Here is a 56,238-nt window from a genome sequence, read left to right on the forward strand (position 1 = left end):
CATCGTGCTCGGGCACCAGGGCGGCGACGCGGTCGGGTACCGAGGCGCGGCCCGCACTGAGGTCTGCCATCGCCGGGGCCAGGGCATCGATCAGCGAGTCCGTGTCGAGCAGATCCTCGACCTGCGAGCGGCTCAGGACAAGCATGCGCCTCAACCTCCTGTAGCCGCTCCAGCGCTTCTCGGACTGTGCGATGAGCCTAGTTGCGGCGGCGGGCGACTGCGTGCCGTGGGCTACGGCGTTCGCGGCGCGGATGAAGGCGGCCACGTATTCGGAGGCCGACCACGCCGCCAGGACGATGCCGACGACCGCCACGATCGAGCCGACCGTGGCGTTGTTCTGCAGGAAGCACGGAGCACGGGTGGGGTCCCGCACGCAGTTCGTGCGGGACCCCGGAACGCATGAGGGAAGCAGTCTGGGTCAGGCGTAGTCGACGGCTTGCCGTTCCTCGTCCGTCAGCGGAGGCTTCGTCGGGGCGGGCTGGAGTGGGCCGCGCAGAGCTGCGACGACGTTGCTGGGGCGGGCGAATGTCGCGGGTCCCGCCTTGAGCGTCACCACGTCGGTGACGGCGCGGGCGACGCGGCCAGAGCCTGTGGCGGTGTAGGTGAGCCGATCCACGAAGCGGGCGGCAAGGCGCTCGGCGAGCGTGGGCCCGGCATCGGTGGCTCCCTCGTAGAAGACATCCGCGCCGGTCGCGAAGGTCCATGCCACGTTGACGTGCGGTACGACGGCCTTCTGGATACGGGCAGCGAGGTCGGGGGCGGCCCAGCCCCGCCGGCGGATGACTTCACGCAAGGTCACGGCGCTTTGTGCTGCGACGGACATGCCCTGTCCATAGGTCGGGTTGTAGGCCGCCAGAGCGTCGCCGAGGACGACGTACCCCCTTGGCATGACGGCCTTCTCGTAGAAGTGGCGGCGGTTGGCCGTCATCCGCGTGACGTGGACGGGCCCCAACGGCGTTGCCTTGCCGAGCAGTTCGCCGACGATCGGGTGGCGCAGGTCGAGGGCGAAGCGCTGGAAGTCGTCGGGGTCGTCGGTGGGTTCGCCGCCGCGGGTTCCGGACAGCGTGACGAGCCAGCGGCCGTCCTCGATGGGGAGAATGACGCCGGCCTGGCCGGGCCCGGCGGCACGGGGATTCGCCTGGACGTTGATGATGGGCCAGGTGGCAGGCAGCCCGGGCGGGGCCTGGTAGAAGCGGCTCGCGTACACCAGGCCCGAGTCCACCTCGCGGGTAGCGGGCTCCGGCACACCGAGCTCGGCCAGCCACTGGGGAGAGCGCGACCCCCTCCCGCTCGCGTCGACGACCAGATCGGCCTGGAGGATCTCCTCGTCGCCGGTGCTCGCGGCGACCTTGACACCGGTGACCGCCGTCTTCGTGCCCTGAAGCCCGGTGACGGTGATGCCCTGCCTCAACTCGACGTGCTCGTTGGCCAGAACACGGCTGCGGATCACCCAGTCGAGAAGGTCACGGCTGCAGGTGATGACGTAGTGGCTCTCGGGCCAGCGCTGGAACCAGCCGCGCGGGCTGAAGGCAACCATCCCGTTCGTCAGCGGAATCCGGCGCGCGCCTGCCGCATCGAGGCTCTTGACGGTTCCTGCCAGCACGGACTCCATGGCCTCTGCTCCACCGGACCACAGCAAGTGACTGTGCTTTCCCTGCGGCAGCCCTTTGCGCGGCTCGGGCCGCTCCGGCAACGTGTCGCGCTCGAGGACGACGACGTCCGCCACCGTCGACAGGGCCTGCGCCATGAGCATGCCGGTGAGGCCACCGCCGATCACCACGGCACGGCGGGACGGTCTGGCAGGGGTCGGGGTGGAACCCGAGGTCATGAAGTCACGCTTTCTGGGTGGCCCGCGTTCCCACGGACGGCATCCGCGCGGGAAAGGTTGCGCAGGGCGCGGGAGATGGGAACGAGATCGCCGAGGCCGTCGGATGCCGGCCGAAGTGTCCGCGCGGCCGCGTCGGTGCTGTCGGGCCGCGACATCCGTGCAACGGCGGCGGAGATGGCCATGGCATCGGCCAGGGCCTTCGCCTTGGCGTGTGACGTGCCGCGGCTGAGGTGAAACTCCCGGTCCCGGTCTCGCTGAGCCAGGTCGAGGCGGGGTTCGAGAAGCCGCAGCGCATCACGGATGAACGTCTTACGGTACGTCAGGCGCATATCGAGCGAAGCAAACCGACCCAGTGCGACGGGAGCCGAAGCGGTGGGCACCTCGTGCAGCGCGCGGTTCAGGGCGCCAAGGGCCACGTACTCGGTCTGGGCGGCCCACCGCTGCGCCATCTGCTCACCGGCGTGCGGAAGAAGGAACCCGAGGGCGATCAGCAGGCCCACGAGGATCGCGATGGGCGGCGCGAGCTGGGTGCTCATCCAGTCGAGATCACTGCGGCCGGTCCACCGGGCGATGACGGGCGTGAACTTGGCGACATCGAAGCCCAGATTGAGGGCGTAGCCGATGCCCAGCAGTACGACACCGGCACGCAGCCATCCCGTTCCGCGAACACGGGGTTCCCAGGTCCACAGCAGTACCGAGGTGATCACTACCGCCACGGTGTGCCCGAGCAGGTAGAGCACGATCATTTCGCGCAGCCACGGCGTGTTGGCGTAGTAGGTGTCGAAGTCCCGTACGCGCTCGATGTGGTGGTCGCCGAGGAAGAAGCACACCCACACAGCGGTGAGGAGGGTGCCGTAACTGCCGTAGACCCACCAGGTCGCACGCCGCAGACGCCGGCCGCCCCGCCACTTCACGATCAGCAGCAGACACGACGCGCAGAACCCCGTGAGCAAGCTGTAGACCCAGGGGGCTGAGAAGTTGGTGATCCCGGTCAGATCGTTCATCGCGATGATGCTGGACGGAGCTGCGAAGACAAAAACACAGCAGGCGAGCACCAGCAGACCGGTGACCTGCCGGGCCAGGGGGTTCCTGCCGCCTCGCAGGACGGCGGGCAGCTTGAAGAACAACCCCATCGCCAACACGCCGGCGATGATCAGGAACGCTTGAGTCATCGACACCGTACGTCAGCCCCGCCGGTAGCCGAGCGTGGCCCTGATCCGACGGGCGACCTCGTCGTCGAGTTGGCGCGTGGTGCCGGGCAGGGCCAGCCAAGTCTTCATGTGGTTGCCCAGGAGGAGACCGAAGCCCTCGGCAGCCACCTCGTCCTCCTGATGCGAATGTGCCCGCGCTGCCACCTGCCGGGCCAGCTCGAGCCAGTCGATCTGATCACTCAACGCCGCACGTGCCGCGACGGCCGCACCACCGAGGTGGTTGTGTCCGCCTTCCCCGGTTTCTATGTGCCACAGTTCGTGACCGAGGACGACGAGCTGGTGGTCCGGTGCGAGATGCTCCTCCACCACGATCAGGTCCTGGTCCTCGAGGTCGAGCCACAGGCCGGTGGTGTGGGCCATCCCTTCCGGGAAGGGGCGTATGGACAGAGTGACTGGCCGTCCCCCTCTGCGGGCGCTCATGGCCTGGCACACGGCCTCGAACACAACGTGAGGCTCAGCCGGGATGTCGACGGCGTCCTCAACAGCGGCACCGAGTTCGGCCAAGAGCTTGCGCTGCTGCTTGGCGAGCGCCTTCGTGGTCGACCCCCTCATCGCTCGTCCTCCGCATATCCCATGCGCGCCAGCTTGTCCTTGACACCGTCCAGTGTGCTGGCCACCTCCGCAACCATCCTGGTCAGTGCTGTCAGCTCCTCGTACCGGAACTGGTTCGGATTGCGCCCTGAAATGTGCACCACGCCAAGATTCCTGAGCGCTTGCTCCGGATCGGCCTCCACCTCCAGATCGAAGAGGATGTGGCGCAGCTCCCTGAGAAGCGCCTCGGCCGGCGAGTCCGTGAGGAAGCCCTTGTCGACTTCGTAGAACTTACACAAGGCCGAGCCGACGTGGATGTTCGGCGAGGCCTGTCCGTGAACGAGCTTCTTGGCCCAGGTGGTTGTCGAGTTGATGGCCGCGGCGATCTCACGGATGTCTCTTGGTTTGCCGTTACCGCCGGGGTGCGCCTCATAGAGAAGGCGGACACGTCGTCGAACCAGGCGGTCCGGGTCCTCGTCGGGAGGAATCTCGCCATCGAACAGCGTCTCCACCTCTCGCGCCGTCACCCCGGCGGCACGCGCCAGGCGCGGTACGTCCAGAACGTCCTCGCGCGACTTGCCAAGCACGACGCAGAGTTCACCGATACGGGCCAGGGCATTCAATAGTGGCTGACGGGGCTCACTCACAGGCGCTTCCTTGGGGACACGTGATAACGGAGAATTCTTACTGGTCGGCATGGGCGTGGAGGCTGGACTCAAATTGAGTCGCTCGCCCAGTTCTTGGCGTCAATTCACGGTTCCGCCGGACGCGTTGACCCACGCCCGGCAGCCGCCGGGCGGAGGGAAGCGGCTCCTCGCTGCGACGTACGGATGTCTCCTCGCGATAACGGAGCGCCAACGCCTGTGAGTTGAGACGGTGCGCCTCGTCAAGCGGCCAGTGGGACTGGGGATTCCCGGGAGGAGACGGCCTCACCGATCGCTCCTGCAGAGTCGGCTGTGGTTGCTGATCGAACAGTACGCCCGAAACCCTCGATCTACAACGATCGTTCCAGGTGCGACGAATGATCGTTGAAATCCGGCCATGGCGCGATGCCGTAACCGACGTGCATGGCCGAGCCGCCCGGCCACTCCGCCGGTTCGTGGGCAGGAACACGGAGTTGCCCTTGGGACGACAGGGCCATCCGTACTGCGGCATGCCGCTGTGGCTCCAGTTTGAGATCCGCCATGGGTGGTTGTGGGCATACAACCTCGTGCATCTCGGCCTGATCCGCCGTTTCGTCCAAACGTCGCTGCGCGAACGAGCGCCCTGGTACGCCGGGTTTGGTTCATCCCTTGGGCACCGCCGAGGCCGACTCGAGGTTGCGCCCATCTGGGCGTACATGACCGTGTCGGCAGAAGGACCACGCAGCCGGTCGTGATGTGACGGCGTGCGGCGTAACCACAGCCACACCACCCCAGCTGAGGCGCTGTGTCACAAAGGACCCCCGGTCGTTTGTCTGTCCTGTATGAAGCCTCGATCCATCAAGAACTGGCTGCGCGGAGGACTGCTCGTCCTGGCCGTGTTGCAGACGGTCGTGTCGGTGTGGCAGTACGTCTTCCCCCGCTCGTTCTACGACGACTTCCCCACGGTGAACCTCGACCCGCCGTACAACGAACACCTGCTCTCCGATGTCGGCGGCCTCGGACTGGCGTTGACCGGCATGCTCTACTTCGCCGCCTGGGTGCTCGACGGCAAGGTCGTCATGGCGGTCCTCGTCGGCTACCTGATCTATGCCGCGACGCACTTCGCGTTCCACGTCCGGCACTTCGACCACTTCTCGCTTGGCGAGGCCTTCGGTGTGGGCACCGGGCTCGGCATCGAGGTGGCCCTTGCGCTCGTGCTTCTCTACGTCGGTTGGCGATTGCACCGGGCGGAGTCCCTCTCCTGTGCCTAGCCCGTAAGACATCCAGGAACGGTTCGGTGGTGTGGACCGTCGTGGAGCCGGCGGTGGCCACGCTGCGTCGGCTTGTAGCATCTGCGTAGCGCCGCACAAGGGGGACGTGTGATTGAACTGGCTGACATGATTCAGGAGTTGAGGGAGCAGTTGACCACCTCCCTGGCGCACGGTGACGGCAGGATGCTCCGCTTCGAGCTGGGTCCCGTGGAGGTCGAGGTGTCCGTCGCCGTCACACAGGAGGGCGGCGGCGACGCGAAGGTGCGGCTGTGGGTCGTCGACGCCGGGGCGAACGGCAAGTACGGACACGCCGAGACACAGCGGATCAAGCTCACGCTCGTTCCCAAGGCCGTACCGCCGGGCGGGGGTTCGGCGGAGACGGTGATGATCACGGGTGACGAGGTTGACGACGAAATCTGAGCGGGGTCTGCGGCCGGAGCGGGTCGCGGAGATCATCGTCGGCCTGCCGTCGGGTGGGGGCAGTGGGCGGCGCGGTTCCGGGTACCTCGTCGGGTCGGCCACGGTTCTCACGGCCGCGCACGTTGTCGCGGGCGCCGACGGCATCCGCGTCCGCTTCCAGGCTGACCGGCCGGGGGAGCGGCTCGTCGACGCCACGTTGGCCTGGTCGAACGACCGCATCGACGTCGCTGTGCTGACACTGTCGGAGACCACGGCCGAAGGCATCCCATCCGTCTCCCTCGGAGGGATCGGCGAGCAGGACACGGTGCTGAGCTGCACGGCGATCGGGTTTCCCCGCTTCAAACTCCGTACCGACGCGGAGGGTCGGCGCTTCCGGGACGCCGAGCACATGGACGCCAGGTGCGCGGTGCTGGCCAACCGGCGCGAGGGCACCCTGGACCTGCGGATCACCGCGCCGCCCGCCGCGGACCCGGACCCCGAGCGGGACGCCTGGGAGGGGATGTCGGGCGCGGCCGTGTTCAGCGGCGGACATCTGGTCGGTGTCGTCAGCCGTCATCACCGCAGGGAAGGGCCGGGGCGGATCGCGGCAGGGCGCGCGGACCGGTGGGCCGATGCGTTGAATGCGACCGAGCGGTCTGACCTGGAAGGCTTGCTGTGCCAGGACCTCGGCGCGTTGCCCTCCGCCGTACCGACCCCCGCCCTTGACCTTGTCCAAGAGATCTACCGGGCCCAACTTGCCGACATCGCACCAGAGTTGCTTGCCGAGCGGGAGGCCGAACTGGCGGACCTGGTCTCCTTCTGCGGCGGACCGGAGCCGTACCGCTGGCTGCAGGGCCGCCCGTGGGCGGGAAAGACGGCGCTGGCGGCCTGGTTCGCGCTGCATCCGCCGCGTGGGGTGGTACCGGTGTGGTTCTTCATCACCGCCCGGTACGCCGGTCAGTCCGACGGCGACGCGTACACGGCGGCGGTCATCGACCAGCTCGCCGCGATCGCGGGCCGCGAACCGGCCACCGCCGGCTCCCCGGCCGCCCGTGACGGCGAACGCCGGCTGCTGCTGCGGCAGGCCGCGGAACGGGTCGCCGTGGACGGTGGCACGCTGCTGCTGGTCGTCGACGGCCTGGACGAGGACCAGTCCCGGATGCCCGGCGGCACGGGCACCAGCATCGCCTCCCTGTTGCCAGCCCGTCTCCCGCCCAACGTTCGCGTCCTGGTGACCAGCCGGCCCAACCCCGGTCTTCCGCCGGACGTCACCGGCGGACACCCGCTGCGCCACTGCCCGATCGTGGAGGTCTCTCCCTCGGAAGCGGCCCGCCACACCGAGCACGAGGCCAAGTTCGACCTCCAACGGGCGCTGTCCGGGGACCAGTTGGAGCGCGACGTGGTCGGCCTGCTCACCGCCGCGCGCGGCACTCTCGCGGTGGAGGACCTGCGCGAACTGACGGGCGAGACCGGATACACATTGCGGCACAGGCTCGAGAGCGTGTTCGGGCGCATTCTGCGGCTGCGGGGCAGCGGCTTCGCCAGTTCGGGGGAGTCCGACGTGACGCTGTACACGACCAGCCGCGGCTATCTCTTCGCCCACGAGACGCTTCTCGTCGCCGCGCAGGACGAACTCGGGCCGGACGTGGATGCCTATCGGGAGCGGTTGCGGGCCTGGGCGCAGACGTACGAGCGCCGCGGCTGGCCGGAGGACACCCCGTTGTATCTGCTCCAGCCGTACGGCCGTCTGGTCGCCCTCCTCCAGGACGCGGGCCGGGCCACCGCCCTCGCCACGGATCCGCGACGCCGGGATCGGCTGCGGGAGGCGACGCAGAGCGACGCGGCATGCCTCGCGGAGATCGCGGCGGCGCGGGAGGCGGTTCGGGGGGTCACGCCCGATGACCTGGGGGCGCTGGGCGCGCTCGCCGCGGCGGGGGATCTGGTGGCCCGGCGCAACGAGTCGCTGCATCCGGACATCCCGGCCGTGTACGCGCGACTCGGCCGGGTCCGTCAGGCCATCGGCCTTGCCCGCAGCGTCTTCCGGACCAAGAACCGTGCCAGGGCGCTGCTCGGCGTGGCACGCGTCCTGGCCGAAGCGGGTGACCGGCGGGCGGTGGACCTCGCGGAGGAGGCGGCGTGGCTGGCCGGGGACGCGGAGGAGGGGGTGGGGCCCGGCACGGCTGACGCGGCGCGGGGCTTGCGGGCGACCGCCCTCGCGTTGGCGGGCCGCGAGGAAGAGGCGGGGCAAGTGCTCCTCGTGGAGTCCCGGCCACACGATGGCCCGGGCACCAAAGCCTTCGTCAGTGATCTGCTCACGACCGCCACCGCGCTCCGCGATTCGAAGGTCGCGGCCCGCCTGCTCCGGCGGGCGGAGGAGTCCGCAGAGCAGATCGAGTTCCTTCCGGATCGTGTACGTGTTCTGGCGAGCGTCGCCGAGGCGTGCTCGGCCTGCGGCCTCCCCGAGGACGCGACACGGCTCTACGACGCTGTGGTCCAGCTCGCCCGGCGTCCTGACACGAGCGACTTCGAGGACCTGTTCGCAGTCGCCGCGGAGGCTCTGCGCGACCCGCGTCCCCGCGAGGCCGAGCGGCTGGCCTCGCTGGCCGCGGCGAAGCTGCAGTACACAGGCGAGCACAGGGACGACGCGACATGTGGCGACGTCTGCGCACTCGTCGCCACGGACCGGATGACGGAAGCCCACCGCCTCGCCGAGTCCATCGGCAATCCCGGCAGGCTGCGTGCCCAACGGGTCACCTGGTCGGTGGTCGCCGAAGGCTGGGCCCGCTGGGGCGCGACGATCGAGGCCTGGACGGCGCTCGAACACTCACGCCAGGCCCGCATGCGCGACGGTGACGTCGACGACTGCACCCGGCGAGTCGTCGAGCTGCTCGCACGAGCCGGTGCCACCGAGGAGTTGGTGACCACGCTACTCACCCAGGAGTACTCCTCACCGGACGGCCCGTCGTGGTGGGAGGCTGCCGAAGTGCTCGCCGTACTCGCCGGCCACCTCGTCGCCGGCGACCCGGGGCGATCCCTGGAACTGCTCCACACAGCCGAGCACGGACGCCAGGCAACGGCCGCACTGGTAAACGGAGTTGATCAGGAACGCCTCGCCGCCTTGGCGGGTGCGGTCGCCACCGCAGGCCGGCCTGACGAGGCGGAGCGACTCGTGGCGGCGATCAGCGACTCCGCCGTGCGCGCCTGGGGCCTCGCCGTCGTGTCCCTGGCCGTCGCGTGCGACGACCCCGGCCGGGCATTGCGTCTCGCCGAGGCGGCCGTCGACCTGGCGTCAACGGCCGGCTGGGACTGGGCGTCTCCGTCCCCCATGACCACTGCCATCCAGGCGCTGGCGTGGGCCGGCGCGACCGAACGCGTCGCCGCCATCGTTCAGGCACCGGTGGACGAGGACGGACCGTGGAGAGGATACGACCACGACGATGCCTGCACTGAGGCCGTCGCGGGCCTGTGGCCGCACGATCCGGAACTGGCGGCCCGGCTGGTGGACGACCTGCTCTCCGACGTGCACACGGATCCCGAGCTGCGCCTCGTACCGCTTCTCATTGCCGTAGGACCCCACGACGGCGAGCGCAGTGCGCGCGTTCGGCAGATCCTGGACGCCGCGTGCGACCCGTGCCTGGTCTACGACGGGCTCCGACCGAACAGCAGAGAAGTGCTGCTCAGTCTGCTGACCGCGGCAGCGGACCCGGCCGACGCCCGCAGCCGTCTCGACATGCTTCCCGGGCACGCGACACCAGGAATCAGTGACGCCCAGGCGGGGAGTGCGTCTGCACTCGCCTACGCCGCGCTCGGTGACCACGACGCGGCCCGGACCATGGCGGGGCGGGCGGAAGACGCGGAACAGCGTGCGGCGGCCTTCGCTCACCTCGCCGCGTACGTCGCTGCGCTGCCCGCCGACCGCCTGCCGGCTCCGCTCGACGGCCGATACGACATCACGTCGCTGGCCCGCCTCCTGGCCACCTTCCTCGTTCCACCCCCGTCCGGCCCCGACCTCCCTCGCGCACGGGCCCTCCTCGCGGAGGCGCTTACCCCGGAGGGCTGGCATCACGCGGTACCGGTGCTCGCCGCGATCGATCCCGACGCGGCCCTGCGACTGCGGCGAGTCGTCTTCGACCACCTGGGGTTCAGCGACCAGGGGTGATCAGGCGCAGCCACCCTGGCTGCTGATCGCTGGCGGGATCGGGGGCTTCGGCTGATGCCGCGTCCGGCACCGTGCTCAGCGAGCAGGTGGTCAGCGATGCCATCGCCAATTCCGGGCATGACGTCATCGTGGGTTGAGGCGGCCGTCTCCGGCCAGGTCCGGAAGTCGGCCCAGCTCCCGCGCTTCGGCGTCGTCCTCAACACCGCGCACGTCCGGGCCTGGGCGAGCGGTTCCCGGGAGCGGTGCCGCCGTAACGCCTGCGCGAGCAGCCGACCCGCCGCACGAAGACACTCCCTGGTGGGACATACTCTCCCGATGAGTTCACGCACTTCCCGGATCAGTCAGCCGGTCACGATACGGCGGGCCGTCGCGCGGGATGCCAAACGGCTCACACGGCTCGTGCGTGGCTCAGGCGCCTACGAGGGGAAGTACGCAACGGCCGTCGCGGGCTACCGGGTCGGTCCTGATTACATCGAGGCCCACCGCGCCTTTGTGGCCGTCGGCGCCGACGAGCACGGAGGCCGGATCCTCGGGTTCTACTCGCTCGTCCTCGCTCCACCGGAGCTCGACCTGCTGTTCGTCGCCGACCAAATGCAAGGACGGGGTATTGGACGGCTACTCGTCGCGCACATGCAGTCCGAGGCCCGTGCCGCCGGGATCGACCGCATCAAGGTCGTGTCACACCAGCCCGCCGAGAACTTCTACCACCGCGTCGGTGCGGTGCGGACCGGTACCGCGTTCGCGAACCCGCCCGCCGTGCCGTGGGACCGTCCCGAATTCGAGTTCCGCATTCCTTCGGGATGACGGGGTGCGCCGACGCCGTTGATGCGCTGGGCTCCTTCGAGCTGGTCTTCGAGGATGATGATCCGGCTCCGGCATGCGGCTTCGATCGGGGTGCCCTGGTCGACGAGTTCACGCGCGCGGGCGTCGAGTGGGTCTAGCGATCGTCTGCTGTCATCTCGCCGCCCTGTGGAACGCATCGAGGGGCCTTGGTGCCGTACGGCACCAAGGCCCCGAAGGAACTGCAACACCATCCGCCGGCCCTATTGCTGCGCCGGCCTTCTGTTTCCGCACAGCCGCCCGATATGCCGACTGCGGTGCGGGGATCGCGGATGCGTGACCGGAGACCACCTACCTATCGATGTCCTGCGGTACCCGGGCCCACGTGTTTCGCCCGGGCGATCCTGATGGCGCTCGACTCCTCCGTTCTTCCCTCTGAACCAATCACTTACCAAACGGGGACTACGCACTGCTTGCTACCGCGCCCCGGCGCGCGCGTCCGCAGTCCGACGCCTTCACCGAGGGAACAACTCGATACAGCACTGCTGGTACTGCAACCGCGTCGACCGCGGTCTTGATCGCGGCGGCCCCTGATCACTGCGGGCCACCCGGTCCGGTCGTCAGTCCCGTCGCCGTCGTGCAACAACCTGGCTTCGAGGCTCCACCACCGGACCGTCATCCGTGTACTGCTGCCTGGCAGTTCGTGTCTGCCGGGCCTCGCTCGATCTCGACTACGAGAGAAACAGTAATGATCCAAGCGGCCAATGTCTACTTCAGCGAGTATAGATTTTTGTGTGCCCGACGATGAGGTAGGGCCCCTCGGTCGGTCCAGAGATGTTGGGGCCGGCCTGCGGCGCAAGTGCGGCGTGTATGGGTTGACGTGCCTACCGCGACGAGACCGTCTGGACCTTTCTTGCCTGGTACGCCTGTTAGTGCCGCAACCCGAGCCGCGTGGTGGGAGAGCTGTGGATAGAATCTGATCTCATGCTGAAGGCTGACGAGTTGATCGTTGACATCGCCGCCCTTGTGGAGTCCGGGCAGAGTAGTCAGATGTCCCTGACCGTGGTCACCGGTGGTGCTGTCATCACCGGTCGACTGGCTCCCGAGGCCATGTGGAGGCAGCGGGTGGCGGAGGTGCTGACCGAGTCTGCCCACCTGGGCGAGTTCGCCGCGGTCTTTGACAGTCCCGCGAAGAAGGACGGGCCGCCCACGCATCTGCACTTCCATGTCGCGCGGATTCTGCAGGGCGCAGTGGGGATCCCGGAGACGGGCGGAATGTACCGTGTTGCGATCGAGGACATCAGTGCCTGGACAGTGGGCGACTTCAGCTACTCCGACCACTGACCCGCCGCCGTACCGAGAGCGCACGGCACGCAGATGGCGGACCTTCTCTCCTACGCTCCGCAACGGGCGTAGGGGAACGGTCTCACCTTCATGCACTGTCCCACGCCACCATGTTGCACCAGGTCACGAACGTGGCAAGTCGCATGATGCCCGGCATCCCGCCCCACCAGCGGCAACTGCCGCACCGAGCAGGGCCGATCCGACCCGGTCCCGGCCGACTTACCACCGCACCCGCGGAGTCACATAGGCGACGACACCCTGTGGGCCATCAACCGCGCGACACGCCGTATGGCCAGATGACCTGGCCCGGGCCTTGATCACGGTCGACGGCCGGTGACGTTCCCGCCCGGGGCATCGGCCTGGACCACGGTCGCAGTGATCCGCAGGCCAACCGGTTCCCGGTCGAACTGCAAGCTCTGGCACGCGGTCATCGCAATCTCCAGACCGTGCCGGTACCCGCTCAGGATCCGCCACGAGGACCCTTCACCGTGGATCCCGGCGGCTCCGAGGTGCTCGTCGGCCGCTCGGCGGAGGACATCGTCCTCAGCGCCCCGCTCATCGTGAGCGGCACGCCGCCCACTCCTCGCGCGGTGCTCGACCGGCGCACTCGGGTGCTCGACTTCGACGCCTTCGTGCACGTCACCTCGACCGACGCCCCGCGCACCGCGGGCGATGCGGTCGCGGCCGCTCCTCTCGCACCGCGATCCTGCTGTTCTTTCCGGTGGACCTGTCCGGCGCCGCCCGCTTCGAGGCGGAGGTGGGGCGCGCAGCCGCCGGCCCGGGTCAGGTGCGGCTGGAGGTGTGGGCCGGAGACCGCCTCCTCGCGCAGGTCGCCGTACCGGTCACTGGAGACCGCTACCCCTGGTCGACCGTGGCCGCCGGGACGACGGCGCAGGTTGGGGGCGTCCACGAACTGCGACTGACCTTGCACGGCGGCTTCCGGCTCGCGTCCTTCCGCTTCGCCCCGGCCGCTGACGATCGGAGGGGCGGCGCAGCGGCCCGGCGATGAAGGCGCCTGGTCGATGCGGAGGGTCGGGTCGGTGATATGCCGGATTCCGGTGGCGTGCGGAAGCAGATGCCTGTCGCTGTCTCCGGCAGTTGCCCAGGAGGGCGGGGTGCGGGTCTCCGCGTCGCGCCGCACGCGCGCGGTCAGGGAGGACCCTGTGCACCGCGCACGGCTCGGGGCGACGCCCCGAGCTCGCGGCGGCAGGCCTTGTTGAAGGCCTGGAGGTCGGGGATGCCCACCGTGGCGGCGATCGCGGGGATCGAGAGGGTGGACTCACGCAGCAGGTGGCGGGCGCGGTCGAGGCGGCGCTGACGGATGTAGGCGACGACGGTCTCGCCGGTGGCGGCGCGGAAGAGCCGGGTGAGGTGGTTGTGGGAGATCCTGGCGGCGCGTGCCACTTCCGGGACGGTGAGCGGGTCGGCCAGCCGGGATTCGATGTAGGAGATGGCGGCGGTGAGGGCCGGGTGCGGGCCGTCCCGTGGGTCTTGCGGCGCGGGCGGGGTGAGGTGGGCGATACGCCACAGGGCGGCCCAGATCTCGGCTGCGGCCCGGACCGGGGTGCTCGGCCAGGCGGCGACGGCCTGGAGCATCAGGGCGGACAGTGTGGGTAGTTCCGGGCCCGCGTCCTGCATGACGGGGACCGTGCGGGGTTCGCCGGTGGCGGGCAGGCGCAGGTGGGCGTACAGGTGCTCGGAGCGGCCCCGGTAGCGGTACCGGACGGTCGTGGCGGGCGGTACCAGGCTGACCCTGCCGGGGCGGATGGTGTGGGGCGTACCGTCGATGGCGAGGTCGGCCTCGTAGCGGTACAGGTGCAGTTGCCACAGGTCGGGCAGGCGGAATACGTCCGTGTGTCCGGCCGGGCCGTGGACGCCGACGCCGACGTTGGCCACGACGGGCGGCTCGTCCAGGCGCACCACGGTCTCGATCACGGTGAAAATCTACCAGTGCTGGTGAGCCGGACCCACGCGCCCGACACGGTGTGCTCCCTACCGTGGTGGACATGACGACAACCACAGAACATCTGCTCAGCTCCGTGCAGATGGCACACTTCGTCGCCCACGGCTCGCTGCGCATGGACGCCGTGGTGCCCGCGGAGATGAATGCCGAGGCCGTGCAGGTCTTCGGCGCCAACATCCCTCCGGTGCCGTATGGCACGCCCATCACCGAGGCCTTTCCCGAGGAGTCCTTCGTGCGGCGGCTCGTCGAAATGCCCGAGGTCGCAGGCGCGTTGCGCAGTCTGGTGGGACCCGATCCGAACATCGACCACCACTTCATACATGTCCGTGAGCCGCACGAGGGCCGGGCGCAGCCGCTGCATGCGGACGCGATCATCGACGTGCGGCCCGACGCTTTCGATGTGCAGCTCATGTACTACCCGCAGGAAGTGACGCTCGAGATGGGCGGCACGCTCAGCGTGCCCGGCAGCCATCTGCGGCGTACGAACGAGAGCGACACCGGCCGGTACCAGAACCTGCGCGGCCAGAGCCGGCTGGTCTGCCCGGCAGGCACCGTGGTGTTTCTGCACCACGGCCTATGGCACGGAGGCCGGCGCAACGACAGCGACACTCCGCGCTACATGTTCAAGATCCGCTTCAATCCGACAGTGCGGCAGCGGCGGCTGTGGGACACCTCGGACCTGGCGGACCCGCGAGTGGCCGCGGAGTTGAGCACTGTCTTCCCCTGGTACGAGACCGCGACCGGCCGCCTGGAGCTCTACAACCGCGTCCTGCTGTGGCGGGCGCTGACCGGTGACGCCGGCTTCGACCTCGACCACTGGGTCACCCGAGTCTCGAACCGGCCGCAGGAGGTTCCCGCATGACCGCGACCACCCCCGCCGCCGCCCTGACCGCCTCCACCGTGCGCCAGCAGGTGCTGGTGCTGTACCTGGGCACCTCGGCCCTGGACTCCGACGTCATCGGCTGGGCGCACTACGACGGAACCGGCCGCACCTCCCCGACCACGGGCGACGGCGACGAGCCGCCTTACGAGACAGGAGTGGCTGCCCTGCGCGACGGCTGGCGCCTGATCCAGGCGGCTCAGCTGATCCCGCCGTATCCGGGGCACGAGCATGAAGTGTCGTTCCTGAAGCACGAGTTCTTCTTCGAGAAACTCGTGGACCTCGATGAGGCCGGGCCCCGATCGGGGGTTGAGGAACATCGGACCGAAAACCGGCGCTAAGCCCTTGGAGGGCTTGAGAGCGCATTGACCTGGGGTTCGGCGGGGGCGGAGCCTTCGGCAGTCGTGTTGATCACTGACTGTCTGGAGGTCCGGGGTGCCGGTCGAGTTTCTGACGGATGAGCAAGCCGCGAGGCATACGGCGGACGACGGGGCGCCGTTCCGTACGGAGTTGGAACGGTTCTTCTTCGCAAGCAGGTGTGCGCGAAGAACTCCCCCAAGTGGGGCGACCTGAGGGCGAAGCTGCTGGACGGGGAAGCGTGGGAGCAGGCCGGACTCGTCCGCCGGGGCCGGTCCTTCAGGGATCGGCCCCGGCGGACGCTCACCGCCTCAGAGGGTTATGGCAGGGACGGGTAGGCGTTCTGCATGAGCTGCTGGAACTGGGCGGAGAACCAGTGCCCGGCCAGCGGAGCGTTCGGCAGCGCGCCGGTGGGGTTGTTGCCGTTGCGGGCGTTGCCGCCATAGGTGGGGTCGCACATGCGGTCGAAGCCCTTGCCCTCGTCGTTGGAGACGGCGGTGCTGGAGCCGTCGGACTCGCCGGGCGGCTTGACCCACACGTAGGCGTCGATTCCGGCGGCGGGAGCCGCGGTGGGCCGTTCACCGAGCCCGGCGCCGCTCTGGTTGCACCAGTTGCCGGCGTGGATGCGCCGGTCGATGCGGCCGCCGTTGACGTAGTCGTCGACGGACGTCATCGGTCCGGGACCGGTGGGCCGGGCGGAGCCGCCCCAGCCGTCGCGGGAGGTGTCGATCAGCATGCCGAGACCGGAGTCGAATCCGGCGGCGACCAGCTTGTCCCGCAGGCCGAGCGCGAAGGACTGCTCGTCCACGTACTGGTTCCAGTCCACCCACTTCGACTGGCGCACGGTCTGGCCGTTGACGGTGTCGGTGACCTTGAAGTTCGGCTCCTTGACGGGGCTGTAGTTGGCGGTGTTGACGATGAACCCGGCCACGTCGCCCACACTCGCGCCATTGGTGGTGGCGACCTTGGTGAACTCCTGCACGGACGGCCCGAGGTTGCTGTCCCAGCCGAGCCAGCCGTGGTGGCCGGCGTCGATGTAGTTGTAGACGTTGGGGATGGCGCCGAGCTTGTCCAGGGCGTAGGAGACTCCCTTCTCGTAGTTGCCGTTGCTCTTCATGGTCACGCAGGCGTCGGTGGTGGTGTTGGTGCCGCCGGCGTTGGTGACCAGGTTGGGCAGCGAGTCGGGCTCGATGACCGTGGCGATGCGCAGGCCCGCGTACTTCGGGTCGGAGATGATGGAGGCGATGGGGTCGATGTACTCGGACTTGTACTTGTCGAGGTCGTTCGGTCCGAGTTCGCCGTTGGAGGCGAGGGCGGCGCAGTCGCGGCCGGGCAGGTCGTAGATGACCAGTTGCACGACCAGGTCGCCGGAGCCCTTCTGCTTCAGCGCCTCGTCCAGATGGGCGCGCAGGCCCATGCCGCCGCCCACGCCGTTGATCGCGGCGATCCGGTCGAGCCAGACGGCCGTGGGCTGGTTGGCGATCCGGCTGCCGCCCGGCTCGGCCGCGGCCTTGGCCGACCATTCGGGGTTCACGTACACCTTGGCGCCGACGTAGGGATTGTCGGCCCGGCCGCCGGTGCTGCCGCCTCCGCCGGTGCCGCCCCCGCCGGTGCCGCCCCCGCCGGTGCCGCCTCCACCACCGTTGTCACCCCCGTCGACGTTGCAGGTGACACCGTCGAGGGTGAAGGCGGTGGGTACGGCGTTGGTGCCGCTGTAAGAGCCGTTGAAGCCGAAGCTGACCGTACCGCCGTTCGTCAGGGAGCCGTTGTAGCTCTCATTGGTCGCCGTGACGGCGGCACCGCTCTGGGCGACCTTGGCGTTCCAGCCGTTGGTGATCTGCTGGTTGCCGGCGTACGACCACTTCAGCGACCAACTCGACTTGGCGGCACCGTTGTTGGTGATCGTGACGGTCGTGGTGAAGCCGGTGTCCCACTGGTTCTGCATCTTGTAGTCCACGGTGCAGGGGGCCGAGGCGGTGGCGGCGCCGGCCGGTGCCGTGAGGCACGCCGTCCCCGAGGTCCCGGCGAGGACCGTCAGGGCGGCGAGAAGCGACATTCTGGTACGACTCATGGGTGCGGGTTCCTTCTCCTCTGGGCGATCACGGGGCGATCACGGGGCGATCACGGGGTGAGGACGCGCAGGCGGCCGCGCAGGCCGGTGCCGCACGCGGTAGGCGCGCCGACGTGGATGGGGATCAGGGACGGCCCGGGGGAGCGGTCCCGGGTGTTCCAACGGCTCGCGTGTGCATGGGAGTTGACGTTGTGGACGCCAGGGCACGGTGAAATGGGCGGCCGGGCTGATGAGCGTGCGGGTCAGTCACTGGCCGAGGTCGTTGGCGTTCCCCGGCCGGGACGACGTTCCACGCGGGTGTGGCTCCCTGAGCCGAGATCACCGGCAGCACCCCACTCGGAACGAGCTGGAGCCCACCGGTGACCGCTGAAAGTACTGAAGGCGGGGGGTGTCGCATGAGCGACTCCTTTCAGCTTGATGCGCCGTGACGGCCGCGTCGGCTGATGAAATCGCTCCCACTGGTGCGAGGGACGGTAGCGCCAACGGGGGTGAATGCACAGGGCGTTGTCCAACTTTCTTTGACGGGTTCAATTCAAAACGATTCAACTTCTCAACGTCTTGACGCGGCCCGTACCCGTCAGCACTATGGGAGCGCTCCCACTGGTTCAGGCCTTGACCCCCACCGAGCCGCACGCCGCAAGGAGGACCAGAAACATGGATCCCGGACACGAGTGCAGAGTCGTACGGCGGCCGCGGGCCGCCGTAGAGGATGCGCCGGCCCTGCTGTTGTCGATGCGCGTCCTCGTGCAACACCGGTACGTGAGGCGGGCGTTCAGCGCCTGACGCCGGCTGAGCGCCCCATGGCCCTGGTCATGGGCCCGTACGCGGAGCTCCTCGAACAAGCCCCCGCTGAAGCTCCGCGTGCACGACCTCGTCGCAGGGAGACGGGGTCGCCAGGCCGGGCGGTCCTCGACCGCACAGGGGACCGCCCGGCACTCGCCAGGAACAAGATGATCAGCTCGATCCTGCGATCTGTTTTGGGAGCGCTCCCAAAACAGTGGACGCTCTCGCTGCTCCCCACACATCCCAGCGGAGGATCCGCATGCAACAGTTGAAGCAAACGGGCAGGGCGCAAGCCCTGTTCGGCACCCTGCTCACATCACTGGTCGCGCTGGCGGCTCTTCTCACCGCCGCTCCGCCATCGCACGCCGACACGACCATCTGCGAGCCGTTCGGAACGACCACGATCCAAGGCCGTTACGTGGTGCAGAACAACCGCTGGGGCACCAGCGCCACTCAGTGCATCACCGCCACGGACTCCGGCTTCCGCATCGCCCAGGCCGACGGCTCGGTCCCGACCAACGGCGCCCCGAAGTCCTACCCGTCCGTGTACAACGGCTGCCACTACACCAACTGCTCACCCGGCACCAACCTGCCGGCCCGGCTCAGCTCCATCGCGAGCGCACCCACGAGCATCTCCTACGGCTATGTCGGCGGTGCGGCCTACGACGCGGCGTACGACATCTGGCTGGACCCGACGCCCCGCACCGACGGCGTGAACCGCACGGAGATCATGGTCTGGTTCAACCATGTGGGGTCCGTGCAGCCGGTGGGCTCGCAGACCGGCACCACCACCGTGGCCGGGCGTTCGTGGCAGGTGTGGTCCGGCAACAACGGCTCCAATGACGTGCTGTCCTTTGTCGCGCCCTCGGCGATCGACAGCTGGAACTTCGACGTGATGGACTTCGTCCGCCAGGCCGTCTCCCGGGGACTGGCCCAGGACAACTGGTACTTGACGAGTGTTCAGGCGGGCTTTGAGCCCTGGCAGAACGGCGCGGGACTAGCGGTGACGTCGTTCTCCTCGACCGTCAACACCGATGGCAGCACCCCCGGCGGGCCGGGTGGGGGCTCGGGCGGCTCATCGGCGTGCAAGGTGGCCTACGGCACCAATGTGTGGCAGGGCGGCTTCACCGCCGACGTCACCGTGACCAATGCGGGTCCGTCCGCCGTCGACGGCTGGAAGCTCGCGTTCACCCTGCCCGCAGGGCAGAAGATCACGAGTGCGTGGAACGCCGACATGTCCTCGTCGTCGGGAGCTGTGACGGCGGGCGGTACGGCGTACAACGCGTCCATCGCATCCGGCGGCCAGGTGTCCTTCGGGTTCCAGGGCACCTATGACGGCACGTTCACCAAGCCTGCCGGCTTCAGTCTGAACGGTACGTCCTGCACCACCGCCTGATGGATTCGGCACGGCCGGTCTGACCCCACGTATCCATGGGCGGCACCGTGGCCGTGCGCCGGATGCGCGAGTGCGCATCCGTGAGTCCCGCACCCACCCGCCTGGCTTTGATGCTCAGGCGGGTGGGTCCGGCCTTGTCCAACGAACGGTTAGTCGACGCCCTTTGTCCTGGCAGCGTCCTCGAGGCGTGGACGGCCAGGGATGTCGAGCCTGGAGGCCTCCGCACCGACCACCGGGACGGCTGATGTGCCCGATCAAGACTTCCTTGGCTGCGAGCGCTGTTGATCACGTGCGGAAGGCGTGTGCCCGGTTCCTCAGGCCCGTAAGATCGGTGATCTCGCGGGTGGGGGAGGTGGTCATGGCCAGGCGACGCCCTGGAGCGCCGACCCTGGAAGAGGTCGCCGTCCACGCCGGAGTGGGGCGGGGCACGGTCTCCCGGGTCATCAACAACGCGGCCGGAGTGAAGGAGTCGACACGCCGGGCCGTGCAGCGAGCCATCGAGGAACTGGGGTACGTGCCCAATCTTGCGGCCCGGTCCCTGGCCGGGCGGCGCGCCGACGCGGTGGCCCTCGTCCTGACGGAGCCGGACTGGAGGCAGTTCGCGGAGCCGTTCTTCTCGGAGATCGTCCGCTCCCTCGGAGACGCGCTGGTGGACACCGGGATGCAATTGATGCTGACGCTGGTCCGGTCGGAGACCGAACGGCAGCGCTTCCTGGAGTACGCACGCGGTGGCCGGGTCGACGGAGTCCTGCTGATGTCGGTACACGCGGGCGACCCGCTGCCGGACATGCTCTCCCAGGCTCGGTTGCCCACCGTGCTGCTGGGGCGTCGTTCGGGCGACGAGTACGTGAGCTACGTGGACGCGGACAACCTGGGCGGCGCCCGAAACGCCGTCACTCACCTGCTGACACAGGGCCGCAGGGCGATCGCCACCATTACCGGGCCGCTGGACATGTACGTCGCGCAGTGCCGGCTGCGCGGCTATCAGGACGCCCTGGCACTGGCAGGCCTGGCGAAGTCGCGGTCCTGGGTCGCAGAAAGTGACTTCACGGAGGAGAGCGGACGCCGCGCCATGGCGGAACTCCTTGAACGGCACCCAGAGATCGACGCCGTCCTCGCCGCGTCGGACACCACGGCGGCGGGAGCGTTGCACACGCTGCGCGCAGCGGGACGGCGGGTACCGGAGGACGTCGCCGTGATCGGTTTCGATGACTTTCCGCTGGCTCAGCGCACCGAGCCGCGCCTGACCACAGTGCGTCAGCCGCTGGAGGAGATGGGGCGGGCGATGATCAGATTGCTGCTGGAGGAGATGGAAGAGCCGTCCGTGGCCTGGCGCCACGTCATCCTGCGTACGGAGTTGGTCGTTCGCGAGTCGTCCTGACGGCATTCGTCGGCTGCCTGAAGCTGGTTGGTGCTGATGCCTGCGCGGGAACTGGCCTGTTCCCCCACTACTGCCGACCGCACATTCGCTGCCTCGACGACATTCGCTCCAATCGGGAAAGGTCCACGCCGACTGGCTCGCCGGATGCCGCCGACTGCACCGTCGCTACGAGCGCAAAGTCGAGCAGGCCTTCACCAGCATTGTCTGCACCCTCATCCGCTACTGCAGGCTCACCAAGGGAGATGAGGTCTTGTCGGTGCCGCTGTGCCAGTCCAGGCGCAGGACGGCCAGGTCGTCGGTGTGCCGGTCGGCGTTGAGGGTGCGGGTGCGGGCGATGAGCTGGTCGAGGTGGGCGCCGGGGTCCGGTGCGTGGATGGTGTCGAGGATGTGCACCAGCCCCTGCGGGCCGAGCCGGTCGGTGCCGGTGCCGGCGAAGCCCTCGACGAGGCCGTCGGTGTAGGCGATGAGGGCGCCGCGGGTGGGCAGGGTGACGGTGGTGGGGGGCCAGATGTCCAGGCCGGGGCTGATGCCGAGGGCGATGCCGTGGGCTGCGGTGATCTCCTGGGCGCCGTCGGGGGTGAGGAGGAGGGGTTCGTGGTGGCCGGCCAGGTGCAGGGTGGCGGTGGACCGCTGCGGGTCCAGGGTGAGCAGGGTGCAGGTGGTGAACAGGTCGCTGCTGGCGCGTTCGGCGACGTGTATCTGTTCCAGCAGGTGCAGCAGCTGCTGGTCGCGGTGGCCACCCAGAGTCAGGGCGCGCCAGGCGATACGGAGGCAGACGCCGAGGGCGGCCGCATCGGGTCCGTGGCCACTGACGTCGCCGATGATGGCGTGCACCTGCCCGTCGTCGGTCTGGACGACGTCGAGGAAGTCGCCCCCCAGCAGGGCTTGCGCGCGGCCGGGGTAGTAGCGGCTGGAGGCGGTGACGGAGGTGGAGGAGAGCAGAGGTTGGGGCAGCAGTCCGCGTTCCAGGCGGGCGTTCTCCTCGGCCCGCAGCCGGCCGACCTGGAGAGCGGCGTTGGCGCGTTCGGCCTGTTTGCGCTGGACGGCGTAGCGGACGGCGCGCTGCATCAGGTCCGGTTCGACCTTGCCCTTGATCAGGTAGTCCTGCGCGCCGGCGGCGAGGGCCTCGACACCGGCCTGGGGTTCGGTCAGTCCGGTCAGCACGATGATGGCGGCGTGGGTGCCCACCTGGATCGCCTGGACCGTCTCCAGCCCACTGGCGTCGGGCAGGTGCAGGTCGAGCAGGACACAGTCGACCGGGCCGACGGCGAGCGCGGTGCGCGCGTCAGCGGCGGTGCGGCAGCGCACGAGGGTGTGCGGAAGGTCGGTGTCGAAGAGGAGTTCTTCGACCAGGAGCGCGTCCCCGTCGTCGTCCTCCACCAGCAGAATGCGGTACTGCTCCGCACGATCTGCGGCCTGCTCGCTCACGGTTGGGGCTCTCTCGGGAGGGCTGCCGGTGTGTCACCGACGGCGGGGAGGGTGAAGACGACGCGGGTGCCGGAGGAGTAGTCCGGGTCGATGGTGATGGTGCCGCCGTGGAATTCCACGATCTTCTTGCACATCGCCAGGCCGATGCCGGTGCCCGGGTAGCTGTCCTTTGTGTGCAGCCGTTGGAAGAGGACGAAGACCTTCTCCCGGAATTCCGAATCGATGCCGATGCCGTTGTCGCTGACCGTGAACTCCCATATGCCGTCACTGGATACGGCGCCGACATGGATACGCGGCGGTTGGTCGAGGGTGCGGAATTTGATGGCGTTCGACAGCAGGTTCTGCCAGAGCATGGTCAGCTGGGTGATGTCGCCGACGACCGTGGGCAGCGTGTCGTGGGTGATCTCGGCCGCGCTCTCCTCCACGGCCACGTCGAGGTTGTCGACGGCGCGGCGCATGACGGCTTCCAGGTCGACCGTCTCGTGGTCGTTGTGCACGCGGCCGACCCGGGAGAAGGCCAGCAGGTCGTTGATGAGTTTCTGCATGCGGTTGGCGCCGTCGACGGCGAAGGCGATGTATTGGTCGGCGCGCTCGTCCAGCTGGTCTCCGTAGCGCCGTTGCAGCAGTTGGGTGAAGCTGGACACCTTGCGCAGGGGCTCCTGCAGGTCGTGCGAGGCGACGTAGGCGAACTGCTCGAGCTCGGTGTTGGACCGCTTCAGATCCGCCGCCTGCTCGTCGAGAAGCCGCCGGGAGGCCTCGCTGAACTCCAGTTCCTGCACCAGGCGCTGGCGCATGGACTCCACGTCCCGGGCCAGGCGGCGCAGGTCGGCGGGGCCCGTGCCGACGATGGGTCGGTCGAAGTGCCCGCCCGCCACCTCACGGGCGTCGAAGCCGAGTTGTGCGAGGGGTGTGGTGACGCCGCGCCGCAGGCCCTCGAAGACGCCGAACGCCAGCAGGAGGATGACGCCGGCGATCACGGTGAACATCCAGTTCCGCAGGGTCTGCGCATGGCGCAGGTCATGGGTGGCGGCCGCTCGCTCCCTTTGCAGGTGGGACTGCTGGCGTGTCAGCGCGCGCCGCAGCTCGTCGAAGGTCACCTTGCCCTCGGCCGCCCGCTGGGTGGCGAGCGTGACGGCGTCCGCGGGCGAGGCGGCCGAGATGGGGCGGGCGATCCTCGTCTGCCAGGTGCCGGCGATCTTCTGCACGTCGGCCAGGTCGGCGCGGGCGCGGGCGTCCCCCTCCACCAGGGGCCGCAGGCGGCGGATGGCGGTCTTCTCATCGGCCTGGCCCTGTGTGTAGGGCTGGAGGTAGTCGCGCCGGCCGGACAGTCCGTAGCCGCGGATGCCGGTCTCCTGGTTCACCACCGCCTGCTGTACGCGCATCGCTTCGATCAGGGCGGGCGACCGCTTGTCCACCAGCTCAGTCGTGAGTTGCGAGGTGCGCCACATCGCCCAGCCGCCCAGCGACCCGAGGACGGCCAGCACGATCAGAGCGGCCGCAACCCCCGCCCGCAGCCAGCGGCGAGTGGTCCAGCCGGCAAGAGCGCCCTCGTAGGCGGACGGCATGCTGTCCATGGCGATGTGCGGCTCCTTCGGCTTTCCTGGGGTCGCGACCGGACGCGCGGCGCGCCAACTGTACCCAGCCCGCGGACAACGGTTGTTGTCAGTACCTAGATCCGCCGCCTAGGGTGGGGGCATGCCTGGCACCGCACCCACCGACCGCCCGCCCGGCCGGGAGACGGCCGCGCTGGTGACACAGGTCGTCGAAGAGCTGGCCCGCCAGTTGCAGCGGGGCCAGGACACCGTTCCCGGGCCAACGGAGTCCCGCGACATCAGGGGCGAGGCTCGCAAACGCGCCCTGGTGCGCCTCAGAGCCCTGGCCCGCGTCCGGCAGACCGTACGGGATCTGGAGGACCAGGCCGCACAGGCCGCGGCCGAGAGCGGTGCCGGCTACCCGGAGATCGGCCGCGCCGTGAGCATGAGCCGCCAGGGAGCCCGGCGCCGCTGGCCCGGCCTGATCACCAACACACACCGTCCAGCCCCCCATCCCACCCCCCGGAGCTCGTGACCCATGGCTGCCGCCACCACCCGCCCCTACGACGTCCTGCTGGTCGAGGACGACGTCGCCGACGCGATGCTCATCCAGGACGCCCTCGCCGAGCGCGGCACCCGCCACCTCACCCAGGTCCCCGACGGCATCGCAGCCCTCGACTACCTGCGCGACCCGAACAACGCACGGCCCGACCTCATCGTCCTCGACCTCAACATGCCGCGCATGAACGGGCGCGAGTTCCTCGCCGTGGTCAAGGAGGATCCGGACCTGCGCACCATCCCGGTCGTCGTTCTGACCACGTCCGCAGCCCCTGACGACGTCACCGGCGCCTACCACCACCACGCCAACGCGTACGTGACCAAACCGGTCAACCTCGAGGAGTTCGAGGAGGCGGTCCGCAGCATCGACGCCTTCTACCTCGACATCGCCGTCAAGCCCCCCAGGCCGTAAGCCCGACCCGGAGCCCCAGTTCGCAGTCATGACGCCGGCCGCCACCCTTGATGAGCGGGGGAGGCTGCTTTTCGGCCTGCGCGAGGCTGCCCGTGATTGCCCTCGGCCCGCCACTCATACCGCGATGGTGGGGCGCTCGGGCGAGGACCATTTCGCCGACGAGTGACGCGCCGAGCGTGCGGTCAGGGCGCACGGGCCCCGCGGACCACACATCTGTGATCCGACTGCCATGAGGGGCGCTTTTGCGGGTAAGCGAGACGGAAGTTGGTTGCTTGTGAGCAAGGGCGGAGCGTATGCATCGAATGGCGGGGGACGGCGAGCGGGAAGCGCTCGTCGACGATGTCGTGTCGGTTTCCAAGGCGTTGGAGGGCGGTGAGGACATCGCTGCCGCCCGGGATCTGGCCCGGTCGTTCCTGACGGATGTGCAAGCCGTTCACGGACTGCCCGTGTCCGGCCGGGTGATGGGCATGGTGCAGCTGGTGGTCAGTGAGCTGGTGACCAATGCCCGCAAGTACGCGCCCGGGCCCTGCCTGTTGACCCTGCAGGTGGAGGACGGGGCCGTCGAGATCAGCGTGTGGGACAGCAGCACCGCCTTGCCCGCAGTCCTGGCGCCTGACCCCGGGCGCGTGGGCCAGCACGGACTGGAGATCGTGATGGCCGTGTGCCGGAGCTTCCAGTTCCAGCGGGAACCGGTGGGCAAGCGGATCAGCGCGGCCGTGGTCCTGGCCGACGATCCGGGCGGAGACATTGCGGGCCGCTGGCTGTGATCAGCGGCTCCGTCTGGTCGTGACGATCTGCCTCAGCCGTTCATGTGTGGGGTTCGGCTTCTCCGAGATGCCGTCGCGGGCGAAGTGGCGTCCGGGCGGGTGCCCGCCGGGCCGGCCGACAGAGATGTGCTGACGAGCTGGCTCAACCCGACCTCGGTGCTGGGTGGTGTCCTCGCCGTTGTCACTGGCGCACATCGGCCGCTGTCCACCTGTGCGCGGACCCGGCCCACGGGAGCTGCGCGGAACTTTGCGCGGCGGGCCGTCGTCGCCGAACTGACGCCTGAGGGCCACCGGGTCGGCATGAGCACGGTCGGCCACCTGCGTCGCCGCTACCAGGCGGAGGGCTTGCTGGGCCTGGTGGACAAGCGTCAGAGGCGGGTGAGGTCGTAGCGGCCAGGTTCAGTTCGCGCAGGTGACGCAGATGATGTTGCCGCCCCTGTCACGCGGAGGGTTTGTTCAACATGGATCGTGCCCTTCGCTCGACCAGCACGGGAATGAACTCGCGAACGGGCCGCTCGCTGAACGCAGCGTGTGCCTTGGCTACGACCGTCTCGACCTCGCCGGCACTGTGTGTGGCGCTGAACGCGATCTTCAGGCGTTCCGCGACGCCACGGATAGCGTCCTCTTCCCGGTTCTTGTCAGTCATTGCGCTACCTGCCCGAACGGTGCTCCCAGCTTCCGCTCAGATTCTCGCGCGGGAGGGGGACCGGTTGGTGCTCATTGCACGCCGTGAGCGGGGCGTCGCCAGGAACCGGCCATGCCTGGTGAGCCTGTAGAGCAAGGCTGGCCAGGGTCATGAGCAGGTGGACGTCCTCATTGCCCTCGAGATGGAGTGTGATCCACTGGGAGCCGGGCACGACACGTACGGCCGCCGAGCGGGCGAGATGGTCTTGGAACCGCCGGATGGTACGGGCCGTAAGGTGCAGGTCAGCGTCGCTGTCGGAGTGAAAGTGGACGATCTCGCCATGGGGTGAGCAGAGTGCCCGACCCACACCGCAGCTCGGCTGGGCCTCGGTGAGGTCGGGCCAAGTCGCCAGTTGCGTAAAAGCACGCGCGGCCAACGTCATGCGCCCATCATGGCCAGCACACCGCATCGCCACCAGAAAACGAGCATCCCGTAACGCGGCCGCGGCACCGGAACGACCGATGTTGTTCGGTAAGCACTGCCAGCACCCCCCGTTCAGTCGGCCTGCGCTTTCGAGGGTCAGCCGGAGGTCGCCCTCGTGGAGGCTCGCCGGCGTGGGATGCGCAGGCGACGGCTGTGGTCTCGCACGGTGACCGTTCGCGGAGTGGCGCATCCTCGGCTCCGGGAGTTGGTGGAAGGCTTGCAGCATGGCCTTTCGACCGTGGCTGGATTCGAGGCGTTCCTGGCGGCAGGGTCATGCGCCCGCGCTGGTCGTGATCCCGCTCGGGTTGATCGTCACCGTCTGCGTGGTGGATGTGCTGGCGCCGCCGGACGTTCACCTCGGGCCGCTGCTGGTGGCGGCGCCCGCGATCACGGTTGCCTTCGCCGGCGCACGGGTGACCGCGTTGATGGGGGCGCTGGCGGTGCTGGCGCAGGTGCTGATCGGTGTGCTCAGGGGGGCCTTGACGACCGCGAACGTCCAGGCCCAGATCGCTGCTCTGGTCGTTGTCTCCGCCGTGTGCGTCGTCCTTTGTGTGGTGCGGGATCGGCGTGAACGGCAGTTGCATCGGGTGCGCTCGGTGGCCGAGGCGGCGCAGAGCGTGCTCTTGCGGCCACTGCCCGCGCATACGGGTGCGTTGCGCATCGCCGGCCTGTACCTGCCCGCCGAGGAGGAGGCCGATCTGGGGGGAGACCTGTACGCGGTCGCGCGGACCGCCGATCACAGCACCCGGCTCCTCATCGGTGATGTACGCGGCAACGGCCTGGCCGCGATCAACAACGCCGCGCTGCTGCTCGGCGCATTTCGTGCGGCCGCCCATCGGCAGGCCACCCTGCCCCGGCTCGCCGTGCACCTGGACGCCGCGTTCCGCTGGGACACCGCCCAGTGGCGGTCTCCGGCGGAGCAGGACAACGACGAGGACTTCGCCACCGCCATACTGCTCGACATCCCCGACCACGATCCGGTCGTCCACTTGATCAGCTGCGGCCATCCGCCGCCACTTCTGCTGCGGAACGCTCACCTCGTTCCGCTCGTGCCCGAGGTGAGCCACCTGCCGATCGGCTTCGGCGGTGTCTTCGGTGCGGGCACCTACGACGTGCAGACGTTCTCGTTCGAGGTCGGCGACGTGCTCCTGCTGTACACGGACGGCGTCATCGAGGCACGCAACGCCGAAGGAGTCTTCTACCCCTTCACCGAACGGGCGTCGCAGTGGGCCAAGGACGACCCCGACGAACTGCTGCGCCTGCTCCAGGACGACCTGTTGGCACACGTCCACGACCACCTCAGCGACGACGCGGCCGTGGTCGTGATCCGCCGTCTGGCAGCCTGATCCCGGCGAGCAGGACGTTCTCGTGCGGATGCGCGGGTCCCAGGACAAGATCGCGGACGCGATCACCGCATTCGCCGGGACCATGACGTTCGTGTATCTGCACGCGGCCTGGTTCACGGTGTGGATCGTGTGCAACGAAGGAGTCGTCGGCGACAGGGCGATATGGGACCCGTACCCCTTCGGGCTGCTCACCATGATTGTCAGCCCGGAGGCGATCTTCCTGTCCACGTTCGTCATGGTGAGCCAGAACCGCCAGGCCGCCCGTGAGAACGTCCGCGCTGACCTGGCCTTCGAGACCAACGTGCGCTCGGAGGTGTGGTCCAGCCACATGGGCCGCGCCCTCGGCGTCGACCCCTTGGAGGTCGAGCGCCACGTCCAGGAGATGCTCGCGGAGGACCGCGCCCGCCTGGACGGCACCGCCCGGCCTCCGACGAGAGGTTGACGGCCGCGGATCCGAAGTGTTGTCCCCTACGCGGACCGTCGCTGCGTGCACGCATGGAGGCATGTCCTCGGCCTGAGCGTCACCCTCGGCGCCGAGTTCGCGACCGCCTCTGGCGCCGACATGCTCCGCTGAGCGCCTCGCCGGCTCGGCGCGCTTAACGCGGCTGCGGACGGCGAGGGCCGCCAGGCCGGGCAGGACGGGGCGACCAGTCGGGAGGCCATCTCGGTGTGGGTGCCGGTAGTGGACAGAAGCTGGTCTGCGAAGCGGAAGACCAATGAGTCGAGCGGGACGGTCAGTCCTCTTCGGAAGCGCTCGTTGGTGAACCGGTTCCCGGTGGGGGCGGATCCTTTGAGCAGCGGACCGAAGGCGACTCCGTCGGTTGGCGCCGAGGGTGGGTGGTCGGCCCACCCCCTGGCCCTGGATCAGCTGCAGTGCCGGAGTCCTCGGCCGAGGCGTTGCCGATGGTGCCGCCCCAGGCGACCCAGGAGTCGCGGCCGTTGACGTAGACCGGATGGCCGCCGAGGCCGGGGTGGCGCGGCGAGGGCGCCCCTGCTGATGTGTTCGACGAGGTGTCGTGTGGGTCAATGCCATTGGGACGACTGGTTGTTGCCGTCCACACGTGGTGAGACCGGGGAGCGCACACGAGGGTTGTGGGCCGTTGTGGCGCTGTTCTGTCACCCGTGTCACGACGGCCGTTACCTCAACTGAGGGCGCTTGTTCTTCCCTGTTGACGCCTGCTGGCACCGAAGCCAGCGAGGCGGCTGGCCGTGTCCATCCCCGCACGCCCCTCGCCCTCACCCCGGACCGCTACGAACCCTGGCGCGACCCGAGCTGATGGCGATGTGCGGCGACCTCGACCGACAGCATCGGCACGCCGCTGGCGGAGATGTAGCGGGCGACGGGCCCGTCGAACAGGTCGATGTGGCCGAAGATTTATCCGCCGCCGTGGCAGAACAGCAGGGCCGGGCCCGGGGCCGCGCCGATCTTGGCGTACCAGAGCATGGTGATTTGCGCGTCGTCGGCGGCGGTCGCGTGGTGCTCGCCAGTGTTGACGTCGTCCGGGATCGGTTGGGCCGTTCCCACGGCGCCGATGATTGGCTCCCACAGGGCGCGCCGTGCCGCGATGTCCCCCACCGCCGGTGGTGTGGCGTCCGCCATCGCGCCTGCCATCGGGGCCGGCGCGATGGCGGTCTCGGGGTCCCTGCTCAGCGCCATGGCCTTGTCGTTTCGGCGGGGGAGCGGCGTCAGGCGGCGGGCGGGACGACGATGACCTTGCCGTGCACCGCGCCTTCAGCGGCCCGGGTGTGGAGCGCCCGCAGTTCGGCCAGCGGCACCCGCTCGGCGACGTCGACGCGCAGCTGTCCGCTGTCGATCAGCGTCACCAGCCGCGACAGCTGTTGGGCGTCGCTGCGGACGAACATGTCGATGCCGCGCACGCCGCGCTCCTCGTCGGAGGGCGCGGGCATCCACACCGTGGTGTTCACCAGCACTCCGCCGGAACGGATCAGGCCGGGGAGCGCGGCCAGCTGCGCCGGGTCGATCGGTGCGAGGTTGAGTACGACGTCGACCGGCTCGGTCACCGCAGCGGTCACCTCGGTGGTGGTGTGGTCGATGACCTCGTCGGCACCGGCCGAGGTGACCTGTTCGCTGCTGCGCGGGCCGGCCGTGGCGATCACGTGGGCGCCGGCGTTCTTGGCCAGCTGCACGGCGTAGCCGCCGACCGCTCCGCCGGCGCCGTTGATCAGCACGCGCTGTCCGGCCGTCAGGTTGCCGTGGTCGAACAGCGCCTGCCACGCCGTGAGGCTCACGACGGGCAGGGCGGCGGTGTCGGCCAGCGGGACGCTCTTGGGTGCCGGCGTCAGAACCTCGGCCGGCGCGAGGACGTACTGCGCCGCCGCGCCGCTCCCGTCCATCGGCAGGAAGCCGATGACCTCGTCGCCGACCGCGATGCCGTCCACGCCCTCGCCCAGCGCGTCGACCGTGCCGGCGACATCGATGCCGGGAGTGTGCGGCAGCGTCACCGGGATGGGGCCTTGCATGAAGCCGCCGCGGATGTTGCCGTCGACGGAGTTGAACGACGTCGCGGCGACGCGGATCCGGACCTCACCGGATCCGGGGACGGAAAGCTCCACGTCCTCGTAGCGCAGGACGCTGGGGTCGCCGTACTCGTGGAAACGCACTGCCTTCATTTCGGTTCTCACTTTCACTACGATCCTATGTGCTTCGAATTCGAAGCAGCTGATGGCGACGCTACATCTGCTTCGAATTCGAAGCAAGTGGTGTCGGTCACTGCCGGTGCGAGCGCATGGCTGCAGCGAGTTCGGCGGCGGCCCGGTCTATGCAGGTGTGCAGTCGTCCCGCGCCGCTGTGAGCCGTGGCCTGCCACTCGGCGGGGCGGGCGACGACGACCGTGGGCACGGGGTCGGCCTGCAGGCCGGTCAGGCGCCTGCGTATGACCTGCGTGAGGTCGGGTGGCTGCCAGTGGGAGCTGCTGCTGAGCGCCAGCAGCACCGGCATGCCGGAGAGGACTCCGTCCCCGAGGATGGCGAAGAACGAGTCGAACACCTCGCTCGGGCATGAGGCGCGCACCGGGGTCGCCACCACCAGGCCGTCGGCCGCGACGACCGCCGCGACCGCCTCCCGCAGGTCGAGGCTGGCACGGCCGTGGGCGGAGTGCTGGGCGAGGTCGGTTGCAAGCCGGTGCAGCTCCACCACCTCCACCTCGGCGCGTGCACCGCCGGCCGCCAGTGACCGGCACACGGCCTCCGCGACCCAGTCCGCGAGCCGGCGGGTGAGACGCGGGTAGCCGATACCGGCGCTCACGACGGCCAGGGACGCCGGACTCCACGCGGCGGTTCTCATCCCGGCATCGCGCTCATGGATTCTTCCCTGCGGCCGGGCCGTGGTGCCGTCACCGGGGAGGACCCAGGACGATGTTGCCGGACAGTTCCGCGGCCTCGGCGAGCAGCTGCGCGGGGATCTCGAAGCCCTCCGGGCGTGGGTCACGAAGGTCACGGCCCGCGTGGCGGAACATCTTCTCCAGTCCACCTGGGGTCGAGATGAGCAGGAGGTCCGCCTTCTCGGAGGTGATGCGGTAACCGTGCGGGATGCGCCGGGGCAGGAAGACGATGCCGCCCTCCCGCAGCTCGTGTTCGTCCTCGTCGGCCCACACGAGCGCCGAACCGGACAGGAGCAGGAAGACCTCGTCCTCGTTGTTGTGGACGTGGAACGGCGGAGCCTCGCCCTTGCTGACGTCGAAGCGGCCGACGGTCAGCTGGCCGCCGGTCGCCTCGGCGTCGAGCAGGACGCTGAAGACACTCCCGCCGATCCACTCGAGCTGCTGCTGGTCCTCGCGTTGCGCGAGATGGGGGATGCTCATGGCCGATCCTCGGGATCCGTGGGCGGCGGCGCCGTCCTCCTGCTCGCAACCCTGCGCCGCACCACTGCCCGATCTCCATGGTCCGCGGTGCTCAGTCGGGTCCAACGCGGTCCACACACGGCGCTGCACACTCTTCGAATTCGAAGCAGTAGACTCCGGTCATGCCTGATTCGCCGCCGTCGCTCGACCCCGTACAACTCGGCGCGTACTTCGACCTCATCGAGGTGACCAGCCTGCTCCGGCACGCGGTCGAGCAGCAGCTGCGCGAGAGCGGCGATCTCAGCTACGTGCAGTTCCAGCTGCTGGCCCGCCTCGGCGACTCACCGACGGGCAGCCACCGCATGACCGACCTGGCCGACGGCGTCGTCTACAGCCGCAGCGGCCTGACGTACCAGGTGGGTCTGCTCGAGAAGGAGGGCCTGGTCGTCCGGGCTCCTTCGCCGGACGACGAGCGCAGCATCACCGTCACCATCACCGACGCCGGGCGCGTGCTGCTCGGGAAGGTGCTGCCGGGGCACGTCGAGGTGGTCAACAGCCTCCTGTTCGAGCCGCTTTCGCCTCACGACGTCAAGGCTCTCGCCGGCCTGCTGGCGCCGGTGCGCGACCACATGCGCTCGACACCGCCTCGCTCGGCCACGCGTCGCCGCCGCAAAGGCCGGGCATGAGAACGCGATGCGGGCCACGCGGAAGGGGCGGCGACCTGTCCCGGTCGGACGCTGAGTCGTCAGCTCGGTCGGCGGGCGAACTGGGCTGGTGTCGCCTGGTACTGCTTCTTGAAAGCGCGGATGAAATGGCTGCTGTCGGTGAAGTGCCACAGCGCGGCGGCCTCGGAGACGGTCAGGCGTGATCCGGGGGCGGTGAGCGCCGTCGCCGCTTCCTCCAGGCGCCGGCGGCGGATGTAGGCGCTGAAGGACTCGTCCAGACTCGCGAACGCCCGCTGCAGCGTGCGGACGGAGACGTGCAGATGCGCGGCGATCGCGGCCGGAGAGAGATCGGCGTCGGTGAGCCGGGCGTCGGCCAGGTCCTTGGCCGCTTGGGCCAGCGCCGGGGTGAAGGTGGGCTCGCGGTCGTCGAAGTGGTCGCGGACCACTCCCTTGGCCAGTTCCAGCATGGCGTTGCGGGACGCGTGGGCGGCCACCGGGCTGAGCTCGCTCACGGTGCGCTGGACCATGCTGGTGTGCGCCATGAGGATCTGCACCGCGGGCGAGGTGGTGCGGCCGGCGCGTGGTTCCCCGGCGACCAGGGACCGCAGGGCGTCGCCGGGAAAGATGAAGATGCGGGTGCCGATCTCCGGCGTGGTGTGGAAGTGGTTCTCCGTCACGACGTGATGCACGAAGTAGGTGCCGGCCGAGACGTACACGTCACCTCCCCTGTCGTGCGGGTCCTGCAGGGCCACTGCGCCGCGCAGCCCGACGTACAGCCTGATTTCGTCGTGCTCGTGTTTCCCGACAGCCCGGGTGCTCACGGGGGAGGAGCCCCAGAGTTCGTTGACGGCGGTGTCCTGCAGGGTGACCGAGCGCATCGTCCCCTGGAAGCCGTCGACCGTGGAAGCGCTGAATTCCGGGAGGGGGTACAGGTCTCCCATGCGGTCGTTCCAGGTGTCGATGAACGGTTCCCACGTGCCCCGGCCGGTTCCGGTGGAGCCGGCGTCGGCGGTGAATGTGCCCACCTTGTGGCCCGGACCAAGGGAACGCGGCCTGCTGCGCATGTGTCCTCCGCACCGATGAAGATGTCGCCGGAATCCCATCTGGTGTCGCAAAAGTACACGCTTTCTACTTGCAGCCGTTCCTAGTCTTGGCAGCGTTTGCACCGTCAACGATCTACCGCCTGCCGGTGGTACCCGGCGCCACCCGGGACCGACGTTCACCCGGCAGACCTTTGAGGAGAGGACCGCGATGATCCCCGACGACGATCCGTCCCGCTCGCTGACGGTGGCGAACCCCGACGACCCCGGCACGACGTACGTCTCGCTGGTGGGCAACACGTACGCCATGCTCGTCACCGGCGAGCAGACCAACGGCCGTTACTGCCTGATCGACATGCGCGTCCCCGACGGCGGCGGCCCGCCGCCGCACCGGCATGACTTCGAGGAGATGTTCACCGTCCTCGAGGGCGAGATCGAGTTCACCTTCCGCGGCGAGAAGCACACCGTCGGGGCCGGGTCCACGATCAACATCCCGGCCAACGCGCCGCACAACTTCCGCAACGCCTCGGGTGCGCCGGCCCGCATGCTGTGCATGTGCACCCCCGCGGGCCAGGACGAGTACTTCCTGCGCGTCGGCGATGTCGTCCCGGGCAAGGACGCGCCGCCGCCGCAGCTGTCGGCGGACGAGCTCGCGGAGCGTCGCCGTCGCGCGGTCGAGCTGGCCTCGACCTACCGAAGCGAGTTCCTCTGAGCGCAGGGCCGGCAAGCCCGGTCCTACTGTGGTCACGGAAGTGGCCGGGCTGGCTGTCCTGGAAGTGGTGTTTTCCAGGAGGTTGGGGCTACTGCCTGGCCATGCATGTCCCGCCGACCGTGGGGCATGACAGAACCAGGAAGGAGCCTGCATTGGGAGCGGCGGGACTGGCGGGCCGACTGGCGGCGGCACGAGCCAGTGCGCTGGTGGGCAGGGAGGCGGAGCGGACGGTGCTCGACCGGATGCTCTCGGGCGCGGCGGACGCTCCGCTCGTGGCGTACATGCACGGCCCCGGCGGCATCGGCAAGTCCTCGCTGGTGCGCTACGCCGCCCGGCAGGCCGAACTGGCAGGCCGTCGCGTGGTGCACGTGGACGGACGGTTCCTCGACGCCGATCCGCGCCGGCTCGAGGAGGGCGCGGCCCCGGCGTGCGCCGCACCCGGCACGGTGCTGCTCATCGACACCTTCGAGCAGTGTCAGCCACTCGAGGCGTGGCTGCGCGAGACCTTCCTGCCGCGGCTCGCCGACCGTGCGGTCGTGGTCGTGGCCGGCAGGGTCGCCCCCGACCCCGAATGGTCGCTGGACCCCGGGTGGGCGCAGCTGTTCACCGCACTGGCCGTGCGGCCGCTCGACACCGCCCAGTCCCACGCCCTGCTCGCCGCCCGGGGTGTCCCCGCCGAACAGCGCGGCGCCTTCGTCGCCTTCGCCGGAGGCAGCCCACTCGCCCTCTCGCTGGCCGCTTCCGTGTCCCCGGCCGCACTCGGCGCACCGTGGGAGCCGACCGGCGACGTCCTGACGACCCTGCTCGAACGGCTCGTGGGTGACCTGCCCAGCGCCGTCCACCGGCGCGCCCTCGAGGTCGTCGCGCAGGCCTACGTCACCCGCGAACCCCTGCTCCGCGCTGTGCTGGGCGACGAGGACACCGACACGGTGTTCTCCTGGCTTCGCCAACTGCCCTACATCGAGGCCACTCCCGAAGGGCTGCACCCGCACGACGCGGTGCGGGCGACCCTCGAGGCCGACCTGCGCTGGCGGGACCCCGAGCGCTACGACGACGTACGCGTCCGTATCTCGCTCGCCGGCCTGCACGCCGTGCGTGGGGCCGCCGCCGACGACGCGCTCCTGCGGGTCGCGGAGTGGATGTTCCTCTTCCGCCACAAGGGCGGACTGGACGATCTCTACAACTACCGGACGCACCCGCACATCGAAGACACTCCGCTCAGGCCCGAAGACGTGCCGGGAGTGCTGCGCATGACCGAGGAAGCAGAGGGCCCGGTATCGGCGGCAGCGGTCGCGCACTGGGTGCGCCGCCAGCCGGAGGCATTCCGCGTCCACCGCTATGCGGGCTCCTCCGCACCCGTGTCGTTCATGGCCATTCTGCGGCTGGACGCACCCCTGCCGGAGGACTGTGCCGAGGACCCGGTGATCGCAGCAGTCTGGGACCTTGTGGAGGCGGCCGCTCCCCTGGGGCCGGGCGAACACCTGGGCATCCGCCGCTTCGCGGTGCAGTCCGGCGGGCACCAGAGGCCCTCGCCACTGATGGAGCTCATCAGCCGGCGTGCCATCGGTGAGGAGATGAGGACCCACGGACGCGCGGTGACCTTCACCGTCTTCGAGGACGCCGACCGGTGGGGGCACTACCTCGCCGAGGCCGGGATGCCAAAGGTCGCGGCCGTGGACGTCGGCGGGCGGCGATGGCACGTCTTCGGCCGGGACTGGCGACGGCAGACGGTGGAACGGTGGGTGCAGCACCGGGCTCGCGCAGTGGTCACGCCCGTGGCGACATGGCCCGCGACCACCGCCACGGGTGGGCCGGGCGACCAGTCGGCGCGCGCCGCGTTCGCGGAAGCCGTGCTCGAGGCGCTGCGCACCTGGCACACACCCCGTGCCTTCGCGACCAACGCTCTGCTGCACTCCCATCTCGTGCCGCCGGGATCAGTCGACCCGGCCGCCGACCTGCGCCGCGCCATCATCGCCGCCCTCGACGCGCTGCAGACCGACCCCGCGGGCGTCAAGGCCCACGAGGCTCTCACCGCCACCTATGTCACAGCCTCCCGCACCCACAAGGCCGCCGCCCGACGACTCGGGGTGCCCTACGGCACCTACCGGCGCCACCTCGCCCTGGCCAAGGAACGCCTCACCGAACAACTGCTGCGGCAACCGGCCACGCCACCGAGCCACACCACGGATTCCCGCAGAAGCAAGGGCCATCCGTACAAGGAGGGGACTGTCGTAGAACCAAGCCGCCGCGGCGCGGGTCAGGCGGGCAGTGCAGGGCCGGAGTTGGCGAGGTAGCGGTCGGCGGCCTGCAACGGGGTGAGCCCGTCGACGTTGATCAGGGCGTCGATCTCCTCGACTCCTTCGTTGCCCAGGCGAAGACGGTCCAACCCGGCAACTGCGTGGGGGTGGATGCGGTCCAGTGCAGCCAGGCTGACGATCGGGCTGGCGTTGTCCACCGTTCCCAGCAGGCCTTTCGGGTCCTCCAAGGGGCGCAGGCCGTAGAGGCGGTTGAGGTACTGCGGGCGCCACAGCGGTATGACGAACCACTCGCCGGTCGCGAGACCGCGCTCCACGCGGGAGATGAAGCTGGACTCAGTTCCTGGGCTGAAGGTGTAACCCACCCGGTCCAGGCCGTATTCGCTCACCATCCGGGCCGAGAAGCGGCTGATGCCGGCCCCCGGGTTTATGCCGTCGATGACCGTGGTCATCCTCTCGACCACTTCGGGCCGTGCCAGGTCCGCGACCTCCCGCACGTTCTCGATGGGCATGCTGGGCGGCACCGCCCACACGCAGTACGGCTGGTACTGGCGAGTCAGCACCCGCACCCGGTCCCGGTAGCGGGAGAGATATGTGTCGTGGCTCGAAGGCAGCCACGCGGATACCAGTACGTCGATGTCGCCGTCTTCCTGGAGTCGGAACAACTGCTCGTGCGGGGCCTCGACGCTGTTCACCGGGTGACCGTGGGCCTCCAGGACGCGACGCGTGACCGCTGCCACGGCCCGGTGGAAGGACAGGGCGATGTTGCCCACGGTGATGGTCGATTCGAAGGAGGGGCGGGACATGGTGGCTCCTTGGCTGTGGCTGTGGCTGCGAGCTGCGGTTCTTCGGCACGCTTCGCCAAGCGTCCGGACCGTCCGACCACTTCGGGGCATCAGGTGCTCGGCATGCCTTCACGCTGCAGCGTCGCGCGCCATGAGCATGTCGTCTCTGAGCTCACGGAGAGCGGACGGACAGGTGCGGTTCAGGCGCGCGTGATCAGGACGCATCTCGCCCAGACCGTCTTGCCGGTCGGGCGGCGATATGTTCCCCAGGCGTCGACGAGGGAGTTGACGAGAGCGAGGCCGTATCCGCCGTGCGGGCCGCGTCGGTTGGGCGCGAGGACGGCGGGCGACATGCTGCTGGTGTCGTCGACTTCCACGGTGAGTGTGCGGCCGTCCCAGATGAGACGCATTTCCAGGGCACCGCCGGCGTGCCGCCAGGCATTGGTGACGAGTTCGGTGGCGACGAGGGCCGCGGTGTCCGTGTTGTCACGGCCCTCGGAAGCGAGGGACGCGCGGACGCCGAGACACTGGGTCATCTGGTGCACAGCGGCTCGGGCGCGGCGGCCGGGGACCGGGTGGCCCCTCAGGTGAATGCGCCGGGAGAGTGGCGGATGCGTACCGGCATGGCAGGGTTGTCGGGGCGGCGGTGTCGGAGTCATGGGGGTCACCGTTGGAGTGCGAGGGCTGGAGTTCCGGTAACCGGGTGCCCTGCCCGCCCACTGTGCGGGCAGGGCACCAGCCGGTGGGTGCGAGTCAGGCGGGATGGGTCTGGACCGTGAGGGTTTCGGTGGTCTCCACACCCGTTCTGCGGTCGTGCAGCCATATGGCGGCGAAGGCGAGGACGCAGAGAGCGGGGAGGATGCTGACGGTGGCGAAGGCGTACGCCGCGCCGCGAGTGTCGATCATGTGACCCATCCAGGGCAGGGCGATCGCGGTGGCGAGCATGCCTCCCGATCCCATGAGGGCCAGGACGAAGGAGCCGCCCCTGGGGCATCGTTCAGCTACCACGCCGAGCATGGTGGGCCAGTAACGGCCGATGCCGAGCGCGAAGACGGCTGCAGCCGCGTACGAGGCCACAGCACTGTGGGCATGGGCGAGCAGTTGGAGTCCGGCGGCGGCGAGCACCGAGGACACGGCCAGGACGGCAACGGGGCCGACATTGCCCAGCAAGCGGCTGCCGAAGGAACGGGCGGCGAACATGATGCCGTTGACGAACGTGAGGACGAGAATGCCGGAGGCGCCCGCGAGTTGCCCGAGGGTGTCGGGAATCCACTGATTGGGGCCCAGTTCGGTGGACGCGGTAAGAAACATGCAGGCCAGCAGGACCAGGAAGATGGGCCGGGTCGCGGTGCGGAACATCTCCCGGTTGCTTACCGCGGCGGCGACTCGTTCGGTGGGAGGGAACCGCAGCGGGAGTAGGACCACGCCGTAGACGAGGACCGAGAGGATGATTGCGGCGAGTTTCATGCGCCAGTCCAGGCCCGCGAGGGTGAAGCCGTAGCCGACGAATCCGCCCGCGATCAGACCGCCGGCGAACCACGCGTGGAACGCGTTGAGGCGCCGTGTCTTTTCCCGTGGATAGAGGGAGGCCACGAGGGGGTTGGCCGCGGCTTCGATCAGCCCGTTACCCAGGCCGACCACGAGTGTTGCGGTGAACAGCATGGTGAAGCCGGGGGCGGTGATCGTGAGGCCCAGCCCGGCAAGCTGGGCGATGAAGGCGAGAGTGAGGATCTTCCTGGCGCCCAGGGCGTCCACCAGGAGGCCGCCGCCCAGGATGGCGCCGACGTAGCCGTAGAAGGCCGCCCCGGCGATGAGCCCGAGCTGGTAGTGGTTGAGGGAGAAGTGCTGCCCCAGCGTGCCCATGATGTCGCCGCGTACGGAGAACGTCATGCCGGTGGCGGCGAGGGCGATGCAGCTTCCGACGAACAGCCGTCGTACATCGAATGCAGCGGCTGTGGTCGCCGCGGATCTGGGAAAGCGACTGAGCGCGGTCATGGCGGGCTCCGTGTCCGGGAGAAAGGGGTGAACGTGGGGGATCCGCCGGGGCGCGGAGGGGAGGCCGGACCCCGGCGGAGGTGGCGGGAGCCCGTTCAGGCGCCTGCGCCCACCTGGGCGAGGTGGTGGCGTAGGACGTCGGCCGACTGGGCGGTGTAGGCCTCGTAGAGGTCTTCGGGAAGCACGCCGGAGGCGTGGTCGCGCAGCCACTTGATCATGCCCTGGCTGAGGGATGCGTCGGCGGCATCGGCGATCTGCCGCTGGGAGAGTGGCGTGCGGTCGAGGGCGGGCATGAACTCAACGGACAGGTGGCCGTCGTAGCCCACCGCGAGCAGTTCGCGCAGCAGCGCCGTCCAGTCGATGGCTCCGGACCCGGGCGGCAGCCGGTTGTTCTCGGCGACATGGAAGTTCACCAGCCGGCCCGCGCAGCTGCGGATGGCGGCTTTCCAGTCGGCTTCCTCGATGTTCATGTGGAAGATGTCCAGACAGATGCCGCACCTCTCGCCCACCTCCTCGGCCAGGCGCAGTGCCTGGTCGGCCCGGTTGATGAGATAGGTCTCGTACCGGGTCAGCGGCTCGATGGCGAGCCGGACGCCGTGGTCGTCGGCATGTTTGTGCGCCTCCCGCAGGGCAGCGACGTACCAGTCCCACTCCGCCTGCGCGTCGGCCATCGGCACCAGCTTGCCGACCGTGCAGGGCACGGTGACAAAGGTGCCGCCGAGCGCTGCAGTGAGGGCGATGGTCTCGGTCAGGTAGGTGAGCGCGGCCTGCCGGACGAAGGGGTCTTCGTGGATCAGGTCGCGGCCGCCCATGAACAGCGCGAGGCCGCCGGCGCAGAAGATCCCGTGCTTTTCGAGCAGACGCGCGGTCGCCGCGAGATCGGTGCCGCGGGGGTCGGCGGAGATCTCGATGGCGTCGTAGCCGCAACGGGCAAGCCGGGGGATGGTGACCTCCAGCGGCTCCGGGCGCATCCAGTTGTGCATGGACAGGCGCATGGTCATGACGCACCCCCTGGCGCGGTAGTGGGTGAGGCGGGCTGCGCCGCGGTGCCGAGCAACTCGACAGTGACGAAGCGGAGCGTGGTGTCGCCGTCGTTGTGCAGGTCGTGTATCACCGGCGGCCCATCGCCGTAGGCGAAGAACTGGGTCTCACCGACGGTGTAGGTGCGGCTCTGCCGTCGCCATCCGCTCCTGGTGAGCTGCCACTGCAGGGCTGTGCCCGGCTCGGTGCAGGTCCAGAAGTAGTTCAGGGCGTGGCAGTGCAGCGGCGCCCGCGCACCGGGCTCGAGATGGACGTCCCAGACGCGGACAGCGCCGTTCTCGAACAGGAGACGAGTGCCGACCTGCCGGTTGAGATGCGCGTGCGCGACCTCGCCGTCGGGGGGCCCGTCGTGCGCGAGGCCGTGGTCCGTGGTTGCGGTGCTGTGATGGTTGCCCATGGCTCGAGAATGGCCCGACCTGCACCGTAAGTCTAAGACTTCCTTCCTAAGGATTTACATAGACCTTTCCTATACGTAACCTGGGTGTATGAGCCTGAGGCAGTTCGAGTACTTTGTGGCGGTGGCCGAGGAGGGCTCTCTCAGCCGGGCGGCAGTCCGGCTCTCCGTCGCCCAACCGTCCCTGTCCCAGCAGCTCAAGGCACTTGAACGGCGGGTGGGGGGTGCCTTGTTCGAAAGGCTGCCGCGGGGTATGCAGCTCACACCGGCCGGTCGTGCCTTCCTGCCGGAAGCGCTCGCCACGCTGCGCGGTGCGGAGCGCGCCTACCGCTCCGCACGGGCGGCGGTCAGTGGCGAATCAGCGGAGCTGCACATCGCCACCGTCTCCTCGGTCGCGGCCGGTGTGATGCCGGACGCCATCCGGACCTGGCACGACCAGCACGCGCAATGCCCGGTCCGGCTCGAGGAGTTCAGCCATCGCGATCTGATGGAGGAACAGGTGCGCAATGGCCTGGGCGACCTGGCCGTCGGCCCGCGGCCCCGCGCGTGGGACGGCCCGGTCCTCTCGCTGGGATACGAGGAATTCGTGGTGGTCCTCCCCAACGGCCACCCCCTGCTGAGTGAAGGCCCGGGGACACCGCCCACCGCAATCGAGCTTCGCTCCCTGGCGGACCAGGGCTGGGTCCTGTTCGGACAGGGGCACGGCCTCAACGACCTGATCGGCGGCTACTGTTCGAGCGAGGGGTTCCGGCCGATGTCGGCGGTACGCACCTGGCAGGTCGACGCGGCAGCACGGCTGGCCGCCGCCGGCGTCGGGCCGGCCCTGCTTCCGGACAACGCCGTGCCCGCGGGCCTGGATGCCGCCATCCTGTCGTGCAGGCCCAAGCGCTTTCGCGAACTGACCTGTTATCTGCGCAGCGAACCTCACGGTCTCGTGCACCGCTTCCTCACCCTGTTGCAGGACTCGGCCCGGCTGACGCAGCCGGCAGACAGGGACGAGACCGGTGGAGGCGGCCCACGCCACTGACAGCTGCGCGCCGTTCGCCGTACAGGTGCGTCTCGCATGTGTCACGGGCTCTCCTCCCACTTCGACGAGAAGCGGCCCGGGTTCTGGGTTCCTCGGCGTCAACGTGCCCGCAGCGCGACTGGGCGTTGAGGACAGACGGGAGACGGACTGGCGCAGACCGTTCTCGCTTCCACTCCTCGGCAACACCTCCGCGGACGCAGAGCTCACGGCCCCGGTCGGATTCAATCCGCAGCGTGAGGACTGGCGTCGGCCCTTCCTTCGCCTGGGCACGGTCCGGCTGACCGCCGCTGTCATGGACGTCATCGGGGGCGTGGTCCAGCCGAACGGCTGGACGGACAGGTGTCGGTCGTCGCGGGAATCTGGCGCTTGAAGACCTCGTAGGGTCCGTGCAACGCCTCCACCTGTTGAGCAGGTGGAGCTTGAACGAGGGCACCAACAGGACCCGCCGGATCTCGAACTCCACTTCGGGCACCAGCGTCATGGTCCGCATGGCGCTCAGCACGCTCGGCTACGACGCGGTGGACTTCGGCCCCCTCGCCGACAGTTGGCGCAGCCAGCCCGGCGCGCCCGTCCATGTGCAGCCGTGCATGGCCGAGCGCCCCGAGGGGCTCAGGGCGGAAGAGGTGCAGCGCTGGTTCGTCGAGACCCCGGGTGTTCCGGTGCCCGCCACCCGGGTCGGGGAACTCATAGGCGGGGCCGTCCGGTGACCAGGGACTGAACTGCTTCTGCCGTGGTCGGGCGACCATCGGCGTCTCCCGCTCGTCACGAAGATATTGCGCGAGGTATTGACCCTCGCGTCTGTCTGCGCTGTCATGACAGCGCAGACATGACAGCGCAGACAGGCTGACGCTGCGCCGGGATCGCTCATAGCAGGGAGACGCAGTGACGCCAGAAGAAGGCCGCGCTGAGACCCCTGCCACGCCGCGCAGTGTGGATGTGGCCCAGCTGGCGGGGGTGTCGCAGAAGACGGTGTCACGCGTTTTCAACGGCGAGCGTTACGTCTCCGCCGAGGTGCGTGAGCGGGTGCTCGAAGCCGCGGCACGCCTTGGCTACCGGATCAACAGTGCGGCCAGGGCTCTGGCCTCAGGGCGAACCCGCGCGATCGGCGTCGTGACGCTGGGAACCGCCCTGTACGGTCCGGCCTCCCTGCTCATGGGCGTCGAGCGGGCGGTTCGCGACATGGGCTACGCGCTCCGCGTCGTCAACACGATGGAAGGAGACCCCGCGGGCATAGCCGGTGCCGTCGAGGTACTCCTTGAGCAAGGAGTCGACGGCATCGTCATCTCCGAGCCGATCGATGAGGGCGAGTTCTCGCTCAGTTCCGACGTACCACTCCTGGTGCTCGGCGCGCCCACGGCGTTCGCCGGGCCGCGGGTGGTCAGCGCCGGTGTCAACGCCGAACTGCTCGCGCGCGTGGCAACCGAGCATCTGCTGGACATCGGGCACCGGACGGTCCACCATCTCGCAGGTCCGCAGCGGTGGTTCTCCGCGCGAGACCGCCTCGTGGGATGGCGTGCGGCGCTGGCGGCACACGGCGCAGCCGAACCGCCCGTCTTCGAGGGCGACTGGTCGGCCGCCTCCGGATACGCGGCGGGGCGCGAGCTGGCCACCGACAGCGACGTGACCGCGGTGTTCGCCGCGAACGACGACATGGCGATCGGGCTGATCCGGGCGCTGGCGGAAGCCGGCCGAAGCGTGCCGGACGACGTCAGCGTCGTCGGATTCGACGACATTCCGGTCGCCGCCTACGTGACTCCCCCTCTGACCACGGTCCGGCAGCCGTTCGACTCCGTCGCTCAGCGAGGACTCAAACGGCTCGTACACGCCATCGAGAACCCGCATTCCGACCTTCTGTCGCCGAGCGACCCACCGGTCGACCTCGTCGTCCGCTCTTCCACGGCCCCTCCGCCCCGGAATACCCCGGGCGACGGGTGGCCGTCCTCCCGAACCACGTAACGCGCTGCGTGATCACCGCTCACGAGCCCGTCGAGAGCATCGCCCACCGACGGGCACACGCCTGAGGCTCGACACGGCTGAACGGTTCCACCCACATCGTTCGCACCCGGGCGACGCACCACAGGTGACCGCACAACTCTGCGTACCACCTGCGCACCCCATGCGCCGGCCACGCTCGACTGCCACCCGACCGCACCCACACGGTCTCACCCGAAGCTGTACCCGATCACGGTCGGACTCTCCTCCTGGGCCGCCCAGGCCCAGAACGGCGGAGCGGGCGCCAGCAGCGGCATGCTCGCGCTCGTCGTCACCGGCTCTCTCATCTCGATCATCCCGCTGGTCGCCGCCTTCCTGTTGCTGCAGCGCTACTGGCAAAGCGGCCTCGCCAACGGCAGCGTCAAGCAGTAGCGCACGCCCACCCGTCCTTCCCCCTCTGTCTCTGGAGGTCCGCCCCATGGCGGTTCTGCCCGCCCGTGTCCTGTTCGGCGCCGCCTACTACCACGAGTACACGCCCGGCTACGCACCCGAGCCCGGCCGGGAGGAACGGCTGAGGACCGACCTCGATCTGATGGCCGAGGCGAAGTTCACCGTCATCCGCGTCGGCGAGTCGGTCTGGTCGAGGTGGGAGCCCGAGAACGGCCACTTCGAGCTGGACTGGCTCCAGTCGGTCCTCGACGGTGCCCACGAACGCGGCATCTCCGTCATCCTCGGCACGCCGACGTACGCGGTGCCGCCATGGCTGGCCCGGCAGTACCCGGAGATCACCGGTGAGCGGCGCACCGGCGAACGGATCGGCTGGGGCGCCCGCCAGGAAGTGGACTTCACCCACCCGGCCTTCCGCTTCCACGCAGAACGCGTCATCCGCAAGATCGCCGCCCGGTATGCCGGGCACCCGGCCGTCATCGGCGTCCAGGTCGACAACGAGCCCGGCCTCGAACTCCTGCACAACAGAGGTGTCTTCCAGCGTTTCCTCGACCACCTGCGGCACAAGTACGGCGACGTCGAGACCCTCAACCGGGAGTGGGGCCTCGTCTACTGGTCGCACCGGCTCTCCACCTGGGCGGACCTGTGGTCCCCGGACGGCAACGCCCAACCGCAGTACGACAAGGCCTGGCGGGAGTTCCAGGCCCGCCAGGTCACCGAGTTCATCGGCTGGCAGGCCGACATCGTCCGCGAGTACGCCCGCCCCGAGCAGTTCGTCACCACCTGCATCTCCTACACCCGCCCGGCTGTGGAGGACGACGAACTGACCGACCGCCTCGACATCGCCTCCGGCAACCCGTACTACGACATGCAGGACGGCCTCCTCCTGCCCGACCCCACGCCCGACGGCCACCAACAGCAGTGGAAGACCACGGGAGTGTGGGCGCTCCAACAGACGGCGGACTGGATGTACTCCTCGCGCCAGGAACCGTTCCTGGTGACCGAGACCAACGCGGGTTCCATCGGATTTCCCTGGGACAACCGGCCCGCCTACGACGGCCAGTGGCGGCAAGCGGCCTGGGCGCTGGTAGCCCGTGGTGCCCGCATGATCGAGTACTGGCACTGGAACACCCTGCACTACGGCGCCGAGACGTACTGGGGCGGCGTCCTGCCGCACAGCGGCCGCCCCGGCCGCACCTATCGCGAACTCGCCCGGCTCGGAGAGGAGTTCGAGAGCGCCGGACCGCTGGTCGCCGGGCTCGAACCGGACGCGGACATCACGCTGGTGTACTCGACGCCCAGCAAGTGGCTGATGCAGAAATACCCGCCGCTCGCCACCCAGGACGGCACCCCCGATTCCGCCGCCTACCACCGCATCGTCGACCCGTTCTACCGCGGTGCGTTCGACGCCGGCCGCCAGGTACGCATCATCCACGCCCGCCAGTTGCACGACCCCCGAGGCGAACGCCCCGGTCTCACCCCCGAGGAGACGGCCCGCCGTCACCCCGTCCTCGTCGTCCCGGCCCTGTACCTCGCCGCCGACACGACGCTCGACTGGCTCGCCGCCTACGCCCACGCGGGCGGCCACCTGGTCCTCGGCCCGCGTACCGGCTACGCCGACCACGAGGCCCGCGCCCGCCAGGAGCCCGCGCCGGGACGTCTCGCCGAGGCCGCAGGCGTCAGCTACGACGAATTCAGCAACCTGGGGCGGGAGATCCCGGTGCGTGGCACACCCACGGCTCAACTGCGGCTCACCGAGGGCGCGACGGCGACCCACTGGGTGGACGGCCTGACCGTCACAGAGGCCGACGTACTGGCGGAGTACGAGCATCCCCACTTCGGTCAATGGCCGGCCGTCACCTCCCGCCGCCACGGGGACGGACGCGTCACGTGTGTCGGCACGGTCCCGGGCCGCGACCTAGCCCGGGCCCTGGTCGAATGGCTGACGCCTTCCGCGGTGAGCGGCTGGCGGGACCTGCCGCCGACGGTGACCGTGACGACCGGCACCTCACCACGGGGACACCGCGTCCACGTCATCCACAACTGGAGTTGGGAGCCGGCCACCGTCTCCGTGCCGACGGAACTGTCCGACGTCCTGGGCGACAGTCGTGTCACGGCAGGTGCCGCGCTGCGGCTCGGCGCGTGGGACGTGCGGGTGTTCGCGACCGCAGAACCGCCGTCCGCCTAGACGAAGGCTGCCGGCCTACCCGAAGGAGGAGCAATGCAGAGAAGAAGACTTCGAAGGACGCTCGGGTCCTTCATCGCGGCGTCCGCGATCGCCACACTGCCCATGTCCGGTGCGCAGGCGTACAACCCCACCGGCGGGATCCTGTACCAACTCGGGAACGAACCGTGCCTCAAGGGACGTGGCAACTGCGCGATCTACCCGAAGTCGGCGCAGCTGCCGAGCGGCCGCCTGGTCGCCTCGTTCGAGAAGGCCACCGTCGTGCCGCAGACGGGCGGCGCCGACGGAGAGACCCTCCCCGTGTACAAGAGTGACGACCACGGCACCACATGGCAGCCACTGTCGCAGGTCAAGGCCCCCGCCTACCTGTCCGACGATCCTCGGTACCAGAAGTACACAAGCAACTGGACCAACCCGTACCTCTACGTACTCCCGCAGAAGGTCGGCAGGCTGAGAGCCGGGACCCTGCTGCTGGCGAGCGTCGTATCGGGCGACGATCAGTACTATCGCGAGCACAAGGCGGCCGACGCGAACTGGACTCCGACCAACGACGGTGACCGCAGCGACCTGGCGATCGCCCTGTACTCCAGCACCGACGACGGCAGGACCTGGAAGGTCCTCAACATCGTCGCGACAGGCGGCTGGCAGGGCGGCAGCGCGGGCGCGATCGGTCAGAACGTCTCACAGGCCAACACGCATCGCCAGGTCGACCCTCTGTGGGAGCCGTACCTGATGGTCTACGAAGGCAAGCTCGTCTGCTACTACTCCGACGAGAACGACTACACCGGGCTCGATCCGGCCGCCGGCACCCCGACTCTGGACCCGGCCAACGGCGCCGCCACCGACTCGCACGGTCAGATCATCGTCCACCGCACCTGGAACGGCAGCGGCGAGAAGTGGAGCGCCCCCGTCGTGGACGTCGCCGGCGGGACTCAGGACATGGGAGGCGGCAAGGCGGAGATCGGCGGCGGCCGTCCGGGCATGGCGAACGTGGTCCCGACGACGGACGGCAAGTGGCTTCTTACCTTCGAGTACTGGGGCGGCGGGCCCAACACCAGGTTCGTCATCGCTGACGACCCGCTGAAGTTCTTTCGCGGGTCTCCCACCGGCACGGGCGTCACCTCCCTGCCCGTCGACGCCGGCTCACGCCCCCTCGCGACCGGCGGCAGCCCGGTCGTCATCAGGCTCCCCGAGGGCCGCCTGGTCTACAACGCCGCAGGCAGCGGCAACGTCTGGGTCAACGCCGGCGGCCGCAGCGACGGTGTGTGGAAGGAGTACCAGACCACCTCACCGGCCGCCTACAGCCGCAACCTGCAGTACGTCCGTGGCACTGGACGTATCGCGGTCCTCAACAACCAGGGCAACTCCACGATCGCCTACGCGGAGGTCGACCTCGGCAACTCCGACGGCGCCTACTACCAGCTGGTGAACCGCAGGACCGGCCAGGTGATCGGCACCGGCAACCACAACAACGACGCGAACATCGGCAACGGTGACGTGCCCGACGTGGTGCTGGAAGACGCCGGAACGGTGGCGAACGGGGAAACGCAGTACTGGCACGTGGTGGCCGAGCCACAGGGCGGCATGACCCTCCTGAACATGTCAGGCGGCCGCGCTGCGGCCATCTGGACCGGGAACGCGACCGCCGGCCAGAGGATCGGTCAGTGGGTGGACAACAGCACCAGAGGCAGTTGGAACCTCGTCAAGTCCGGCACCGGCACCTACAGATTCCAGGCCGCCGGAACCACGGACCTGTACCTCACCGGCGCGTCACAGAACACGCCGCTGACCCTGCAGCACGCCACCGACGACGGCTCGCAGGACTGGAAGCTCGTACGCCGGTAGCCGTAGTGCTTGGGGCCGACCTGGCCACCCCGATGCTGAACTCGCGAGGAGGAGCACGTAGTACTCGGGCGTGTTCGGCTCCGCGCACTACGACAGCAGCCGGTGATCAGGCGAGTCCTCGGTGCGGCTGACCACGCGCGCGTGACACGGAAGCATCCACTTCAGCCCAGCTGCACAACCGGGCGCTGCCTCCCGGCGCAATTTGAGGGCGCCGTCGCCATTCCGCAGCGTGAAGGGACCTGTCACACCCCCGAACGGCACTGCATGGCAAAACGCAGCCTGCCACCTCGGGCCCGGTAACCGCCCCCTGGACCCAGTTCGCCGGACCACGAACTCGAAGCCCTTACACCGCTGGCTTCTTCGGTGAGAGGGGCTGTCAGTTGCGCCGGGACTGGGGGCAATTACTCGCTCCGCCGGCCATGAACAGCGACGTCACCACGGGCTGTCCGGCGTCAGCCGTTCCGTGTCGGCCATCGTCGTGGTCGGCGCTGCTGGTAGGTGTGTCCCTCCGGAGGGTGAGGTCGCCGACCATGGGGTGATGCGGGTGCTGGGCGCCGGTCGACTTGCCCGTCAAGCGGTCGTGCGCTCACCACCGCCGAAAGTCCTCGGCCCGCACCGACAGTTCACCGACGAGGAGTGCCATACGCGGGTCGTCCGCCCGTTGCTACGCCTCCCTTCGCAGGCGGGCCAGACGTGGGCGACGTCCGCCCAGTTCCGGTACAGGGTGCGCATCGCAGGATCGGTGAAGACAGGCCGGGCTTCGACCCGGACGTGGGGTGGGAGCGACGCCTGGAGGTGTACGGCGCAGTCATTCATGGAGGGGCCCCGTCGGCTTTGCCCTCTCCATCGGTGCCTTTCGTCCATCAGGTCCGCGGAAGCGATGGCAGGGGCCGTGCAGTGATCTCCTGTGCTTCTGCGCGCGTCATGCCGAACATGCGCAGCAGGCGGCAGGCCAACTGGTCGGAAACCTGCGCTGCATCGAGGTCCGGGCGGGTCTCCAGCAGGTGGAGCACTCCGAGGAGGGCGCCGCCGACCATGGCCACGGCGGTGTGCGGGTCGTCGATGTCCAGCCGACCGCTGTCGGCGGCGGCCTGCAGGTCTCGCATCGCCCGCGGGGCCAGGCCGTTGCCGGAGGTCAGGTAGGGCATGCCGGTGCGGACGAGGATCCTGGCGATCTGTGTGTGGGTGCGCCGTAGCCGGCCGGTCAGGCGGACGCTGGCGGCGAAGATCTCCGCGGGGTCCTTCAGGTCTTCCACGGCGGATTCCAGGAGGACGCCGTGTTCCTCCAGGGTGAGGGCGACGGCGGCGTCGAACAGTTCGTCCTTGCTGGTGAAGTGGTTGTAGAAGGAGCCGAAGCCGACGTCCGCCGCCTCGGTGATTTCCTGGATGCTCACGTCGGTCCGCCCCTGTTCGGCGAGAAACCCCTGCGCGGCGGCGATCAGCGCCGCCCGGGTGCGTGCCTTGCGCCGGTCCAGGCGGTTGGGTGCGCGGCTGGGGGTTTGACCGTCGGCCTTGCCCCGTCGTTCGGTGCTCATCTCTCCATCTTATCCAAGGATCAGTTCTGATAGATCCATCATTACTGATGGCCGTTGACGAGGGCTTCATCTGGACTGATGCTTTCATCACTGCTGACTGGAGCTGCTCGCGGGAGCGGGCCGGTCGGCGCCTGTCCAGGACTCAGGAGAGCCGATGAGTATCCAGGTCGTCCGCACCACAGATGGCTGGTGGGTGGAGAGCGGCACAGGACGGTTGCACCGCGTCGACACCGACGCGGACACCACCGCCGGCCTGCTCGCCGACCGTTCCGCCGTGCAGCGGGCGGCCGCCCACGCCGCGGCTGCCCCCGACGCCGGACTTTCCACTGGAGGGGCCGGGCTGCTGTCGCCCGTCACCACCCCCTGCCGGGTGGTGGCGCAGATGGTCAACTACCGTTCCCACGCGGTGGATTCCGGATTCGACCCTGACACCGTCCCGCCCGCGTTCTTCCGCAAGGCGTCCGGTTCCATCAGCGGCCCGGACCAGGACATCGTGCGTCCACAGCACGTGCGTTTCCTGGACTACGAGGTGGAGCTCGGGCTGGTGATGGGCGCGGACCTGCCGGTCGGCACCGAGGTCACCGACACCGACCTGTCCCACTACGTCGCCGCGCTGGTCGTCGCCAACGACGTCAGCGCCCGCGACCTGCAACTGCCCAAGACGCAGTTCTACGAGTCCAAGTCGTACCCGACCTTCACTCCGCTCGGGCCCCGGCTGCTCCTGGTCGATGCGGACGATCTGGCCCGCCTGCCGGAGCTGCGGCTGACGCTGGCGGTCAACGGGGCCACCCGGCAGGACCGCACCACCACGGACATGATCGTCCGGCCCGCGAGCGCCCTCAGCCTGCTGGCCCGCTTCCAGACGCTGCAGCCCGGTGACGTCCTGCTCACCGGAACGCCCGGCGGCACCGCCCTGAGATCCCCCGGCCGGCTCCTCACCACGCTCGCCGCCCTGCTGCCCCCGCACAAGCGCTGGCAGAAGTTCTTCGCCCGCCAGCAGGCGAACCCCGACTACCTCAAGGACGGCGACGTCGTCACGGCCCGTATCGCGACCGACGACGGCGCACTCGATCTCGGCGAGCAGCGCACGGTGGTGCGCGCCCGCTGACGACTCCCGGGACTCCAGCCCGGGACGGGCCGGCCCGGTTCCCCGTACCGGGTCGGCCGCTCCATCCCCATTCCTCACCCTGCAAAGGCGCACCGGTGACACTCACACCCACCGACCTGCTGTGGCCCGCCGCCGAGCACATCGCGGACCTGTCCGCGATCGAGGCTGTTCCGCTGCGTGAGCGCGGCCTGCCCGCCACCACTTACAACACCGTGCTGCGCGCCGCCCGTCTATGGCCCGACCGCCCGGCCCTGACGGCGCTGCCCGACGCCGCACGCTTCCTCCGCCCCGCCACCGTGACCTTCACGCAGCTGCGCGACCAGGTCCATCGCACCGCCAATTTGCTGCGCTCTTTCGGCGTCACCCGTCGCGTCGCTGTGGGTCTGCTCGCACCGAACACCGCGGAGCTGCCTTCTGCCCTGCTGGCCGCGCAGGCCGCGGGCATCGCCGCCCCGGTGAATCCGGGCCTGGCGTCCGAACACGTCGAGCAGTTGCTGCGGCGCGGCGGCGCGCGGGTGCTCATCGCCGCCGGTCCGCAGTTGGATGCACAGGTGTGGGCCACGGCCCGGCAGGTCGCCGCGGCCCTGCGGCTGGACGCGCTGCTGGCGCTGACCCCCACTCTGGCCGACGGCCCCACCCCCGCGCTGGAGCCCATCGAAGGAGTACGCGTCGGCTACCTCACGGAGCTTGCCGCGTCCCATCCCGCCGACCGGCTGGTGGACATCGAGCCCCCGGCCGCCGACGACCTGGCCGCCTACTTCCACACCGGCGGCACCACCGGCACTCCCCGGCTCGCCGCGCACACGCACACCAACGAAGTCGTCGACGCCTGGATGGTGGCGGCGAGCATTCCTCTCGACGAGGACTCGGTGATGTTCGCGGCGCTGCCGCTGTTCCACGTCAACGCCCTGATCGTCACCCTGCTCGGCCCGCTGCTGCGCGGCCGCGAAGTGGTGTGGGCCGGGCCGCTGGGCTACCGCGATCCCGAGCTGTATCCGGTGTTCTGGAAGCTGGTGGAGCACTATCGCATCGCCACCATGTCCGGCGTGCCCACCGTGTACGCCGTCCTCACCCAGGTCCCCGTCGATGCGGACATCTCCAGCATGCGCTTCGCCGCCGTCGGCGCCTCGCCTCTGCCATCCGCCGTACGCAAGTCCTTCGAGGACCACACCGGCATCCCCCTGTGCGAGGGCTACGGGCTGACGGAGGCGACCTGTGCCTCCGCTCTCGGCCTGCCCGGTCACACCCGCCCCGGCAGCGTCGGGCGTCGCCTGCCCTACCAGCAGGTCAAGACCGTGCGGATCGACCCGGACACCGGCGAGTGGCACGACCTGCCGCCGGGCGCCACCGGAGTGCTCGCCATCAACGGCCCGGCCCTCTTCGCCGGGTATGTCCGCGAGCGCACCGCTCACGGGCCGAGCCTGGACACCGCGGGGAAGATCCGCGACGGCTGGCTTGACACGGGCGACCTGGCCCGCATCGACGCCGACGGCTTCATCCATCTGGCCGGACGGGCCAAGGACCTGATCATCCGCGGCGGGCACAACATCGACCCCGCCTGGATCGAAGACGCCCTTCTCGCCCACCCCGAGGTCACCGCCGCCGCGGCGGTCGGCCGCCCCGACCCGCATGCCGGCGAGGTGCCCGTCGCCTATGTCACCCTCGCCCCCGGTGCCGAAGCCGACTCCACCGACCTGCTCGCCTGGGCCACCGAACGGGTCCCCGAACGCGCCGCCACCCCGCGGGAATTGGTCGTGATCGACACCATCCCGCTCACCGCCGTCGGCAAGCCCTACAAACTCGGCCTGCGCCTGGACGCCACCCGCGGCGCGGTCCATGCCGAACTGGTCGCCCAGGGAGCGGAGTGCGATCCCGAGCGCATCCTGTGCCGGCCGCACGACGGCGGTGTCCGCGTCACGGTGCCCGACCTTGCCGACGAGGCGATACGACGCAGGGTCACCGCAGCCCTCGACCGGTACGTCCTGCACTGGCGGTACGCCTCCAGCCAGCCACCTGAGAGAGAAGCCCCATGAGCACCACCGCCATCGTCCTCGCCGTCCTCCTCGCCGGGATCTTCCTCCTGCTCGGGTCGGCCAAGCTCGCGGCAGTCCCCGCGATGTGCCAGGCCGCGGCCCACGTCGGCATGACCACCACCCACTACCGCCTACTGGGTGCTCTGGAGGTGGCGGCAGTGGCCGGCCTGCTGCTCGGCCTGCGGATCACCGCGCTCGGGGCCGCCGCCTCGACCGGCCTGATCCTGCTCATGGCCGGAGCCGTCGTCGTCCACCTGCGCAGCGGCGACCCGGTGACCCGCTGCCTGCCGGCCGTCGTCGTGGGTGCCCTGGCCTGCGCCCACCTCGTCCTGCTGGCCGGGGGCCGGTGACCACACACCCTGTCGTCGGCGTTCGGCGTACCGCCGTGACCGTCCAGCCGCCGCCCGGGACCAGAGGAGCATCACGATGAGCCGCATCGACATCCGCCAGCATTCGCCGCCCCGCACCTCCATGTGGTGGCCGACGCAGCACAGCGCCCACACTCACGGCCGCCGTCACGGGCCGCCTTCGTGTCATACGCCGCCCACCGCATCCCCACCGCCCTGACCGCCGAGGCGCGAAGTGGCCCCTGATTCGCCACGGCCGGTTTCGCCACAACCGGTTTCCAGCAGCCTCTCCGTGCCGTCCGCACTGCCGATGCCCGCCCGCCGTGACCGGGCCCCTTCTGGCCCGACCAGCCTTTCGCATCCGCACTCGCCGCCGCTCGCTCAACCCGCGAACGGGACCGGCGCCCCGCCTCGAGCAATCGACCGGGGAAACGCCCTTGGCGCTGTTCCCCCGCCGCTCCCCGAGCCGTCCCCACCCCATGGCCGCGAGCCGTGACACCCCATGGAGTATCCATGAACGACATCGACGTCCCCGTCCTCATCGTCGGCGGAGGCGGTGCGGGGCTCACCGCCTCCATGCTGCTCAGCCGTATGGGCATCGAAAGCCTGCTGGTCACCGCCTGGCCCGGCACCTCCGTCCTGCCCAAGGCGCACGTCCTCAACCAGCGCGCCATGGAGGTCCTGCGCGACGCCGACGTGGCCGACACCATCTACGCCGCTTCCACCCCGGCTGAGCAGATGTCCCACACCGCCTGGTACGTCGGCCTGGCCGGCGACCACGAGGACTATGGCCGCAGGGTCGCCAGGATGGAGGCATGGGGAGCCGGCGGGAACTCCCCGGAGTGGCTCGCGGCCAGCCCCGAGCGGCAGGCCAACCTGCCGCAGATCCGCCTCGAGCCGGTCCTGCGCGCCCGCGCGGAGGAACTCTCGCCCGGCAGGATCCGCTTCCACCACGAACTGACCGGACTCGCCCAGGACGACGAGGGCGTCACCGTCACCGTCGCCGACCGCGACACAGGTGAGACCTACCGAGTGCGGGCCCGCTACCTGCTGGGCTGCGACGGCGGCCGTACCGTCGGACCCGCACTGGGCATCGTCCAGGAGGGCCTGCGCGACCTCGCCCGCGTGGTCTCCTTCCACATCTCCGCAGACCTGTCCGGCTCGGCACGTGACCCGGAGGTGCTGATCCGCTGGCTGTGGCTGCCCGACCTCGGCATCCCCGGCGTCCTCGTGCCCATGGGCCCCGACCACTGGGGACCCGAGTCCGAGGAGTGGGTCTTCCACCTCAACTACGGTCCCGACGACGGCCGCGCGCTGGACGACGAGTCCGTCCTGGCCGACCTGCGCACCGGGCTGGGCCTGAGCGAGAAGGACCTGACGGTCCACATGATCTCCCGCTGGACCCTGGAGGGCGTGGTCGCCGACCGCTACCGCGCCGGCCGCGTCCTGATCGCCGGCGACGCCGCCCACCGTCACCCGCCCACCGGCGGCCTCGGTCTGACCTCCGCCATGCACGACGTGCAGAACCTCACCTGGAAGCTCGCGGCCGTCCTGAACGGCCATGCCGGCGACGCCCTGCTCGACACCTACGAGGCCGAACGGCGCCCGGCGGACGCCACCAACGTCCAGCGCTCGCTGGAGAACGCCATGAACCACATCGCCGTCAACGCCCTCTTCGGCGGCGGGCCGAAGGCCGACGAGGAGGAGAACTGGCGGCAGGCCCGCCGCCTGTGGAGCGATGACCCCGCCGACGCCGACCTCCGCCGCACCTTCCTCGCTGCCGTGGCCGCCCAGTCCATGGAGTTCAACGAACTGGGCGTCGAGTTCGGCTACACGTACGACTCCGCCGCCGTCCCCGACGGCACTCCCGCACCCGAGAACCCCGACCCGGTCCGGATCTACCAGCCCGCCGCACGCCCCGGACACCCGCTGCCCCACGCCTGGCTGGAGGACCTCGACGGCCGTCGCGTGGCCCTGGCCCGCCTGGTGCGCCCCGGCCGCATGCTGCTGATCGCCGGAGAGGACGGTCAGGCCTGGTGCGAAGCCGCCGAGAAGATCTCCGCCGAATGCGGGCTGCCGCTGGACGCGATCCGCATCGGCCACCTCGACGGCGACTACCGCGACCTGCGCTCCACCTGGACCGCCGTCCGAGGCCACACCCCGCAGGGCGCCGTCCTCGTGCGCCCGGACCGCTTCATCGGCTGGCGCGCCCACGGCGCGGCCACCGCCCCCGTCGCCGACCTCACCACCGCACTGGACGCCCTGCTCGCACGGTAGGAACCACTCACCCGCCGTGCCCCCCGGCCTGCCGATCACCGCCGCAATCGGCAGGCCGGGCCCCCAACCCTCACCTCGCCTCGCCCCCGTGGCACCGCGGCACCCGCCCCGCCATCGCGACAGGTCGTGGAGGCGACAGGAAGGAATCCGCCGTGAACGACCCGACATCCACCCCCGTCCCTGCTGCCGACGCCCATCAGGGTCTGCACAGCGAGCAGGGCGCCCTGCGCGGAGAGCACCCCGGCCGCGCCACTCAGCCCGTCATCAAGGTGGTCGACCTGGCCTGGCTGGAGTTCGCCAAGCCCGACCTGGACCGGGCCGAGACCTTCGCCCACGACTTCGGCTTCATCACCGCTGCGCGCACCGATGACACCCTCTATCTACGGGGCGCCATGGCCGGACCGCACTGCTTGGTGATCCGCCGCGGCCCCGCTTCCCGGTTCATCGGCCCCGCGTTCCAGGCCGCCGACGCCTCCGACCTCGACCGGCTCGCCCGCGCCACCGGCCACACGGTCCGCACCCTCACCGACTACGCCGGAGGCCGCGCCGTGGACCTGCTCGACCCCTCCGGCATTCCGGTCCGCGTCGTACACGGCGTCACCGAGCACCCCGCGCGACCGCTCCAGCAACCCCTGGTCCTCAACACCGGCACCGCCACCGCGGCCGCCCGCGTCAACGCCACCCAAC

50 protein-coding genes and 3 pseudogenes (1 of these 53 only partly in view) are annotated in these 56,238 nt (G+C 69.6%); 31 read left to right on the forward strand and 22 right to left on the reverse strand.

Features of this window, described 5'->3' with window-relative positions; genetic code table 11:
• The 5 genes and pseudogenes from ACIBN2_RS37815 to ACIBN2_RS37835 form a co-directional block, all read right to left on the reverse strand.
• Nucleotides 1-373 (reverse strand): annotated as a pseudogene (locus ACIBN2_RS37815) (hypothetical protein); the annotation flags it as partial.
• Between the two features lie 45 nt (nucleotides 374-418).
• On the reverse strand, nucleotides 419-1,828 hold the full coding sequence (locus ACIBN2_RS37820) for an FAD-dependent oxidoreductase (RefSeq protein ID WP_399141467.1): 1,410 nt from the start codon (nucleotides 1,826-1,828) through the stop codon (nucleotides 419-421).
• A complete protein-coding gene (locus ACIBN2_RS37825) occupies nucleotides 1,825-3,000 on the reverse strand; it encodes a hypothetical protein (RefSeq protein ID WP_399141469.1) in 1,176 nt (391 codons plus the stop codon). Before ACIBN2_RS37825 ends, ACIBN2_RS37820 begins: the two co-directional genes overlap by 4 nt.
• 12 nt (nucleotides 3,001-3,012) lie before the next feature.
• Nucleotides 3,013-3,591, reverse strand: coding sequence for a toxin-antitoxin system, toxin component (locus tag ACIBN2_RS37830; protein ID WP_399141470.1), 579 nt, complete (start codon nucleotides 3,589-3,591; stop codon nucleotides 3,013-3,015).
• Entirely contained in the window at nucleotides 3,588-4,217 is a 630-nt protein-coding gene (locus tag ACIBN2_RS37835; RefSeq protein WP_399141471.1) for a hypothetical protein, read from the reverse strand. The genes ACIBN2_RS37830 and ACIBN2_RS37835 overlap by 4 nt, the downstream gene beginning before the upstream one ends.
• An 818-nt stretch (nucleotides 4,218-5,035) precedes the next feature.
• Here ACIBN2_RS37835 and ACIBN2_RS37840 point away from each other — a divergent pair.
• From ACIBN2_RS37840 to ACIBN2_RS37870, 7 genes are all read left to right on the forward strand, one after another.
• Nucleotides 5,036-5,464: a hypothetical protein gene (locus ACIBN2_RS37840; RefSeq protein WP_399141473.1), complete on the forward strand. Its 429-nt coding sequence runs from the start codon at nucleotides 5,036-5,038 to the stop codon at nucleotides 5,462-5,464.
• A gap of 108 nt (nucleotides 5,465-5,572) precedes the next feature.
• On the forward strand, nucleotides 5,573-5,884 hold the full coding sequence (locus tag ACIBN2_RS37845; RefSeq protein WP_399141474.1) for a trypco2 family protein: 312 nt from the start codon (nucleotides 5,573-5,575) through the stop codon (nucleotides 5,882-5,884).
• On the forward strand, nucleotides 5,868-10,022 hold the full coding sequence (locus tag ACIBN2_RS37850; protein ID WP_399141476.1) for a trypsin-like peptidase domain-containing protein: 4,155 nt from the start codon (nucleotides 5,868-5,870) through the stop codon (nucleotides 10,020-10,022). Before ACIBN2_RS37845 ends, ACIBN2_RS37850 begins: the two co-directional genes overlap by 17 nt.
• Nucleotides 10,023-10,337: 315 nt before the next feature.
• A complete protein-coding gene (locus ACIBN2_RS37855) occupies nucleotides 10,338-10,826 on the forward strand; it encodes a GNAT family N-acetyltransferase (protein ID WP_399141478.1) in 489 nt (162 codons plus the stop codon).
• Complete coding sequence (locus ACIBN2_RS37860) at nucleotides 10,823-10,963, forward strand: hypothetical protein (RefSeq protein WP_399141480.1); 141 nt, start codon at nucleotides 10,823-10,825, stop codon at nucleotides 10,961-10,963. The genes ACIBN2_RS37855 and ACIBN2_RS37860 overlap by 4 nt, the downstream gene beginning before the upstream one ends.
• Nucleotides 10,964-11,786: 823 nt before the next feature.
• Nucleotides 11,787-12,146, forward strand: a complete 360-nt coding sequence (locus tag ACIBN2_RS37865) for a hypothetical protein (RefSeq protein WP_399141481.1) — start codon at nucleotides 11,787-11,789, stop codon at nucleotides 12,144-12,146.
• A 721-nt stretch (nucleotides 12,147-12,867) separates the two neighbouring features.
• Nucleotides 12,868-13,155, forward strand: coding sequence for a carbohydrate-binding protein (locus ACIBN2_RS37870; protein WP_399141483.1), 288 nt, complete (start codon nucleotides 12,868-12,870; stop codon nucleotides 13,153-13,155).
• A gap of 140 nt (nucleotides 13,156-13,295) precedes the next feature.
• Here ACIBN2_RS37870 and ACIBN2_RS37875 read toward each other — a convergent pair whose 3' ends face one another.
• On the reverse strand, nucleotides 13,296-14,081 hold the full coding sequence (locus tag ACIBN2_RS37875; protein WP_399141485.1) for a helix-turn-helix domain-containing protein: 786 nt from the start codon (nucleotides 14,079-14,081) through the stop codon (nucleotides 13,296-13,298).
• Nucleotides 14,082-14,152: 71 nt separating this feature from the next.
• On the opposite strand from ACIBN2_RS37875, the gene ACIBN2_RS37880 reads away from it, so the two are divergent.
• Both ACIBN2_RS37880 and ACIBN2_RS37885 read left to right on the forward strand, forming a co-directional pair.
• Nucleotides 14,153-14,971, forward strand: a complete 819-nt coding sequence (locus ACIBN2_RS37880; protein WP_399141487.1) for a phytanoyl-CoA dioxygenase family protein — start codon at nucleotides 14,153-14,155, stop codon at nucleotides 14,969-14,971.
• Nucleotides 14,968-15,330, forward strand: coding sequence for a hypothetical protein (locus tag ACIBN2_RS37885; protein WP_399141489.1), 363 nt, complete (start codon nucleotides 14,968-14,970; stop codon nucleotides 15,328-15,330). Before ACIBN2_RS37880 ends, ACIBN2_RS37885 begins: the two co-directional genes overlap by 4 nt.
• Nucleotides 15,331-15,665: 335 nt before the next feature.
• Here the strand turns inward: ACIBN2_RS37885 and ACIBN2_RS37890 are convergent, their stop codons facing one another.
• A complete protein-coding gene (locus tag ACIBN2_RS37890; RefSeq protein ID WP_399141491.1) occupies nucleotides 15,666-17,417 on the reverse strand; it encodes a glycoside hydrolase family 6 protein in 1,752 nt (583 codons plus the stop codon).
• A gap of 1,042 nt (nucleotides 17,418-18,459) precedes the next feature.
• Between ACIBN2_RS37890 and ACIBN2_RS37895 the strand changes: the two genes are divergently transcribed.
• From ACIBN2_RS37895 to ACIBN2_RS37905, 3 genes and pseudogenes are all read left to right on the forward strand, one after another.
• Nucleotides 18,460-19,596: a cellulose binding domain-containing protein gene (locus ACIBN2_RS37895; RefSeq protein WP_399141493.1), complete on the forward strand. Its 1,137-nt coding sequence runs from the start codon at nucleotides 18,460-18,462 to the stop codon at nucleotides 19,594-19,596.
• 358 nt (nucleotides 19,597-19,954) lie between these two features.
• A complete protein-coding gene (locus ACIBN2_RS37900) occupies nucleotides 19,955-20,977 on the forward strand; it encodes a LacI family DNA-binding transcriptional regulator (RefSeq protein WP_399141495.1) in 1,023 nt (340 codons plus the stop codon).
• 133 nt (nucleotides 20,978-21,110) lie between these two features.
• Nucleotides 21,111-21,212 (forward strand): annotated as a pseudogene (locus ACIBN2_RS37905) (IS5/IS1182 family transposase); the annotation flags it as partial.
• Here ACIBN2_RS37905 and ACIBN2_RS37910 read toward each other — a convergent pair.
• Both ACIBN2_RS37910 and ACIBN2_RS37915 read right to left on the reverse strand, forming a co-directional pair.
• Nucleotides 21,197-22,405, reverse strand: a complete 1,209-nt coding sequence (locus ACIBN2_RS37910) for a PP2C family protein-serine/threonine phosphatase (RefSeq protein ID WP_399141497.1) — start codon at nucleotides 22,403-22,405, stop codon at nucleotides 21,197-21,199. The pseudogene ACIBN2_RS37905 and the gene ACIBN2_RS37910 sit on opposite strands and share 16 nt — an antisense overlap.
• On the reverse strand, nucleotides 22,402-23,979 hold the full coding sequence (locus ACIBN2_RS37915; protein ID WP_399141499.1) for an ATP-binding protein: 1,578 nt from the start codon (nucleotides 23,977-23,979) through the stop codon (nucleotides 22,402-22,404). Before ACIBN2_RS37915 ends, ACIBN2_RS37910 begins: the two co-directional genes overlap by 4 nt.
• Before the next feature lie 121 nt (nucleotides 23,980-24,100).
• On the opposite strand from ACIBN2_RS37915, the gene ACIBN2_RS37920 reads away from it, so the two are divergent.
• The 3 genes from ACIBN2_RS37920 (at nucleotide 24,101) to ACIBN2_RS37930 (ending at nucleotide 25,674) form a co-directional block, all read left to right on the forward strand.
• On the forward strand, nucleotides 24,101-24,472 hold the full coding sequence (locus ACIBN2_RS37920) for a hypothetical protein (protein ID WP_399141500.1): 372 nt from the start codon (nucleotides 24,101-24,103) through the stop codon (nucleotides 24,470-24,472).
• Between the two features lie 3 nt (nucleotides 24,473-24,475).
• Nucleotides 24,476-24,907 carry a response regulator gene (locus ACIBN2_RS37925; RefSeq protein ID WP_399141502.1) on the forward strand — a complete coding sequence of 144 codons (432 nt, stop codon included), beginning with the start codon at nucleotides 24,476-24,478 and terminating at the stop codon, nucleotides 24,905-24,907.
• 302 nt (nucleotides 24,908-25,209) lie between these two features.
• Entirely contained in the window at nucleotides 25,210-25,674 is a 465-nt protein-coding gene (locus ACIBN2_RS37930; RefSeq protein WP_399141825.1) for an ATP-binding protein, read from the forward strand.
• Between the two features lie 439 nt (nucleotides 25,675-26,113).
• On the opposite strand, the gene ACIBN2_RS37935 is transcribed toward ACIBN2_RS37930, so the two are convergent.
• The gene (locus tag ACIBN2_RS37935) at nucleotides 26,114-26,320 is read right to left on the reverse strand and encodes a three-helix bundle dimerization domain-containing protein (RefSeq protein WP_399141504.1); all 207 of its coding nucleotides are present in this window, start codon (nucleotides 26,318-26,320) and stop codon (nucleotides 26,114-26,116) included.
• Between the two features lie 4 nt (nucleotides 26,321-26,324).
• Nucleotides 26,325-27,008, reverse strand: a complete 684-nt coding sequence (locus tag ACIBN2_RS37940; RefSeq protein ID WP_399141506.1) for a luciferase family protein — start codon at nucleotides 27,006-27,008, stop codon at nucleotides 26,325-26,327.
• On the opposite strand from ACIBN2_RS37940, the gene ACIBN2_RS37945 reads away from it, so the two are divergent.
• Together ACIBN2_RS37945 and ACIBN2_RS37950 are read left to right on the forward strand one after the other, a co-directional pair.
• Nucleotides 27,007-28,128: a PP2C family protein-serine/threonine phosphatase gene (locus tag ACIBN2_RS37945; protein ID WP_399141508.1), complete on the forward strand. Its 1,122-nt coding sequence runs from the start codon at nucleotides 27,007-27,009 to the stop codon at nucleotides 28,126-28,128. The two genes, ACIBN2_RS37940 and ACIBN2_RS37945, sit on opposite strands and share 2 nt — an antisense overlap.
• A 28-nt stretch (nucleotides 28,129-28,156) precedes the next feature.
• Nucleotides 28,157-28,570 carry a DUF1003 domain-containing protein gene (locus ACIBN2_RS37950; RefSeq protein WP_399141509.1) on the forward strand — a complete coding sequence of 138 codons (414 nt, stop codon included), beginning with the start codon at nucleotides 28,157-28,159 and terminating at the stop codon, nucleotides 28,568-28,570.
• Nucleotides 28,571-29,503: 933 nt separating this feature from the next.
• On the opposite strand, the gene ACIBN2_RS37955 is transcribed toward ACIBN2_RS37950, so the two are convergent.
• The 4 genes from ACIBN2_RS37955 to ACIBN2_RS37970 form a co-directional block, all read right to left on the reverse strand.
• Nucleotides 29,504-29,785, reverse strand: coding sequence for a hypothetical protein (locus ACIBN2_RS37955; RefSeq protein ID WP_399141511.1), 282 nt, complete (start codon nucleotides 29,783-29,785; stop codon nucleotides 29,504-29,506).
• Between the two features lie 29 nt (nucleotides 29,786-29,814).
• Nucleotides 29,815-30,759: an NADP-dependent oxidoreductase gene (locus ACIBN2_RS37960; protein WP_399141513.1), complete on the reverse strand. Its 945-nt coding sequence runs from the start codon at nucleotides 30,757-30,759 to the stop codon at nucleotides 29,815-29,817.
• Between the two features lie 97 nt (nucleotides 30,760-30,856).
• Nucleotides 30,857-31,432 (reverse strand): NAD(P)H-dependent oxidoreductase, encoded by a 576-nt coding sequence (locus tag ACIBN2_RS37965; RefSeq protein WP_399141515.1) that lies wholly within the window; start codon nucleotides 31,430-31,432, stop codon nucleotides 30,857-30,859.
• Between the two features lie 49 nt (nucleotides 31,433-31,481).
• Nucleotides 31,482-31,949 carry a cupin domain-containing protein gene (locus ACIBN2_RS37970; RefSeq protein WP_399141516.1) on the reverse strand — a complete coding sequence of 156 codons (468 nt, stop codon included), beginning with the start codon at nucleotides 31,947-31,949 and terminating at the stop codon, nucleotides 31,482-31,484.
• Nucleotides 31,950-32,110: 161 nt separating this feature from the next.
• Here ACIBN2_RS37970 and ACIBN2_RS37975 point away from each other — a divergent pair, with 161 nt between their 5' ends.
• Nucleotides 32,111-32,614, forward strand: a complete 504-nt coding sequence (locus ACIBN2_RS37975; RefSeq protein WP_399141518.1) for a MarR family winged helix-turn-helix transcriptional regulator — start codon at nucleotides 32,111-32,113, stop codon at nucleotides 32,612-32,614.
• A 59-nt stretch (nucleotides 32,615-32,673) separates the two neighbouring features.
• On the opposite strand, the gene ACIBN2_RS37980 is transcribed toward ACIBN2_RS37975, so the two are convergent.
• Entirely contained in the window at nucleotides 32,674-33,657 is a 984-nt protein-coding gene (locus ACIBN2_RS37980) for a helix-turn-helix domain-containing protein (protein ID WP_399141520.1), read from the reverse strand.
• Between the two features lie 187 nt (nucleotides 33,658-33,844).
• On the opposite strand from ACIBN2_RS37980, the gene ACIBN2_RS37985 reads away from it, so the two are divergent.
• The gene (locus ACIBN2_RS37985) at nucleotides 33,845-34,345 is read left to right on the forward strand and encodes a cupin domain-containing protein (RefSeq protein WP_399141521.1); all 501 of its coding nucleotides are present in this window, start codon (nucleotides 33,845-33,847) and stop codon (nucleotides 34,343-34,345) included.
• A gap of 152 nt (nucleotides 34,346-34,497) precedes the next feature.
• On the forward strand, nucleotides 34,498-36,639 hold the full coding sequence (locus ACIBN2_RS37990) for an ATP-binding protein (RefSeq protein WP_399141523.1): 2,142 nt from the start codon (nucleotides 34,498-34,500) through the stop codon (nucleotides 36,637-36,639).
• Here ACIBN2_RS37990 and ACIBN2_RS37995 read toward each other — a convergent pair.
• The 5 genes from ACIBN2_RS37995 to ACIBN2_RS38015 form a co-directional block, all read right to left on the reverse strand.
• Nucleotides 36,603-37,406, reverse strand: coding sequence for a glycine betaine ABC transporter substrate-binding protein (locus tag ACIBN2_RS37995; protein ID WP_399141525.1), 804 nt, complete (start codon nucleotides 37,404-37,406; stop codon nucleotides 36,603-36,605). The genes ACIBN2_RS37990 and ACIBN2_RS37995 overlap by 37 nt on opposite strands.
• Nucleotides 37,407-37,585: 179 nt before the next feature.
• Nucleotides 37,586-38,044, reverse strand: a complete 459-nt coding sequence (locus tag ACIBN2_RS38000) for an ATP-binding protein (RefSeq protein WP_399141527.1) — start codon at nucleotides 38,042-38,044, stop codon at nucleotides 37,586-37,588.
• A 94-nt stretch (nucleotides 38,045-38,138) separates the two neighbouring features.
• The gene (locus ACIBN2_RS38005; RefSeq protein ID WP_399141529.1) at nucleotides 38,139-39,380 is read right to left on the reverse strand and encodes an MFS transporter; all 1,242 of its coding nucleotides are present in this window, start codon (nucleotides 39,378-39,380) and stop codon (nucleotides 38,139-38,141) included.
• A gap of 95 nt (nucleotides 39,381-39,475) precedes the next feature.
• On the reverse strand, nucleotides 39,476-40,381 hold the full coding sequence (locus ACIBN2_RS38010) for a sugar phosphate isomerase/epimerase family protein (RefSeq protein ID WP_399141532.1): 906 nt from the start codon (nucleotides 40,379-40,381) through the stop codon (nucleotides 39,476-39,478).
• On the reverse strand, nucleotides 40,378-40,818 hold the full coding sequence (locus tag ACIBN2_RS38015) for a hypothetical protein (RefSeq protein ID WP_399141533.1): 441 nt from the start codon (nucleotides 40,816-40,818) through the stop codon (nucleotides 40,378-40,380). The genes ACIBN2_RS38010 and ACIBN2_RS38015 overlap by 4 nt, the downstream gene beginning before the upstream one ends.
• Nucleotides 40,819-40,906: 88 nt before the next feature.
• On the opposite strand from ACIBN2_RS38015, the gene ACIBN2_RS38020 reads away from it, so the two are divergent.
• From ACIBN2_RS38020 to ACIBN2_RS38045, 6 genes and pseudogenes are all read left to right on the forward strand, one after another.
• Nucleotides 40,907-41,842, forward strand: a complete 936-nt coding sequence (locus ACIBN2_RS38020) for a LysR family transcriptional regulator (RefSeq protein WP_399141535.1) — start codon at nucleotides 40,907-40,909, stop codon at nucleotides 41,840-41,842.
• 419 nt (nucleotides 41,843-42,261) lie between these two features.
• Entirely contained in the window at nucleotides 42,262-42,549 is a 288-nt protein-coding gene (locus ACIBN2_RS38025) for a hypothetical protein (RefSeq protein WP_399141537.1), read from the forward strand.
• A 223-nt stretch (nucleotides 42,550-42,772) separates the two neighbouring features.
• Nucleotides 42,773-43,798, forward strand: a complete 1,026-nt coding sequence (locus ACIBN2_RS38030) for a LacI family DNA-binding transcriptional regulator (RefSeq protein WP_399141827.1) — start codon at nucleotides 42,773-42,775, stop codon at nucleotides 43,796-43,798.
• A 210-nt stretch (nucleotides 43,799-44,008) separates the two neighbouring features.
• Nucleotides 44,009-44,206 (forward strand): annotated as a pseudogene (locus tag ACIBN2_RS38035) (carbohydrate ABC transporter permease); the annotation flags it as partial.
• A gap of 46 nt (nucleotides 44,207-44,252) precedes the next feature.
• Complete coding sequence (locus ACIBN2_RS38040; RefSeq protein WP_399141539.1) at nucleotides 44,253-46,409, forward strand: beta-galactosidase; 2,157 nt, start codon at nucleotides 44,253-44,255, stop codon at nucleotides 46,407-46,409.
• 33 nt (nucleotides 46,410-46,442) lie between these two features.
• Nucleotides 46,443-48,251 (forward strand): RICIN domain-containing protein, encoded by a 1,809-nt coding sequence (locus ACIBN2_RS38045; RefSeq protein ID WP_399141540.1) that lies wholly within the window; start codon nucleotides 46,443-46,445, stop codon nucleotides 48,249-48,251.
• A gap of 863 nt (nucleotides 48,252-49,114) precedes the next feature.
• Here ACIBN2_RS38045 and ACIBN2_RS38050 read toward each other — a convergent pair.
• Nucleotides 49,115-49,786 (reverse strand): TetR/AcrR family transcriptional regulator, encoded by a 672-nt coding sequence (locus tag ACIBN2_RS38050; protein WP_399141542.1) that lies wholly within the window; start codon nucleotides 49,784-49,786, stop codon nucleotides 49,115-49,117.
• A gap of 154 nt (nucleotides 49,787-49,940) precedes the next feature.
• Here ACIBN2_RS38050 and ACIBN2_RS38055 point away from each other — a divergent pair, with 154 nt between their 5' ends.
• The 5 genes from ACIBN2_RS38055 to ACIBN2_RS38075 form a co-directional block, all read left to right on the forward strand.
• Nucleotides 49,941-50,894: a fumarylacetoacetate hydrolase family protein gene (locus ACIBN2_RS38055; protein WP_399141544.1), complete on the forward strand. Its 954-nt coding sequence runs from the start codon at nucleotides 49,941-49,943 to the stop codon at nucleotides 50,892-50,894.
• Between the two features lie 95 nt (nucleotides 50,895-50,989).
• A complete protein-coding gene (locus tag ACIBN2_RS38060; RefSeq protein ID WP_399141546.1) occupies nucleotides 50,990-52,927 on the forward strand; it encodes an acyl-CoA synthetase in 1,938 nt (645 codons plus the stop codon).
• The gene (locus tag ACIBN2_RS38065; RefSeq protein ID WP_399141548.1) at nucleotides 52,924-53,277 is read left to right on the forward strand and encodes a DoxX family protein; all 354 of its coding nucleotides are present in this window, start codon (nucleotides 52,924-52,926) and stop codon (nucleotides 53,275-53,277) included. Before ACIBN2_RS38060 ends, ACIBN2_RS38065 begins: the two co-directional genes overlap by 4 nt.
• 510 nt (nucleotides 53,278-53,787) lie before the next feature.
• Nucleotides 53,788-55,551, forward strand: coding sequence for an FAD-dependent monooxygenase (locus tag ACIBN2_RS38070; protein ID WP_399141550.1), 1,764 nt, complete (start codon nucleotides 53,788-53,790; stop codon nucleotides 55,549-55,551).
• A gap of 152 nt (nucleotides 55,552-55,703) precedes the next feature.
• Nucleotides 55,704-56,238 carry the start of a VOC family protein gene (locus tag ACIBN2_RS38075; RefSeq protein WP_399141551.1) on the forward strand. The gene runs 617 nt beyond the window's last position, so 535 of the gene's 1,152 nt are visible here — the first part of the coding sequence; the start codon lies at nucleotides 55,704-55,706; its stop codon lies off the right edge, out of view.

The sequence above is a fragment of the Streptomyces sp. NPDC050534 genome (assembly GCF_044457745.1).
GTDB lineage: Bacteria > Actinomycetota > Actinomycetes > Streptomycetales > Streptomycetaceae > Streptomyces.

Bases quoted from the DNA above. Each gene is read 5' to 3' on its own strand.
- ACIBN2_RS37820 (WP_399141467.1), bottom strand. From the start codon at position 1,828: ATGACCTCGGGTTCCACCCCGACCCCTGCCAGACCGTCCCGCCGTGCC.
- ACIBN2_RS37825 (WP_399141469.1), bottom strand. From the start codon at position 3,000: ATGACTCAAGCGTTCCTGATCATCGCCGGCGTGTTGGCGATGGGGTTG.
- ACIBN2_RS37830 (WP_399141470.1), bottom strand. From the start codon at position 3,591: ATGAGGGGGTCGACCACGAAGGCGCTCGCCAAGCAGCAGCGCAAGCTC.
- ACIBN2_RS37840 (WP_399141473.1), top strand. From the start codon at position 5,036: ATGAAGCCTCGATCCATCAAGAACTGGCTGCGCGGAGGACTGCTCGTC.
- ACIBN2_RS37855 (WP_399141478.1), top strand. From the start codon at position 10,338: ATGAGTTCACGCACTTCCCGGATCAGTCAGCCGGTCACGATACGGCGG.
- ACIBN2_RS37860 (WP_399141480.1), top strand. From the start codon at position 10,823: ATGACGGGGTGCGCCGACGCCGTTGATGCGCTGGGCTCCTTCGAGCTG.
- ACIBN2_RS37865 (WP_399141481.1), top strand. From the start codon at position 11,787: ATGCTGAAGGCTGACGAGTTGATCGTTGACATCGCCGCCCTTGTGGAG.
- ACIBN2_RS37880 (WP_399141487.1), top strand. From the start codon at position 14,153: ATGACGACAACCACAGAACATCTGCTCAGCTCCGTGCAGATGGCACAC.
- ACIBN2_RS37885 (WP_399141489.1), top strand. From the start codon at position 14,968: ATGACCGCGACCACCCCCGCCGCCGCCCTGACCGCCTCCACCGTGCGC.
- ACIBN2_RS37890 (WP_399141491.1), bottom strand. From the start codon at position 17,417: ATGAGTCGTACCAGAATGTCGCTTCTCGCCGCCCTGACGGTCCTCGCC.
- ACIBN2_RS37895 (WP_399141493.1), top strand. From the start codon at position 18,460: ATGCAACAGTTGAAGCAAACGGGCAGGGCGCAAGCCCTGTTCGGCACC.
- ACIBN2_RS37900 (WP_399141495.1), top strand. From the start codon at position 19,955: ATGGCCAGGCGACGCCCTGGAGCGCCGACCCTGGAAGAGGTCGCCGTC.
- ACIBN2_RS37915 (WP_399141499.1), bottom strand. From the start codon at position 23,979: ATGGACAGCATGCCGTCCGCCTACGAGGGCGCTCTTGCCGGCTGGACC.
- ACIBN2_RS37920 (WP_399141500.1), top strand. From the start codon at position 24,101: ATGCCTGGCACCGCACCCACCGACCGCCCGCCCGGCCGGGAGACGGCC.
- ACIBN2_RS37925 (WP_399141502.1), top strand. From the start codon at position 24,476: ATGGCTGCCGCCACCACCCGCCCCTACGACGTCCTGCTGGTCGAGGAC.
- ACIBN2_RS37930 (WP_399141825.1), top strand. From the start codon at position 25,210: ATGGCGGGGGACGGCGAGCGGGAAGCGCTCGTCGACGATGTCGTGTCG.
- ACIBN2_RS37935 (WP_399141504.1), bottom strand. From the start codon at position 26,320: ATGACTGACAAGAACCGGGAAGAGGACGCTATCCGTGGCGTCGCGGAA.
- ACIBN2_RS37945 (WP_399141508.1), top strand. From the start codon at position 27,007: ATGGCCTTTCGACCGTGGCTGGATTCGAGGCGTTCCTGGCGGCAGGGT.
- ACIBN2_RS37940 (WP_399141506.1), bottom strand. From the start codon at position 27,008: ATGCTGCAAGCCTTCCACCAACTCCCGGAGCCGAGGATGCGCCACTCC.
- ACIBN2_RS37950 (WP_399141509.1), top strand. From the start codon at position 28,157: ATGCGCGGGTCCCAGGACAAGATCGCGGACGCGATCACCGCATTCGCC.
- ACIBN2_RS37955 (WP_399141511.1), bottom strand. From the start codon at position 29,785: ATGGCGCTGAGCAGGGACCCCGAGACCGCCATCGCGCCGGCCCCGATG.
- ACIBN2_RS37960 (WP_399141513.1), bottom strand. From the start codon at position 30,759: ATGAAGGCAGTGCGTTTCCACGAGTACGGCGACCCCAGCGTCCTGCGC.
- ACIBN2_RS37965 (WP_399141515.1), bottom strand. From the start codon at position 31,432: ATGAGAACCGCCGCGTGGAGTCCGGCGTCCCTGGCCGTCGTGAGCGCC.
- ACIBN2_RS37970 (WP_399141516.1), bottom strand. From the start codon at position 31,949: ATGAGCATCCCCCATCTCGCGCAACGCGAGGACCAGCAGCAGCTCGAG.
- ACIBN2_RS37975 (WP_399141518.1), top strand. From the start codon at position 32,111: ATGCCTGATTCGCCGCCGTCGCTCGACCCCGTACAACTCGGCGCGTAC.
- ACIBN2_RS37980 (WP_399141520.1), bottom strand. From the start codon at position 33,657: ATGCGCAGCAGGCCGCGTTCCCTTGGTCCGGGCCACAAGGTGGGCACA.
- ACIBN2_RS37985 (WP_399141521.1), top strand. From the start codon at position 33,845: ATGATCCCCGACGACGATCCGTCCCGCTCGCTGACGGTGGCGAACCCC.
- ACIBN2_RS37995 (WP_399141525.1), bottom strand. From the start codon at position 37,406: ATGTCCCGCCCCTCCTTCGAATCGACCATCACCGTGGGCAACATCGCC.
- ACIBN2_RS38000 (WP_399141527.1), bottom strand. From the start codon at position 38,044: ATGACTCCGACACCGCCGCCCCGACAACCCTGCCATGCCGGTACGCAT.
- ACIBN2_RS38005 (WP_399141529.1), bottom strand. From the start codon at position 39,380: ATGACCGCGCTCAGTCGCTTTCCCAGATCCGCGGCGACCACAGCCGCT.
- ACIBN2_RS38010 (WP_399141532.1), bottom strand. From the start codon at position 40,381: ATGACCATGCGCCTGTCCATGCACAACTGGATGCGCCCGGAGCCGCTG.
- ACIBN2_RS38015 (WP_399141533.1), bottom strand. From the start codon at position 40,818: ATGGGCAACCATCACAGCACCGCAACCACGGACCACGGCCTCGCGCAC.
- ACIBN2_RS38020 (WP_399141535.1), top strand. From the start codon at position 40,907: ATGAGCCTGAGGCAGTTCGAGTACTTTGTGGCGGTGGCCGAGGAGGGC.
- ACIBN2_RS38040 (WP_399141539.1), top strand. From the start codon at position 44,253: ATGGCGGTTCTGCCCGCCCGTGTCCTGTTCGGCGCCGCCTACTACCAC.
- ACIBN2_RS38045 (WP_399141540.1), top strand. From the start codon at position 46,443: ATGCAGAGAAGAAGACTTCGAAGGACGCTCGGGTCCTTCATCGCGGCG.
- ACIBN2_RS38050 (WP_399141542.1), bottom strand. From the start codon at position 49,786: ATGAGCACCGAACGACGGGGCAAGGCCGACGGTCAAACCCCCAGCCGC.
- ACIBN2_RS38055 (WP_399141544.1), top strand. From the start codon at position 49,941: ATGAGTATCCAGGTCGTCCGCACCACAGATGGCTGGTGGGTGGAGAGC.
- ACIBN2_RS38065 (WP_399141548.1), top strand. From the start codon at position 52,924: ATGAGCACCACCGCCATCGTCCTCGCCGTCCTCCTCGCCGGGATCTTC.
- ACIBN2_RS38070 (WP_399141550.1), top strand. From the start codon at position 53,788: ATGAACGACATCGACGTCCCCGTCCTCATCGTCGGCGGAGGCGGTGCG.